Annotated in this window: 47 protein-coding genes and 5 tRNA genes (1 of these 52 cut by a window edge); 14 read left to right on the top strand and 38 right to left on the bottom strand. The window is 67.2% G+C overall.

Going from position 1 to position 56104, the window contains the following annotated elements; all coding sequences use genetic code 11:
• The 10 genes from AC07O8_RS07605 to AC07O8_RS07560 form a co-directional block, all read right to left on the bottom strand.
• Positions 1 to 76: transfer RNA gene (locus tag AC07O8_RS07605), tRNA-Gly, on the bottom strand.
• Positions 77 to 89: 13 nt separating this feature from the next.
• A tRNA-Cys gene (locus tag AC07O8_RS07600) sits at positions 90 to 163 on the bottom strand.
• An 89-nt stretch (positions 164 to 252) separates the two neighbouring features.
• Positions 253 to 328, bottom strand: a tRNA-Gly gene (locus AC07O8_RS07595).
• Between the two features lie 250 nt (positions 329 to 578).
• Positions 579 to 3005, bottom strand: coding sequence for an endopeptidase La (gene lon / locus AC07O8_RS07590; RefSeq protein WP_495047435.1), 2427 nt, complete (start codon positions 3003 to 3005; stop codon positions 579 to 581).
• Between the two features lie 130 nt (positions 3006 to 3135).
• Complete coding sequence (gene clpX / locus AC07O8_RS07585) at positions 3136 to 4404, bottom strand: ATP-dependent Clp protease ATP-binding subunit ClpX (RefSeq protein ID WP_067275628.1); 1269 nt, start codon at positions 4402 to 4404, stop codon at positions 3136 to 3138.
• A gap of 366 nt (positions 4405 to 4770) precedes the next feature.
• Entirely contained in the window at positions 4771 to 5376 is a 606-nt protein-coding gene (clpP, locus tag AC07O8_RS07580) for an ATP-dependent Clp endopeptidase proteolytic subunit ClpP (protein ID WP_067275631.1), read from the bottom strand.
• 224 nt (positions 5377 to 5600) lie between these two features.
• Positions 5601 to 6911, bottom strand: coding sequence for a trigger factor (gene tig / locus AC07O8_RS07575; RefSeq protein WP_495047434.1), 1311 nt, complete (start codon positions 6909 to 6911; stop codon positions 5601 to 5603).
• 26 nt (positions 6912 to 6937) lie between these two features.
• Positions 6938 to 7024, bottom strand: a tRNA-Leu gene (locus AC07O8_RS07570).
• Positions 7025 to 7243: 219 nt separating this feature from the next.
• Positions 7244 to 10384, bottom strand: coding sequence for an efflux RND transporter permease subunit (locus AC07O8_RS07565; RefSeq protein WP_495047433.1), 3141 nt, complete (start codon positions 10382 to 10384; stop codon positions 7244 to 7246).
• A 16-nt stretch (positions 10385 to 10400) separates the two neighbouring features.
• Entirely contained in the window at positions 10401 to 11627 is a 1227-nt protein-coding gene (locus AC07O8_RS07560; protein ID WP_495047432.1) for an efflux RND transporter periplasmic adaptor subunit, read from the bottom strand.
• A 214-nt stretch (positions 11628 to 11841) separates the two neighbouring features.
• Between AC07O8_RS07560 and hpnC the strand changes: the two genes are divergently transcribed.
• The 4 genes from hpnC to AC07O8_RS07540 all read left to right on the top strand — a co-directional run bounded on the left by hpnC (position 11842) and on the right by AC07O8_RS07540 (position 15794).
• A complete protein-coding gene (gene hpnC, locus AC07O8_RS07555) occupies positions 11842 to 12714 on the top strand; it encodes a squalene synthase HpnC (RefSeq protein WP_495047618.1) in 873 nt (290 codons plus the stop codon).
• Positions 12711 to 13622: a presqualene diphosphate synthase HpnD gene (gene hpnD, locus AC07O8_RS07550; RefSeq protein WP_495047431.1), complete on the top strand. Its 912-nt coding sequence runs from the start codon at positions 12711 to 12713 to the stop codon at positions 13620 to 13622. The genes hpnC and hpnD overlap by 4 nt, the downstream gene beginning before the upstream one ends.
• A 1-nt stretch (position 13623) precedes the next feature.
• On the top strand, positions 13624 to 14907 hold the full coding sequence (gene hpnE / locus AC07O8_RS07545) for a hydroxysqualene dehydroxylase HpnE (protein WP_495047430.1): 1284 nt from the start codon (positions 13624 to 13626) through the stop codon (positions 14905 to 14907).
• 119 nt (positions 14908 to 15026) lie between these two features.
• Entirely contained in the window at positions 15027 to 15794 is a 768-nt protein-coding gene (locus AC07O8_RS07540) for an IclR family transcriptional regulator (protein WP_297529942.1), read from the top strand.
• A gap of 75 nt (positions 15795 to 15869) precedes the next feature.
• On the opposite strand, the gene pbpG is transcribed toward AC07O8_RS07540, so the two are convergent.
• The 7 genes from pbpG to AC07O8_RS07505 form a co-directional block, all read right to left on the bottom strand.
• Complete coding sequence (gene pbpG / locus AC07O8_RS07535) at positions 15870 to 16898, bottom strand: D-alanyl-D-alanine endopeptidase (RefSeq protein WP_495047617.1); 1029 nt, start codon at positions 16896 to 16898, stop codon at positions 15870 to 15872.
• A 184-nt stretch (positions 16899 to 17082) separates the two neighbouring features.
• Positions 17083 to 18624 carry a 2-isopropylmalate synthase gene (locus AC07O8_RS07530; protein ID WP_495047429.1) on the bottom strand — a complete coding sequence of 514 codons (1542 nt, stop codon included), beginning with the start codon at positions 18622 to 18624 and terminating at the stop codon, positions 17083 to 17085.
• Between the two features lie 104 nt (positions 18625 to 18728).
• Positions 18729 to 20414 carry a 2-isopropylmalate synthase gene (gene leuA / locus AC07O8_RS07525; protein WP_495047428.1) on the bottom strand — a complete coding sequence of 562 codons (1686 nt, stop codon included), beginning with the start codon at positions 20412 to 20414 and terminating at the stop codon, positions 18729 to 18731.
• Between the two features lie 254 nt (positions 20415 to 20668).
• Positions 20669 to 21517, bottom strand: a complete 849-nt coding sequence (gene pssA, locus AC07O8_RS07520; RefSeq protein WP_495047427.1) for a CDP-diacylglycerol--serine O-phosphatidyltransferase — start codon at positions 21515 to 21517, stop codon at positions 20669 to 20671.
• 92 nt (positions 21518 to 21609) lie between these two features.
• The gene (ilvC, locus tag AC07O8_RS07515) at positions 21610 to 22626 is read right to left on the bottom strand and encodes a ketol-acid reductoisomerase (protein ID WP_067275671.1); all 1017 of its coding nucleotides are present in this window, start codon (positions 22624 to 22626) and stop codon (positions 21610 to 21612) included.
• A 50-nt stretch (positions 22627 to 22676) separates the two neighbouring features.
• Positions 22677 to 23168 (bottom strand): acetolactate synthase small subunit, encoded by a 492-nt coding sequence (gene ilvN, locus AC07O8_RS07510; RefSeq protein ID WP_297529946.1) that lies wholly within the window; start codon positions 23166 to 23168, stop codon positions 22677 to 22679.
• 175 nt (positions 23169 to 23343) lie between these two features.
• Complete coding sequence (locus AC07O8_RS07505; RefSeq protein ID WP_495047426.1) at positions 23344 to 25140, bottom strand: acetolactate synthase 3 catalytic subunit; 1797 nt, start codon at positions 25138 to 25140, stop codon at positions 23344 to 23346.
• A gap of 281 nt (positions 25141 to 25421) precedes the next feature.
• Between AC07O8_RS07505 and AC07O8_RS07500 the strand changes: the two genes are divergently transcribed.
• The 5 genes from AC07O8_RS07500 to AC07O8_RS07480 all read left to right on the top strand — a co-directional run bounded on the left by AC07O8_RS07500 (position 25422) and on the right by AC07O8_RS07480 (position 28332).
• A complete protein-coding gene (locus AC07O8_RS07500; RefSeq protein ID WP_067275679.1) occupies positions 25422 to 25988 on the top strand; it encodes an RNA polymerase sigma factor in 567 nt (188 codons plus the stop codon).
• On the top strand, positions 25985 to 26503 hold the full coding sequence (locus AC07O8_RS07495; RefSeq protein WP_495047425.1) for a DUF3619 family protein: 519 nt from the start codon (positions 25985 to 25987) through the stop codon (positions 26501 to 26503). Before AC07O8_RS07500 ends, AC07O8_RS07495 begins: the two co-directional genes overlap by 4 nt.
• An 89-nt stretch (positions 26504 to 26592) precedes the next feature.
• Positions 26593 to 27372 carry a DUF3106 domain-containing protein gene (locus tag AC07O8_RS07490; protein WP_495047424.1) on the top strand — a complete coding sequence of 260 codons (780 nt, stop codon included), beginning with the start codon at positions 26593 to 26595 and terminating at the stop codon, positions 27370 to 27372.
• Between the two features lie 9 nt (positions 27373 to 27381).
• Positions 27382 to 27933, top strand: coding sequence for an RDD family protein (locus AC07O8_RS07485; RefSeq protein WP_495047423.1), 552 nt, complete (start codon positions 27382 to 27384; stop codon positions 27931 to 27933).
• A gap of 21 nt (positions 27934 to 27954) precedes the next feature.
• Positions 27955 to 28332: a diacylglycerol kinase gene (locus tag AC07O8_RS07480; protein ID WP_495047422.1), complete on the top strand. Its 378-nt coding sequence runs from the start codon at positions 27955 to 27957 to the stop codon at positions 28330 to 28332.
• A gap of 110 nt (positions 28333 to 28442) precedes the next feature.
• On the opposite strand, the gene AC07O8_RS07475 is transcribed toward AC07O8_RS07480, so the two are convergent.
• Both AC07O8_RS07475 and AC07O8_RS07470 read right to left on the bottom strand, forming a co-directional pair.
• On the bottom strand, positions 28443 to 28781 hold the full coding sequence (locus tag AC07O8_RS07475; RefSeq protein ID WP_067275693.1) for a P-II family nitrogen regulator: 339 nt from the start codon (positions 28779 to 28781) through the stop codon (positions 28443 to 28445).
• Between the two features lie 100 nt (positions 28782 to 28881).
• A complete protein-coding gene (locus AC07O8_RS07470) occupies positions 28882 to 30948 on the bottom strand; it encodes an NAD(+) synthase (protein ID WP_495047616.1) in 2067 nt (688 codons plus the stop codon).
• 97 nt (positions 30949 to 31045) lie between these two features.
• On the opposite strand from AC07O8_RS07470, the gene AC07O8_RS07465 reads away from it, so the two are divergent.
• Positions 31046 to 32281 carry a GNAT family N-acetyltransferase gene (locus AC07O8_RS07465; RefSeq protein WP_495047421.1) on the top strand — a complete coding sequence of 412 codons (1236 nt, stop codon included), beginning with the start codon at positions 31046 to 31048 and terminating at the stop codon, positions 32279 to 32281.
• A 9-nt stretch (positions 32282 to 32290) separates the two neighbouring features.
• Here the strand turns inward: AC07O8_RS07465 and AC07O8_RS07460 are convergent, their stop codons facing one another.
• From AC07O8_RS07460 to AC07O8_RS07445, 4 genes are all read right to left on the bottom strand, one after another.
• A complete protein-coding gene (locus tag AC07O8_RS07460; protein WP_495047420.1) occupies positions 32291 to 33538 on the bottom strand; it encodes a glycosyltransferase in 1248 nt (415 codons plus the stop codon).
• A 240-nt stretch (positions 33539 to 33778) separates the two neighbouring features.
• Positions 33779 to 34327 carry an inorganic diphosphatase gene (gene ppa, locus AC07O8_RS07455; RefSeq protein ID WP_067275699.1) on the bottom strand — a complete coding sequence of 183 codons (549 nt, stop codon included), beginning with the start codon at positions 34325 to 34327 and terminating at the stop codon, positions 33779 to 33781.
• A gap of 180 nt (positions 34328 to 34507) precedes the next feature.
• Positions 34508 to 35461: a 2-hydroxyacid dehydrogenase gene (locus AC07O8_RS07450; RefSeq protein ID WP_495047419.1), complete on the bottom strand. Its 954-nt coding sequence runs from the start codon at positions 35459 to 35461 to the stop codon at positions 34508 to 34510.
• Positions 35462 to 35515: 54 nt separating this feature from the next.
• Positions 35516 to 36505 carry a Bug family tripartite tricarboxylate transporter substrate binding protein gene (locus AC07O8_RS07445; protein ID WP_495047418.1) on the bottom strand — a complete coding sequence of 330 codons (990 nt, stop codon included), beginning with the start codon at positions 36503 to 36505 and terminating at the stop codon, positions 35516 to 35518.
• A 241-nt stretch (positions 36506 to 36746) separates the two neighbouring features.
• Here AC07O8_RS07445 and AC07O8_RS07440 point away from each other — a divergent pair, with 241 nt between their 5' ends.
• From AC07O8_RS07440 to AC07O8_RS07430, 3 genes are all read left to right on the top strand, one after another.
• The gene (locus AC07O8_RS07440) at positions 36747 to 37964 is read left to right on the top strand and encodes a citrate synthase family protein (RefSeq protein WP_495047417.1); all 1218 of its coding nucleotides are present in this window, start codon (positions 36747 to 36749) and stop codon (positions 37962 to 37964) included.
• A gap of 365 nt (positions 37965 to 38329) precedes the next feature.
• The gene (locus AC07O8_RS07435) at positions 38330 to 40537 is read left to right on the top strand and encodes a sodium-translocating pyrophosphatase (RefSeq protein WP_495047416.1); all 2208 of its coding nucleotides are present in this window, start codon (positions 38330 to 38332) and stop codon (positions 40535 to 40537) included.
• A 180-nt stretch (positions 40538 to 40717) separates the two neighbouring features.
• Positions 40718 to 41575, top strand: coding sequence for a J domain-containing protein (locus AC07O8_RS07430; RefSeq protein WP_495047415.1), 858 nt, complete (start codon positions 40718 to 40720; stop codon positions 41573 to 41575).
• A 21-nt stretch (positions 41576 to 41596) separates the two neighbouring features.
• Here the strand turns inward: AC07O8_RS07430 and AC07O8_RS07425 are convergent, their stop codons facing one another.
• From AC07O8_RS07425 to AC07O8_RS07405, 5 genes are all read right to left on the bottom strand, one after another.
• A complete protein-coding gene (locus AC07O8_RS07425) occupies positions 41597 to 42226 on the bottom strand; it encodes an ABC-type transport auxiliary lipoprotein family protein (protein WP_495047414.1) in 630 nt (209 codons plus the stop codon).
• Positions 42223 to 43185, bottom strand: coding sequence for an MlaD family protein (locus tag AC07O8_RS07420; protein ID WP_495047413.1), 963 nt, complete (start codon positions 43183 to 43185; stop codon positions 42223 to 42225). The genes AC07O8_RS07425 and AC07O8_RS07420 overlap by 4 nt, the downstream gene beginning before the upstream one ends.
• Before the next feature lie 67 nt (positions 43186 to 43252).
• Positions 43253 to 44119, bottom strand: a complete 867-nt coding sequence (locus AC07O8_RS07415) for an ABC transporter ATP-binding protein (protein WP_495047412.1) — start codon at positions 44117 to 44119, stop codon at positions 43253 to 43255.
• Positions 44116 to 45273 carry an ABC transporter permease gene (locus AC07O8_RS07410; RefSeq protein ID WP_495047411.1) on the bottom strand — a complete coding sequence of 386 codons (1158 nt, stop codon included), beginning with the start codon at positions 45271 to 45273 and terminating at the stop codon, positions 44116 to 44118. Before AC07O8_RS07410 ends, AC07O8_RS07415 begins: the two co-directional genes overlap by 4 nt.
• Before the next feature lie 63 nt (positions 45274 to 45336).
• Positions 45337 to 46212, bottom strand: coding sequence for a LytTR family DNA-binding domain-containing protein (locus AC07O8_RS07405; protein WP_495047410.1), 876 nt, complete (start codon positions 46210 to 46212; stop codon positions 45337 to 45339).
• A 142-nt stretch (positions 46213 to 46354) separates the two neighbouring features.
• On the opposite strand from AC07O8_RS07405, the gene AC07O8_RS07400 reads away from it, so the two are divergent.
• Positions 46355 to 47590 carry an acyltransferase family protein gene (locus AC07O8_RS07400; RefSeq protein WP_495047409.1) on the top strand — a complete coding sequence of 412 codons (1236 nt, stop codon included), beginning with the start codon at positions 46355 to 46357 and terminating at the stop codon, positions 47588 to 47590.
• A 13-nt stretch (positions 47591 to 47603) separates the two neighbouring features.
• Here AC07O8_RS07400 and AC07O8_RS07395 read toward each other — a convergent pair.
• From AC07O8_RS07395 to AC07O8_RS07350, 10 genes are all read right to left on the bottom strand, one after another.
• A tRNA-Pro gene (locus AC07O8_RS07395) sits at positions 47604 to 47680 on the bottom strand.
• 34 nt (positions 47681 to 47714) lie between these two features.
• Positions 47715 to 48167, bottom strand: a complete 453-nt coding sequence (locus AC07O8_RS07390; RefSeq protein ID WP_297530912.1) for a MerR family transcriptional regulator — start codon at positions 48165 to 48167, stop codon at positions 47715 to 47717.
• A 40-nt stretch (positions 48168 to 48207) separates the two neighbouring features.
• The gene (locus AC07O8_RS07385) at positions 48208 to 48573 is read right to left on the bottom strand and encodes an integration host factor subunit alpha (RefSeq protein ID WP_495047408.1); all 366 of its coding nucleotides are present in this window, start codon (positions 48571 to 48573) and stop codon (positions 48208 to 48210) included.
• Between the two features lie 17 nt (positions 48574 to 48590).
• Positions 48591 to 51005, bottom strand: coding sequence for a phenylalanine--tRNA ligase subunit beta (gene pheT / locus AC07O8_RS07380; RefSeq protein ID WP_495047407.1), 2415 nt, complete (start codon positions 51003 to 51005; stop codon positions 48591 to 48593).
• Positions 51006 to 51044: 39 nt separating this feature from the next.
• The gene (pheS, locus tag AC07O8_RS07375; RefSeq protein ID WP_495047406.1) at positions 51045 to 52082 is read right to left on the bottom strand and encodes a phenylalanine--tRNA ligase subunit alpha; all 1038 of its coding nucleotides are present in this window, start codon (positions 52080 to 52082) and stop codon (positions 51045 to 51047) included.
• 196 nt (positions 52083 to 52278) lie between these two features.
• A complete protein-coding gene (gene rplT, locus AC07O8_RS07370) occupies positions 52279 to 52635 on the bottom strand; it encodes a 50S ribosomal protein L20 (RefSeq protein WP_067275752.1) in 357 nt (118 codons plus the stop codon).
• Positions 52636 to 52661: 26 nt separating this feature from the next.
• Positions 52662 to 52865: a 50S ribosomal protein L35 gene (rpmI, locus tag AC07O8_RS07365; RefSeq protein WP_088403518.1), complete on the bottom strand. Its 204-nt coding sequence runs from the start codon at positions 52863 to 52865 to the stop codon at positions 52662 to 52664.
• A 168-nt stretch (positions 52866 to 53033) separates the two neighbouring features.
• On the bottom strand, positions 53034 to 53579 hold the full coding sequence (gene infC / locus AC07O8_RS07360; protein ID WP_297530927.1) for a translation initiation factor IF-3: 546 nt from the start codon (positions 53577 to 53579) through the stop codon (positions 53034 to 53036).
• Positions 53580 to 53647: 68 nt separating this feature from the next.
• Entirely contained in the window at positions 53648 to 55573 is a 1926-nt protein-coding gene (gene thrS / locus AC07O8_RS07355; protein WP_495047405.1) for a threonine--tRNA ligase, read from the bottom strand.
• Positions 55574 to 55777: 204 nt separating this feature from the next.
• Positions 55778 to 56104: the 3' portion of a phospholipase gene (locus AC07O8_RS07350; RefSeq protein WP_495047404.1), read on the bottom strand. The gene runs 756 nt beyond the window's last position; 327 of the gene's 1083 nt are visible here — the last part of the coding sequence; its start codon lies beyond the right edge, outside the window; the stop codon is at positions 55778 to 55780.

Raw genomic sequence — 56104 nt, 5'->3', positions numbered from 1 at the left:
TGGAGCGGGAAACGAGGCTCGAACTCGCGACCTCAACCTTGGCAAGGTTGCGCTCTACCAACTGAGCTATTCCCGCAATGTCCATTCTTTGGAGGCGCGATCCGGAGTCGAACCGGACTGACCGGATTTGCAATCCGGGGCATAACCGCTTTGCTATCGCGCCCCAGAACCCTGGACGGGATTCTGTGGAAGCCGGATTTGGTTGTCCGACTTCGATAAAAAATGGAAGCCGGGGCTTCCATTTTTTGAACCTGGAGCGGGAAACGAGGCTCGAACTCGCGACCTCAACCTTGGCAAGGTTGCGCTCTACCAACTGAGCTATTCCCGCAGGTCTTCAACACACTGCCTGCTTCAACTGCCGTGCAATCCTTGCGAATTGCTTTGTCGTCGCCGCACCGTTTGCGCTGAAGCCGAGAGTATAGAACGGTTTTTGACGCTCTCGCAAGAGTTCGGCGACTTCTTTATGAAGATCGCCCAAACGCCGAGACGCCCCGCCCCAAGCGCGATCGCTCATCACGCTGAAATGAACGACGGCGCCCGAAGGCGCCGTCGTCTGGGGGATCGCGAAGGAATCGCGATCAGTGCTTCAGGGAATCACCGGCATCAGGCTTCGGATCCGCCACCTTCTCGGCCGGCGTCGTCGCGGCAGCGACTTCCTCCTCAGGCAGCGCCTGCGGATAAGTCTCGAGCGCCACTTCCAGCACGCGGTCGATCCAGCGGACCGGCACGATCTCGAGCTGGTTCTTCACGTTCTCCGGAATGTCCTGCAGGTCCTTGACGTTCTCTTCCGGAATCATGACCGTCTTGATGCCGCCGCGGTGCGCGGCCAGGAGCTTCTCCTTCAGGCCGCCGATCGCCGTGACCTCGCCGCGCAGCGTGATCTCGCCGGTCATCGCCACATCGGCCCGCACCGGGATCCCGGTCAGCGCCGAGACGAAGGCCGTCGTCATCGCGATGCCCGCGCTCGGACCGTCCTTGGGCGTCGCGCCGTCCGGGACGTGCACGTGGATGTCACGCTTCTCGAAGAGCTCATCCTTGATGCCCAGGCGGCGAGCCCGCGAACGCACCACCGTGCGCGCCGCCTCGACCGATTCCTTCATCACGTCGCCCAGCGAGCCGGTGCGGATGATGTTGCCCTTGCCCGGCATCGCGGTGGCTTCGATGGTCAGCAGATCGCCGCCCACTTCCGTCCACGCCAGACCGACCACCTGACCGACCTGGTTCTTCTTCTCCGCACGGCCGAAGTCGTACTTGCGAACGCCCAGGAATTCGTTCAGGTTGTCCTCGTTGACCACCACCTTGCTGTCGTAGGCCTTCAGCTGAAGACCCTTGACCACCTTGCGGCAGATCTTGGAGATCTCGCGCTCCAGCGACCGCACACCGGCTTCGCGGGTGTAGTAGCGGATCACGCCGCGGATCGCGTCTTCGGTGACCTCGAGCTCCTCGTCCTTCACGCCGTTGTTGCCGCGTTGCTTGGGCAGCAGGTAGCGCTGGGCGATGTTGACCTTCTCGTCCTCGGTGTAACCCGACAGACGGATGACCTCCATCCGGTCCAGCAGCGCCGGCGGGATGTTCAGCGAGTTCGACGTCGCCACGAACATGACGTCGCTCAGGTCGTAGTCGACCTCGATGTAGTGGTCGGCGAAGGTGTGGTTCTGCTCGGGGTCCAGCACCTCCAGCAGCGCCGACGACGGGTCGCCGCGGAAGTCCATGCCCAGCTTGTCGATCTCGTCGAGCAGGAACAGCGGATTGCGCGTGCCGACCTTGCTCAGGCTCTGGATCACCTTGCCCGGCATCGAGCCGATGTAGGTGCGGCGGTGACCGCGGATCTCGGCCTCGTCCCGCACGCCGCCCAGCGCCATGCGGACGAACTTGCGGCCCGTGGCGCGCGCCACCGACTGCCCCAGCGAGGTCTTGCCCACGCCCGGAGGGCCGACCAGGCACAGGATCGGCGCCTTGACCTTGTCGACGCGCTGCTGCACCGCGAGGTACTCGAGGATGCGTTCCTTGACCTTGTCGAGGCCGTAGTGGTCCTCGTTCAGCACCGCCTCGGCATTGGCCAGGTCGTGCTTGATCTTGGTCTTCTTCGCCCACGGCAGGTTGACCAGCGTGTCGATGTAGTTGCGCACGACGGTCGCTTCCGCGGACATCGGCGACATCAGCTTGAGCTTCTTGAGCTCCGACTCGGCCTTCTTGCGCGCTTCCTTCGGCATGCGAGCAGCCTGGATCTTCTTCTCCAGCTCCTCCATGTCGGCGCCTTCCTCGCCGTCGCCCAGTTCCTTCTGGATGGCCTTGACCTGCTCGTTCAGGTAGTACTCGCGCTGGGACTTCTCCATCTGGCGCTTGACGCGGCCACGGATGCGCTTTTCCACCTGGAGGATGTCGACCTCGTGCTCGAGCAGGTCCAGCAGCTTCTCCAGCCGCTTGCCCACTTCGGACAGGTCCAGCACCGACTGCTTCGCGTCGAGCTTGAGCGGCAGGTGCGCGGCGATCGTGTCAGCCAGCCGGCCGGCGTCGTCGATGCCGGCGATGGACGTCAGGATCTCCGGGGGGATCTTCTTGTTCAGCTTGACGTACTGGTCGAACTGCTGCGTCACGGCGCGGCGCAGGGCTTCGACCTCGGGCTGGTCGTCGGCTTCCGGCGGAATGGGCACGACCTCGGCGGTGAAGTGCTCTTCACCGTCCTCGATCTTGCGCGTCGTCGCGCGCTGCAGGCCCTCGACCAGCACCTTCACCGTGCCGTCGGGCAGCTTCAGCATCTGCAGGATGCTGGAGACGCAACCCATCTCGAACATGTCGTCGGGTTTGGGTTCGTCCTTGCCGGCCGCCTTCTGCGCGACCAGCATGATCTGGCGCCCTGCTTCCATCGCCGCTTCCAAGGCCTTGATGGACTTGGGACGACCCACGAAGAGCGGGATCACCATGTGCGGGAACACGACCACGTCGCGCAGCGGGAGCAGCGGCAGCGTGATGGGTTCCGCGGGAAGGATCGGATGACCGGACATGAAAACCTCTCTTTCTCAAGCCCATCTAGGGCCCGAGCTACCAATTACAAGGTGCCGTTCAATAGCCTTTGAGCGATTGCTTTCCACATGAAGTGATGGCAAGCGAATCGCCTGGGGTGTCTGCGCGACCTCAGGCGCTGGCCTTGGTTTCGCGATAGACCAGCAACGGCTTGGTGTCCTCGTCGATGTTGTGTTCGTCCAGCACGACCTTGGCCACGCTTTCCAGCGAGGGCAACTCGAACATGGTGTCGATCAGCGCGTGCTCGACGATCGAGCGCAGGCCGCGGGCGCCGGTCTTGCGGGCCAGCGCCTTGCGCGCGACGGCGCTCAGCGCCGACGGACGCACTTCCAGTTCGACGCCGTCCATCGAGAACAGCTGCTGGTATTGCTTGACCAGCGCGTTGCGCGGCTCGGTCAGGATCTGCACCAGCGCGTCCTCGGTCAGCTCGCCGAGCGTGGCGATCACCGGCAGACGACCGACCAGTTCCGGAATCAGGCCGAACTTGATCAGGTCGCCCGGTTCGACTTCGCGGAACAGTTCGCCGACCTTCTTGTCGCTCTTGCTCTTGACGTCGGCGCTGAAGCCGATGCCCGAGCGCTCGGAACGGTTCTGGATGAGCTTTTCCAGGCCGTCGAAAGCGCCGCCGCAGATGAACAGGATGTTGGTCGTGTCGATCTGCAGGAAGTCCTGGTTCGGATGCTTGCGGCCGCCTTGCGGGGGGACCGAGGCCATCGTGCCTTCGACCAGCTTCAGCAGCGCCTGCTGGACGCCTTCGCCCGACACGTCGCGCGTGATCGAGGGGTTGTCCGCCTTGCGGCTGATCTTGTCGATCTCGTCGATGTAGACGATGCCGCGCTGCGCACGCTCGACGTCGTAATTGCAGTTCTGGAGCAGCTTCTGGATGATGTTCTCGACGTCCTCGCCGACATAGCCGGCTTCGGTCAGCGTCGTCGCATCGGCGATCACGAACGGGACGTTCAGGACCCGCGCCAGCGTCTGCGCGAGCAGTGTCTTGCCCGACCCGGTCGGGCCGATCAGCAGGATGTTGCTCTTGGACAGCTCGACGCCGTCCTTGGTGTCGGCCGCGTGGCGCAGCCGCTTGTAGTGGTTGTAGACCGCGACGGACAGCGTGCGCTTGGCCACGTCCTGGCCGATCACGTACTGGTCGAGCGTCGTCTTGATCTCGCTGGGGACGGGCAGGTCCGACTTGCTGGCACGTCCGCCGGTCGCCGCCTCGGCGGGGACCTCGTCGCGGATGATGTCGTTGCACAGCTCGATGCACTCGTCGCAGATGAACACCGACGGGCCCGCGATCAGCTTCTTGACCTCATGCTGGCTCTTGCCGCAGAAGGAGCAATACAAGACTTTTTCGCTGGAGTTGCCTTTTTTCTCGGCCATGGGAGTGCTGCTGGGGCTGCTGAAGGGCTGCGGGGAATACAGGCAAGTGCCTGCATTGATGATAGTTCAATTGCCGGCACCACCCTTGGGGGGATAAAAGCCCCTAAGAGTGGTCAGTTGGTGCGGTCAACGGGCGGTCAGTTGGCGCGCGGCGCCAGTGGTTCGACGCGCACCGGGCAAAAGACTTCTCAGGCTTGAGAAATCCCCTGCCAGAAGCGTCGGCGTCGGCGTCGGCGTCGGCGTTGTCGGAGGCGGGGGCGGGGGCGGGGCGAGGCGGGGCCGCGGTCGAGAGAAAGGCAAGCGGCGCCCCACAGGGACGCCGCCGCACACCGGGAGTGGGCCCGGGACCCTCACCCTGATCCGCGATCAGCGCTTCTCGATGACCTTGTCGATCAGACCGTAGGTCGCCGACTCGGCCGCGGACATGAAGTAGTCGCGCTCCGTGTCGGCCTGGATCTTTTCCAGGCTTTGGCCGGTGCGCTCGGCCAGGATGCGGTTCAGCTGCTCGCGCGTCTTGAGGATCTCGCGGGCATGGATCTCGATGTCCGTGGCCTGACCCTGGGCGCCGCCCAGCGGCTGGTGGATCATGATCTTGGAGTTCGGCAGCGCGAAGCGCTTGCCCTTCTCGCCGGCGGCCAGCAGGAAGGCACCCATGGACGCGGCCATGCCCATGCACAGCGTCGACACCGACGGCTTGATGAACTGCATGGTGTCGTAGATCGACATGCCGGCCGAGACGCTGCCGCCCGGCGAGTTGATGTACAGCGAGATCTCCTTCTCGGGGTTCTCGCTCTCCAGGAACAGCAGCTGCGCGACCACCAGGTTGGCGACGGCATCGTTCACCGGGCCGACCAGGAAGACGATGCGCTCGCGCAGCAGGCGGCTGTAGATGTCGTAGGCGCGCTCGCCGCGGCCCGACTGTTCGATGACGATGGGCACCATGCCCAGGTTGCTGGTTTCAAGCGCGCTCATGAAATCCTCTGATGTGGTTCGAGATCACGACAAACCATTATGTCGTGCGCTCCATCCCCTGACCGTCCGAGGGTGGCCCCCTTCGGGGCGTGGTCCTCGCGCCGGTAGCGCCGGGGAAAGAAAAAGGCGCCGGCCTCGCGGCCTGGCGCCTTACTTGGCGATGGGCTTGCGGCGAATCAAGGGCAACGCCGAAAAACCCTGCGCCAGGACCGCGTGTCCGACGATCAGGCCGTGGCCATCAGTTCGTCGAACGGCAGCTGCTTGTCGGTGACCTTGGCCTTGCCCAGGATGAAGTCGGTGACGTTGTTCTCGATCACGACGGCTTCGACCTCGGCCATGCGCTCGCGGTCCGACAGGTACCAGCGCACGACTTCCGCCGGCTTCTCGTAGCTCTGAGAGATCTCTTCGATGTGGGCCTGCAGTTGCTCGGGCTTGGCCTGCAGGTTCTGCGAACGGACCAGCTCGGCCACGACCAGACCCAGGCGCACGCGCTTCTCGGCCTGGTCGTTGAACAGCTCGGCGGGGATCGGGGCCTTGTCGGCGTCCTTGATGCCGCGCTTCTTCAGGTCTTCACGGGCGTTGGCGACCATGCGCTCGGCCTCGCCGGCGATCAGCGACTTGGGCACGTCCAGCTCGGCCTTGCCGACCAGCGCGTCCATCGCGGCGCCCTTGTTCTTGGCCAGCACGCGGAACTTCACTTCGCGCTCGAGGTTCTTCTTGATGTCGGCGCGCAGGGCTTCGACCGTGCCTTCCTTGATGCCCAGGGCCTTGGCGAACGATTCGTTCACGTCGGGCAGGTGCTGGGCCTCGATCTTCTTGACCGTGACCAGGAAGTCGGCTTCCTTGCCGGCGACGTCCTTGCCGTGATAGTCGGCCGGGAACGCGAGCGGGAAGGTCTTCGATTCGCCGGCCTTCATGCCGCGCACGGCCTTCTCGAAGGCTTCGAGCATCTGGCCTTCGCCCAGCAGGAACTGGAAACCGTCGGCCTTGCCGCCGGCGAAGGGTTCGCCGTCGATCTTGCCTTCGAAGTCGATGGTGACGCGGTCGCCGTCGGCGGCCACGTCGGCCGCGCCGCGCTGGGCGAACGAACGGCGCTGCTTGCGCAGGATCTCGACGGTCTTGTCGATGGCTTCATCGGTCACGTCGGCGGAGACGCGCTCGATCTCGGCGTCGGCCAGATCGGCGATCTTCACTTCGGGGTAGACCTCGAAGGTCGCGTCGAAGGCCAGCTCGCCTTCGGCGGCTTCATCCTTCTGGGCGATGCTGGGCATGCCGGCGACACGCAGCTTGGCCTCGTTGGCGGCGGCGCTGAAGGCCTCGCCCAGCTTGTCGTTGACGACTTCGTACTGGACCTGGGCGCCGTAGCGCTGCGCCACGAAGGACATCGGCACCTTGCCCGGACGGAAGCCGTCGGCCTTGACCGTGCGGGCCAGCTTCTTCAGGCGGGATTCGACTTCGGAGTTGATGACAGTGGCCGCCAGCGTGAGCGTGATGCGGCGTTCGAGCTTTTCGAGAGTTTCGACGGTGACAGCCATAGTGGACTCGGAATCAGTTGAGAGGGTGGTGCGCGGGGCCGGACTCGAACCGGCACGCCCGTGAAGGCGTCAGGACCTAAACCTGGTGCGTCTACCAATTTCGCCACCCGCGCCGGGTGAACTGAGGTCGTCGCGTTCGCCGCGCGCTGTCTGCGCGCAGTCCGCGCGACGGCCCCTTGGTAATTCATGACGCGAAGGAAGAGCCCAGGGCCCTGCCCTCCGCGATCCGGAAAACCGGCGATTGTAATCAAGGAATCGACGCTTGCCGACGCGCCCCCGCCCGTCCCGGGCGGGGGAAACCCCTGCGGGGTCCTGGCGTGGTCAGCGGGCGATCAATGCGTGGACGGCGCGATGCCGGCGTCCTTGTCCCGTTCGACGCGGAACCAGGCCGCGTACATCGCCGGCAGCGCCAAGAGCGTCAGCACGGTGGCCACGATCAGGCCGCCCATGATGGCCACGGCCATCGGCCCCCAGAACACGCTGCGCGACAGCGGCACCATGGCCAGCACGGCGGCCGCGGCGGTCAGCGCGATCGGGCGCAGACGACGCACGGCGGACTCGACGATCGCCTGCGCCGGCGGCACGCCCCGCGCGCGGTCCTGCTCGATCTGGTCGATCAGGATGACGGAGTTCCGCTGGATCATCCCCATCAGCGCGATGACGCCCAGCAGCGCGACGAAGCCGAACGGCCGGTTCAGCAGCAGCAGCGCCGCGGACACGCCGGCGATGCCGAGGAAGCCGGTCAGGAAGGCCAGCATGGCACGCGAGAAGCTGTGCAGCTGCAGCATCAGCAGCGTGAAGGTGATGAACAGCATGATCGGCACGCCGGCCGCGATCGAGCCGGTGCCCTTGCTGCTCTCCTCCACGGCGCCGGCGATCGAGATCGAGTAGCCGGGCGGCATGTCCTTGCGCATCGCGTCGAGCGCGGGCCAGAGCTGGTTGGTCACGGTCGCGCCTTGCAGGCCCTCGATGACGTCGCCCTGCACGGTGATCGCGAACTGGCGGCTCTCGCGGTGCATCACGCCGGGCTCCCAGGTGAACTGGGGCTTGGCGATCTGCGTCAGCGGCACCGAGCGGCCCGAGGCCGTCGTCACGTAGGCGTTGGCGAGTTCGGACAGCGTGTCGCGCTCCTGCACCGGCTGGCGCAGGACGATGTCGATCAGCCGGTCGGCCTCCCGGTACTGCGCCACCGTGGTGCCGGTCACGAGGATGCGCGCCGCCTGCGCGATGCTCTGGCTGGTCACGCCCAGCGCGCGAGCCTTGTCCTGGTCGACCTGCAGGCGCAGGACCTTGATGGACTCGTTCCAGTCGTCGTTGACGCCGACCATGTTGGGGTTGGCGCGCATCTGCTCCTTCGCGCGGTCGGCGTAGATCCGCAACTGCGCGGGATCGTCGCCGGCGATGCGGAACTGCACCGGGTACGGCACCGGCGGCCCGTTGGGCAGCAGTTTCACCCGGCCACGCACCTCGGAGAACTCCTGGGCCAGGATCTGCGGCAGCTTGTGACGCAGCGTCTCGCGATCGGCCGGCGTCCTGGGCTGGATGATGGCCTGGCTCACGTTGGTGTTGGGCAGGATCTGGTCCAGCGGCAGGTAGAAGCGCGGCACGCCCGAACCCACCCAGGTCGCGATGCTGCCCACCAGCGGCTCCTTGGCCATGCGGGCCTCGAAGCGCTTGGCGATGACGTTGCTCTGCTCGATCGTGGCGCCCTCGGGCAGCCACAGGTCGACGAGGATCTCGGGCCGGCTCGAGTCCGGGAAGAACTGCTGCTGCACCTTGCCCATGCCGGCCAGGCCGAGCACGAACACGAGGATCGTCAGGCCGATCGTCTTCCAGCGGTGGAACACGCACCACGCCACCCAGCGGCGGAAGCGGTTGTAGAACGGCGTGTCGAAGACCTCGTGCGCCTCGCCCTCGTGGCCGGCGCGGGTCTTCAACAGCAGCGCGCCGAGGTAGGGCACGAAGTACACCGACACGAGCCACGAGATCACCAGCGCCGCCGCGGTCACCGCGAAGATGGCATAGGTGTATTCGCCGACGGTGGACTTCGCCAGGCCGATCGGCAGGAAGCCGACGGCGGTGATCAAGGTGCCGGTCAGCATCGGCTTGGCGGTGGCGTCGTAGGCGTACGTCGCCGCATGCATCTTGTCGTAGCCCTCCTCGAGCTTGCGCACCATCATCTCGACGGCAATGATGGCGTCGTCGACGAGCAGGCCGAGCGCGATGATCAGCGACCCCAGCGAGATCTTGTGCAGCCCCACGCCGGCGTAGAGCATCACGACGAAGGTGATCGCCAGCACCAGCGGGATCGTGATGCCCACGACCAGGCCCGGCCAGACGTCGATGCGCAGCGGCTTGGTGTGCAGGCCCAGCGCGATGAAGCTCACGCCCAGCACGACGACGACGGCCTCGATCAGCACGTGCACGAACTCGCCCACCGAGCTCTTCACGGCCGTGGGCTGGTCCTGGATCTGCGCCAGCGAAATGCCGGCCGGCAGCTGCTGCTGCAGCCGCTTGACGCTGGTCTGCAGCGCCTTGCCCAGCGCGATGATGTCGCCGCCCTTGCCCATCGACACGCCCAGCGCGACGACCTGCTTGCCGTTGAAGCGGACCATGGTCGTGGCCGGATCGACGTAGCCGCGGCGGACCTTGGCGATGTCGCCCAGGCGGATGCTGCTGGCCACGCCGGTCTGCGCGTTGGTGCCGCGGATCGGGAAGTCGCTCAGCGCCTGGACCGAATTGAGCTGGCCCTCGATGCGGATCTGCACGTTGGCGCTGCCGGCGTCCATCGTGCCGGCGCTCTCGACCGCGTTCTGCGCGTTGAGCTGCGACACGACCTGGTTGAAATCCAGGCCCAGTTCCGCCAGACGCTTCTGCGAGATCTCGATGAAGAGCTTCTCCGCCTGGACGCCGAACAGGTCGACCTTGGCCACGTCCTGCACGCGCAGCAGTTCGGAACGGACGGCCTCGGCCTGCTGGCGCAGTTCCTCGATCGAGAAACCGCCGTCGGACGACAGCGCGAAGATCGAGCCGTAGACGTCGCCGAATTCGTCGTTGAAGAACGGCCCCAGCACGCCCTGCGGCAGCGTGGCCCGCAGGTCGCCGATCTTCTTGCGGACCGTGTACCAGAGCTGGGGCACCTCGCCCGGCGCGGTGTTGTCCTTCACCTGGAAGATGGTGAGCGACTCCCCCGGCTTGGTGTAGCTGCGGATCTTGTCGGCGTGTGGCACCTCCTGCAGGGTGCGTTCGATCTTGTCGGTGACCTGCTCGGCCATCTGCTGCGGTGTCGCGCCCGGCCAGTAGGCCTGCACGACCATCGCGCGGAAGGTGAACGGCGGGTCTTCGTCCTGGCCCAGCTGGAAGTAGGCGGCGAAGCCCAGCACCATCAGCACCACCATCAGGTAGCGCGTCAGCGGGGCATGCTCCAGCGCCCAGCGCGAGAGGTTGAAACCGGCGCGGCTCGGGTTGCTCATTCAGGGCTCCCGAGGCTCAGCGCGAAGCGGTCGCCGAAGCGGACGCGGACGCGGGCGCGGCGCCCTCCGTCGGCGTGCCCGGCGGGACGAAGCGCCTGACCTTCTGCCCCGGCGTGAGCACGTGTCCGCCGGCGGTCACGACTTCCATGCCGGGCGACAGGCCTTGCACGACCAGTTCGTTGCCTTCTGCGCCGACGACGCTCACCGCCTTCGTGCTCACCGTCATCGTCTTGGGATCCAGCAGCAGCACGGCGCTCCTGCCCTGCGATTCCATCACCGCGCTCAGCGGCAGCTTGATCGCGTTGTCCGACGGCGCCCCCGTCAGCACGACCGTCGCGGTCTGCCCGAGGTGCACGTTCTGGTTGTTCAGTTCAGCCTTGACCAGGAAGGTCCGCGTCACCGGGTCGGCGGCAGCGGCCAGTTCGCGCAGCTTGATCGGCTGCGCGTCGGCCTTGGTGTCGGTCCAGAGGCGGACCTTCATGCCGTCCGGCCGTGCCGCGGCGGCGCGCACCAGCGCGATCTGGTCTTCGGACACGGAGAACACGATGTCCCGCGGTCCGTCGTTGGCCACGCGCACCACCGGCGTGCCGGCGGCCACGACCATGCCGGGCTCCGCGTCGATGCCGGTCACGACACCGGCGGCGTCGGCGATCAGGCTCGAGTACTGCGCCTGGTTGCGCTGCACGTCGGACTGGGCGCGCGCCGATTCGAACTGCGCCTGCGCGGCCTTGAACGCGGCGTCGCGGCGGTCCAGCTCGGCGGCGCTGATGAAGCCCTGCTTGTGGAGATCGATGTAGCGCTTGTAGTCCGCGCCCAGCTGGTCGCGATTGACACGTGCCGCCAGCACGTTGGACTTGGCGGCCTCCTGCGCGAGCACCAGATCCGAACTGTCGATCCGGGCCAGCACCTGGCCCGGCTTGACCACCGAGCCGAGGTCCACCTTGCGCTCCAGGATCTTGCCGGGGACGCGGAAGGAGAGCCGCGACTCCAGGCGAGCCCGCACTTCAGCGGCGAACTCGCGTTGCAGGCCGGCCGATTGCGGCGTCAGCACCAGGGTGCGCACATAACGCTCCGGCTCGGGCGGCGGCGCCTGCTTGCCGCAGGCGGCCAGCACCACCACGGCGGCCACGGCGGCGGCGGCCGCGAACCACTTCGACACGCGCCCCCTGGAACCGGCGGAGGCAGGTTCGGACACGGCGCCGGACGTGCCGGCGGGCAGGGAGACTAGAGACCGTTGGGGCATGAACACCTCGACAAAGCCACGACGCCCGACCCGGGGCATCGGAGTAACTGACTGACCGGTCAGTAATGTATTCAGCGTGTCCGAACGTGTCAAACCGACGGCGTACGGTTCACTGGGGTACTGCGCGTGGTTTGCGGAGATTGACGCCCGTCGACAAACCGCGGGGGTTCGGGACGTCAGGTTGACGCAAACGGCATCGCTCGCTCAGCGGAGAATGCCGCCCGTGAGCATAGAGCACTACGAAAACTTTCCTGTCGCCTCCTGGCTGAGCCCGCCGGCGCTGCGTCCCGCGATCATGGCGATCTACCGGTTCGCGCGGACCGCCGACGACCTGGCCGACGAAGGCGATGCCGCGCCCGCGCAGCGCTTGCGCGCGCTGGCGGAGTTCCGCGCCGACCTGCGCGCCGTCGCGGCCGGCCGGGCCCCCTCTCCGCGCTGGGCGACGCGCGTGTTCGCGCCGCTGGGACACATCCTGATCGAGTACCGGTTGCCCGTGCCGCTGCTGGAAGATCTCCTCGATGCCTTCGAGCAGGACCTCGTGAAGACCGACTACGCGACCCGCGTCGAGCTGCTGGATTACTGCCGCCGCTCGGCCAACCCCGTCGGGCGCCTGCTGCTGCATCTGTACGGCATCACCGACGCCGAATCGGTGCGGCGCTCGGATGCGATCTGCTCGGCGCTGCAACTGATCAACTTCTGGCAGGACTTCACCATCGACGGCCCACGCGGCAGGATCTACGCGCCGCTGGAGGACCGCCGGCGTCACGGCGTCGAGGGACAGGACCTGCTGTCGCTGCGCGACAGTCCGGACGCCCGCGCGCTGATCGCGGAACTCTGCGGCTGGGCCCGCGACGTGATGGGCGACGGGGCGCCGCTGGCCCGCCGGATTCCGGGCCGGGCCGGTTGGGAGCTGCGCTTGGTGGTACAAGGCGGCCTCCGCATCCTCGACAAGCTGGCATCGAACCGTTTCGACGCCCTGCTGAGACGGCCGACGATCGGCGCGTCCGACGCGCCGCTCCTGCTGTGGCGCGCCTTGACGATGCCGGCGGACCGTACGAACCCACGCCGCGAAGGGACGGCGCGATGAGCACCAACACTGACAAGACCGCCGACAAGGCCTCCGACAAGACGACCGCCGCCGGCGCCTCCACGCCCGAGCAGTACGTCCAGCAGAAAGCCGCCGCGAGCGGCTCGAGCTTCTATTACGCCTTCCTCTTCCTGCCGCCGCCGCGTCGCGCGGCGATCACCGCCTTCTATGCGTTCTGCCGAGAGGTCGACGACGTCGTCGACGAGGTGTCCGATCCGGGCGTCGCCGCGACCAAGCTGGCCTGGTGGCGCAAGGAGGCGATGAGCGCCTTCAACGGCCAGCCCTCGCATCCCGCGATGAAGGCGCTGATGCCGCACGTGAAGGACTACGACATCCGCGTCGAGCACCTGCTGGCCGTCATCGACGGCTGCCAGATGGATCTGGAACAGACGCGCTACCTCGACTACCCCGGCTTGCAGCGCTACTGCCATCTGGTGGCGGGCGTGGTGGGCGAGGTGGCGTCGGGCATCTTCGGCCGCACGGATCCGCGGACCGTCGCCTACGCCCACAAGCTGGGTCAGGCGATGCAGCTCACCAACATCATCCGCGACGTCGGCGACGACGCGCGACGCGGCCGCATCTACCTGCCGGTCAGCGAGCTGCAGCAGTTCGACGTGAAGGCGCACGAGATCCTCAAGCGCGACGCTCCCTGGGGCTACAGCGACCGTTTCACCGCGCTGATGAAGTTCCAGGCGCAGCGTGCGCACGCGCTGTACGACGAGGCGGTGGCCCTGCTGTCCGACACCGATCGCAAGGCGCAGAAGCCCGGTCTCATGATGGCCAACATCTACCGCACCCTGCTGCGCGAGATCGAGGCGGAGAACTTCCAGGTCCTGCACCAGCGCATCGCGTTGACGCCGCTGCGCAAGCTGTGGATTGCGATGAAGACGAACTGGCGCGGGCGCTGACGTGACGCGCTTGGCCGTCATCGGCGGCGGCTGGGCGGGGCTCGCCGCGGCCGTCGAAGCCGTGTCGCTGGGTGCCGCGGTCACGCTGTTCGAGATGGCGCCGTCACTCGGCGGACGCGCGCGCAGCCTGGAAGGCATCGAGCCTGCGCTCGACAACGGCCAGCACATCCTGATCGGCGCCTACACGGACACGCTCGCGCTGATGCGGCGCGTCGGTGGCGATCCGGCGGCCGACCTGCTCCACATGCCGCTGCGGCTGCGTTATCCCGATCGCGAGACCTTGCAACTGCCGTCGGGGCCGCCCACTCTCGCCTTCCTGCGAGGTGTGCTGGGCTGCTCGGCATGGTCCTGGCAGGACCGGCTGCGATTCCTGGCAGCGAGCAGCCTGTGGACGATGCGCGGTTTCCGCTGTGATCCGGCGCTGACGGTCGCCCAGCTCTGCGCGCGGCTCCCTCGCGCGGTGCGCGACGATCTGATCGATCCGCTGTGCGTCGCGGCGCTCAACACGCCATCCGCCCAGGCCAGCGCGCAAGTCTTCCTGCGGGTGCTCAAGGACGCCCTGTTCAACGGCCCAGGCAGCGCGGATCTGCTGCTGCCCCGGCGAGGTCTGAGCGCGCTGCTGCCGGCGCCCGCCCGCACATGGCTGCTGTCCCGCGGCGCGGAGATCCGCACGCAGCGCGTCCAGCGCCTCGAAGCGGCGGGGCGGCGGTGGGCCGTCGATGGGGACGCGTTCGACGCCGTCATCATGGCCTGCACGTCCGTCGAGGCTTCCCGCCTCACCCGGGATCTGGCGCCGCATTGGAGTGCCACCGCCAATGCGTTCGAGTTCCAGCCGATCGTCACCGTCTACCTGGAGAGCGCAGGCTCGACCCTGCCGGCACCGATGGTGGCGCTGCGCGAATCGGCGACGGAACCGGCGCAGTTCGCATTCGATCTCGGCCAACTTGGCCAGCATCCGGGACTGTTCAGCCTGGTGGTCAGCGGTGCCGCGCCGTGGGTGGCACAGGGGCTGGAAGCCACCGGCGCTGCAGCATTGGCGCAGGCCTGCGCGCATTTTCAATGGGTGACGCCGCCGAGGATCGTTCGTGTGCTCAGCGAGAAGCGCGCGACCTTCGCCTGCACGCCCGGCCTGATCCGGCCCGCCGCCGCGATCACTCCCGGGATCTGGGCCGCCGGCGACTACCTCGCCGGTCCCTACCCGGCCACCCTCGAAGGCGCCGTTCGCAGTGGCCTGTCCGCGAGTCGTTCCGCAATGCGGCAATCCGTCGGCAAAACGTCCGTCTGACGCCCCTCGCCGCCCGGTCCGCGCACCGCTGATGGGCAAATACGACGGATCACGTCCGGTAGATGCGCCTCTCGGTTTCGCCATGCAAAACCCGTGAGAAATCCATCACAATCGTCCGCATGAAGTCCAAGGAGCTCCAGTCCCCCGCCATCCAAGTCCTCGAACGCACGTTCGCGCTGCTGGACGTTCTGGCCCAGCATCAGGACCCCGTGTCGCTGAAACTGATCGCCGAGACCACCGGCCTGCATCCATCGACCGCCCACCGCATCCTGAACGACCTGACCCTGGGACGTTTCGTGGACCGTCCAGAGGCTGGCAGCTATCGGCTGGGCATGCGGCTGCTGGAACTGGGCAACCTGGTGAAAGCTCGACTGGACGTCCGCGAAGCCGCGATCGGCCCGATGCGGGAGCTTCACAAGCTGACCCACCAGCCGGTCAACCTGTCGGTCCGGCAGGGCGACGAGATCGTCTACATCGAGCGCACCTACTCCGAGCGCAGCGGCATGCAAGTCGTGCGCGCAGTCGGCGGCCGCGCGCCGCTGCACCTGACGTCGGTCGGGAAGCTTTTCCTGGCCAGCGACGATCCGCAGCGCGTGCGCGCGTATGCGACGCGCACCGGCCTGTCCGGTCACACGCGCAACAGCCTGACCGAGATCAACCTGCTCGAACGCGAGATGGCGCTGGTCCGCCAACGCGGCGTCGCCCGCGACGATGAGGAGCTCGAACTGGGCGTGCGCTGCATGGCCGCCGGCATCTATGACGACCAGGGCAAGCTGGTGGCGGGGCTGTCGATCTCGGCGCCCGCGGACCGACTGGAAGAAGGCTGGCTGCCTCGCCTGAAGGAGACGGCGACGCGGATCTCGGCCTCGCTCGGTTTCCGGGGCTGAGACGGATCGGAAGCGGGGTCGGAAACGACGAAGCGGGCGCAAGGCCCGCCTCTTTCATTCCGCCGTCACCGACGCCTACTTGGCCGAGAGCACCGGGGTCAGCGATGTCGCGCCGACCGCCGCCGGCGTGGCCACGGCCGCCAACGGCGACGCAGCGCCGGTCAGCCACTTGCGCACGCGTTCGGCATCGCCGATGCGCGAGTACTTCCCGGCCGAATCCAGGAACACCATGATCAGCTTGCGGCCCGCGAGTTGCGCCTGCATCACCAGGCACTGCCCGGCTTCGTTGATGAAACCGGTCTTCTGCAGGCCGATGTCCCAGTCGCCCTTGCGGACCAGGCCGTTGGTCGTGCCGAAGCGGACCTGCTTGCGGCCGAGCGCGACCGTGTATTCGGACGAGGTCGACAGCTCGCGCATCAGCGGGAAAGAGTGCGCGACCTTCACCAGTTTGGCGAGGTCGGCGGCGCTCGATTGGTTGCGGCTGGACAGGCCGGTCGGCTCGACGTAATGGGTGTCCATCATGCCCAGCATCTGGGCCTTGGCGTTCATCGCCGCGACGAAGGTTTCCAGTCCGCCGGGATAGTTCCGCCCGAGCGCATGCGCCGCGCGGTTCTCCGAGGACATCAGCGCCAGGTGCAAGAGTTCGCCGCGCGTCAGCGTCGTGCCGACGGCCAGGCGGGAGCCGGTGAACTTCTCGGTGTCCTTGTCCTCGTCGGTGATCTCGATCTTGTCATCCAGCGACTGGTTCGCCTCGACGACGAGCAGCGCGGTCATCAGCTTGGTGATGGACGCGATCGGCAGGACCGCCGACGGATTCTTCGAGAACAGGACCTCGTTGGTGTCCTGGTCGACGACGTAGGCGACGCTGGATTTCAGGTCGAGGGGATCTTCGGTGTCGTGCAGGCCGTACATCGTCCCGAAGGACGGTTTCGACGGGACGACTTCCCGGATCGGGGCTGCCGCACGGGCAGCCACCTTGCGCGGAGAGCGCGGGGCCGGCTTGGCTTGCCGCACGCTCTTCACCTTGGCTTTGGAGGACGACGAGGTGGCCGCCTGCGCCGATTGGATCGGCGCGAGACTGGCGGTCAAGCCCGTCAGCAACATGACGCCGCTGAGCGCGGCACCAGACAGCAATGTCGCAATGGTCTTCAATCCAGTCCCCAGGTCAGTGGGAGCGAGTGTAGGGGATCGCTGAAAGACCGGCAAGATCAATGACTTAACGCAGGCTCTTAAAGTACCTGAATCCGTGCCATCCGACGCGGCCGAGGGCGCCACGTTCGCTGTCCTGTCAACCTTGGGCGGCGACCCGCTCCGTCTTGCTCTGCAACTTGTTGAGCGCGCTCAAATATGCTTTGGCCGAGGCGACCACGATATCGGGATCTGCCCCCACGCCGTTCACCACGCGACCCGCATGTTGCAGGCGCACCGTGACTTCGCCTTGCGATTCTGTGCTGCCGCTGGTGATCGCGCTGACCGAATACAGCAGCATTTCCGCCCCACTTTGGACCTTGCTCTCGATCGCCTTGAGCACCGCGTCCACCGGACCGTTGCCGTCGCTCTCGGTGCGATGCTCGGTGTCCCCCTCGGCAAAGACCACCTCCGCCTGGGGCCGCTCGCCGGTTTCCGAGCGCTGCGCCAGGGCCACCAGCCGGAAGTGCTCCTGGACCTGGGTGACCGACTCGTCCATCACCAGCGCGATGATGTCCTCGTCGAAGATCTCGGACTTGCGGTCGGCCAGGTCCTTGAACCGGACGAAGGCAGCATTGATCTCGGCCTCCGACTCCAGCACGACGCCCAACTCCTGCAGCCGCTGCTTGAAGGCATTGCGCCCTGACAGCTTGCCCAGCACGATCTTGTTGGCGCTCCAGCCGACGTCCTCGGCGCGCATGATCTCGTAGGTGTCACGGGCCTTCAGCACGCCGTCCTGATGGATGCCGGACGCATGCGCGAAGGCATTGGCGCCCACCACGGCCTTGTTCGGCTGGATCACGAACCCGGTGGTCTGCGACACCAGCTTCGAGGCCGGGACGATCTGCGACGGATCCACCCGCACGTCCAGCCCGAAATAGTCCCGGCGCGTCTTGACCGCCATCACGACTTCTTCCAGCGAACAGTTGCCGGCCCGTTCACCCAGGCCGTTGATGGTGCACTCGACCTGACGGGCGCCGCCGATCTTCACGCCGGCCAGCGAGTTCGCCACCGCCATGCCCAGGTCGTTGTGGCAGTGGACACTCCAGATCGCCTGGTCCGAGTTCGGCACCCGCTCACGCAGCGTCTTGATGAACTGGCCGTAGAGCTCCGGGATCGCGTAGCCGACGGTGTCGGGGATATTGATGGTGCGCGCGCCCTCGCGGATCACCGCCTCGACGACACGGGCAAGGAACTCCGGATCGGAGCGGTAGCCATCCTCGGGCGAGAACTCGATGTCGTCGGTCAGCGTGCGGGCGAAGCGCACGGCCTGGGTCGCCTGCTCCAGCACCTGCTCGCGGGTCATGCGCAGCTTCTTCTCCATGTGGAGTTCGCTGGTCGCAATGAAGGTATGGATGCGCGCGCGGGCCGAGCCCTTGAGCGCCTCGGCGGCGCGGGCGATGTCACGGTCGTTCGCGCGGGCCAGCGAGCAGATGGTGCTGTCGCGGATCGCGTCGGCGATCGCCTTCACCGCGTCGAAGTCGCCCTGGCTCGCCGCCGCGAAACCCGCCTCGATCACATCCACCTTCAATCGCTCCAGCTGCCGCGCAATGCGCAGCTTCTCGTCCTTGGTCATGGACGCGCCGGGCGATTGCTCGCCGTCGCGCAGCGTGGTATCGAAGATGATCAGGTGGTCGGACATGTCGGGCTTCCTTGCGGTGGCGGGCCGCGGGCCGGCTCGGCCCGATCAGCGAGTTTAGGCGGCACCAGGGTGACATCGAGGCGGCCCCGAGGCCGCCCGGGATCTCACACGGCGACGCGGTCGGCCAGCTTCAGTACACCACGCTGCGACGCGCGGCGCAGGCCGGAGACGATCGCCTTCAGCGACGCCGACGCGATGTTGCCGTCCATGCCGACGCCGAACAGCGTCGCTTCGCCCACGCGCAGCTCCAGGTAGGCCACGGCCTGCGCGTCGGCGCCGCTGCCCATCGCGTGCTCGTGGTAGTCCAGCACCCGCACATGGGTCTTCAGCAGCTTGTTCAAGCCCTCGACGAACGCGTCGATCGGTCCCTTGCCCTGGCCGTCGATCTTGACCATGCGCACGCACAGGTCGGCCTGCGCCTGGACGCGGGTCTGGCCGTCTTCCGCCGTGTCGATCTGCGGGTGCAGCGAGGGCGCCTGCTTCACGCCGTACTCGCGGTCGAAGATCCGCCACAGATCGGCCGCGCCGAGCTCCTTGCCGTTCGTGTCCATCACGCCCTGGACGATCTGGCTGAACTCGATCTGCAGGCGGCGCGGCAGTTCGATGCCGTACTCCGCCTCGAGCAGGTAGGAGATGCCGCCCTTGCCCGACTGGCTGTTGACGCGGATCACCGCCTCATAGCTGCGGCCCAGGTCCTTCGGGTCGATCGGCAGGTACGGAATTTCCCAGACATCGCCGTCCTTGCGGGCGGCAAAGGCTTTCTTGATGGCGTCCTGGTGCGAGCCGGAGAACGAGGTGTAGACCAGCTCGCCGACATACGGATGGCGCGGATGCACCGGCAACTGGTTGCAATGCTCGACGCAGCGGCGGATCTCGTCGATGTCGGAGAAATCCAGTCCCGGATGCAAGCCCTGCGTGTACAGGTTGAGCGCGACATTCACCAGGTCCAGGTTGCCGGTGCGCTCGCCGTTGCCGAAGAGGCAACCTTCGAGGCGGTCGGCACCGGCCATGATCGACAGCTCGGCGGCGGCCGTGCCGGTCCCGCGATCGTTGTGCGGATGGACCGACAGCACGATGCAATCGCGCCGTTCCACGTTGCGCCCCATCCACTCGATCATGTCGGCGAACAGGTTCGGCGTGGAATGCTCGACCGTCGACGGCAGGTTGATGATGATCTTGCGCTCGGGGGTCGCCCCCCAGGCCTCGGTCACCGCGTCGACGACGCGCTTGGAGAAGCTCAACTCGGCGCTCGAGAACATCTCCGGCGAATACTCGAAGCGGAAGTCCGTCTCCGGCTGCTTGTCGGCGAACTCGCGGATCATCCGCGTGTGGGTGACGGCCAGATCGACGATCTCGTCCTCGCTCATGCCCAGCACGACGCGGCGCATGACCGGCGCGACGGCGTTGTACAGGTGGACCACGGCGCGCTTGGCACCGATCAGCGATTCAAACGTGCGCTCGATCAGCGGCTGGCGCGCCTGCGTCAAGACCTGGATCGTCACGTCGTCGGGGATGTGGCCCTGCTCGATCAGCAGCCGCACGAAGTCGAAATCGGTCTGCGACGCGGACGGGAAGCCGACCTCGATCTCCTTGAAGCCGATCTTCACCAGCATCTGGAACATGCGCAGCTTGCGCTCGGGGTCCATCGGCTCGATCAACGCCTGGTTGCCGTCACGCAGGTCGGTGCTCAGCCACAGCGGCGCCTTCGTGATCTGCACGTCGGGCCAGCGGCGGTCCGGAAGGGCGATGGGGGCGAAGGCGCGGTACTTGGTCTGCGGTTGCTTGAGCATGAGAGCGTTCCTGTGGGTTCAGGGGCGCAACTCGCAGACTCTCCAGAAACAGGAACGGCCCGTTGCGAGTTGCATTCGGGCCGTTGATCTGGGATGAGCGTCTGGATGGACGGACGTGCGCGATCTAGCGAACCCGAGGGTCACCTGGTAGTAGCAGCGCAATTCGGGCCGGAGACGTCATAGCTGTTGAATATAGAGGTGCGGCGCGTGCAGCGTCAACGTCAGTGGGCGAATGGCCGCGCCTCGAGCATTCGCTATCGGTGAAGGCCCGCTTCATCGGGCTCGTCGGTGGACATGGCAATCACGCTCGCCGGCTTGCCCTTGGCGCGCCGCACCGCATAGACGACGTAGCCCGAGATGCCGTAGGCGCAGAAGACGCCGAACAACACCCGCGGCGGATCGATGTTGATCGCCGCGATGGCCAGCATGATCACCACCAGCACGATGAAGGGCACCGAGCGCTTGAAGGTGATGTCCTTGAAGCTGTAGAACGGTGCGTTGGTCACCATCGTCAGGCCGGCGTAGAGCGTGAAGCCGAAGGCCAGCCACGCCAGCGTCGGATCGCGATGGATGTCCTTGTAGCCGGAGCTGTCGAGCGCCCAGATGAGGCTCATCACCAGCGCCGCGGCGGCCGGGCTGGGGACGCCCTGGAAGAAGCGCCGGTCGACCACCGCGATATTCGTGTTGAAGCGAGCCAGACGCAGCGCGGCGCCAGCGATGTAGACGAAGGCGGCGAACCAGCCCCACTTGCCCAGCCCCTGCAGTGCCCAGGAATACATGATCAGCGCCGGCGCCGCGCCGAACGAGACCATGTCGGACAGCGAGTCCATCTGTTCGCCGAAGGTGCTCTGCGTATTGGTCATGCGGGCGACGCGACCGTCCAGGCTGTCGAGCACCATCGCGGCGAAGATGCCGTAGACGGACTGCTCGAAGCGGCCGCCGATGCCCATCACGATCGCGTAGAAGCCGCTGAACAGCGCCGCCAGCGTGAACAGGTTGGGCAGCAGGTAGATGCCCTTGTGGCGCGGGCGCTGCGGGGCGTCGAGGGCATCCGCCTCGTCCTCGTCGAGCAGGTCCACGTTCTTGTTTCCAGTCGAATTCATGGGGGCGGAGGATAACCCAGCGCATCAATGGAAAAGGCCGCGCGGTGCGACCCGCGCGGCCTTCTGGACTGATCTGACGCGATCTGCGGGGATCAGTTCTTGGACTTGTCGACCAGCTTGTTGGCCTTGATCCACGGCATCATCGCGCGCAGTTGCTCGCCGACCTGCTCGATCGGGTGCTCGGCGGTCAGCCGACGGCGGCTGATCAGCGTCGGCGCGCCGGCCTTGTTCTCCAGGATGAAGGACTTGGCGTATTCGCCGGTCTGGATGTCCTTCAGGCACTGGCGCATCGCGTCCTTGGTCGCGGCGGTCACCACGCGCGGGCCGGTCACGTACTCGCCGTACTCCGCGTTGTTGGAGATCGAGTAGTTCATGTTGGCGATGCCGCCTTCATAGATCAGGTCGACGATCAGCTTCAGTTCGTGCAGGCACTCGAAGTAGGCCATTTCCGGCGCATAACCGGCTTCGGTCAGCGTCTCGAAGCCGGCCTTGATCAGTTCGACGGCACCGCCGCAGAGCACGGCCTGCTCGCCGAACAGGTCGGTCTCGGTCTCTTCACGGAACGAGGTCTGGATGATGCCGGCCTTGCCGCCGCCGTTCGCGGCCGCGTAGCTCAGGGCCAGGTCACGCGCCTTGCCGGTCTTGTCGGCGTAGACGGCGATCAGGTGCGGCACACCGCCGCCCTGCTTGTAGGTGTTGCGCACCGTGTGGCCCGGGGCCTTCGGGGCGACCATCCACACGTCCAGGTCCTCGCGCGGCTGCACCTGGCCGTAGTGGACGTTGAAGCCGTGGGCGAAGGCCAGCGACGCGCCCTGCTTGATGTTGGGCTCGACTTCCTTCTTGTAGACGTCGGCGATCTGCTCGTCGGGCAGCAGGATCATGACCACGTCCGCGGCCTTCACCGCGTCGGCGATCTCGGCGACCTTCAGGCCGGCGCCCTCGGCCTTGGCCCAGGACGCACCGCCGCGGCGCAGACCCACGGTGACCTTCACGCCGCTCTCGTTCAGGTTCTGGGCATGGGCGTGGCCTTGTGAGCCGTAGCCGATGATGGTGACGTTCTTGCCCTTGATCAGGCTGAGGTCGGCGTCCTTGTCGTAATACACGTTCATGGTGGTCTCTCCGGGGAAAACAGGTCAGGGTTGTTCAGTGAAGGATGCGCTCAGACGCGCAGGATGCGTTCGCCGCGGCCGATGCCGCTGGTGCCGGTGCGCACGGTCTCGAGGATCGCGCTGCGGTCGATCGCGTCGATGAAGGCGTCGAGCTTGCTGGCGTCGCCGGTCAGCTCGATCGTGTAGGTCTTCTCGGTGACGTCGATGACGTGGCCACGGAAGATGTCGGCGGTGCGCTTGAGCTCCTCGCGCTCCTTGCCGACGGCGCGCACCTTGATCAGCATGAGTTCGCGCTCGATGTAGCGGCCCTCGGTCAGGTCGACGACCTTGACCACCTCGATCAGGCGGTTCAGGTGCTTGGTGATCTGCTCGATCACGTCGTCGCTGCCGCTGGTGACGACGGTCATCCGGGACAGCGACGGGTCTTCCGTCGGTGCGACGGTGAGGCTCTCGATGTTGTAGCCCCGGGCGGAGAAGAGTGCCACGACGCGCGACAGCGCGCCCGGCTCGTTCTCGATGAGCAAAGCAATGATGTGTTTCATGGAATCTCGTCCTTCGCGCTCTTCAGACCGCCGGCGGTAACCGGTCGGCCCTTGGCCACGCTCTTCGATCTAGGAATCAGGCCGGTTCGCCCTGAGCGGTTCGGACCGTCCGCCGCCGGTCGCGACGCGCGCGGTAACGCGCGTCACGCCGGACGGCTTCAAGCCGTCACCCGTCTCAGAGGTCCTCGGACCCCAGCAGCATCTCGGAGATGCCCTTGCCCGCCTGCACCATCGGCCAGACGTTCTCGGTCGGATCCGTGCGCACATCGATGAAGACGGTGCGGTCCTTCAAGCGCATCGCCTCCCGCAACGCGGGCTCCACGTCCGAAGGCTTCTCCACCAGCAGACCGACATGCCCGTAGGCCTCGGCCAGCTTGACGAAGTCCGGCAGTGCATCCATGTAGCTGTGCGAGTAACGCTTGCCGTAGTCCAGCTCCTGCCACTGCCGCACCATGCCCAGGTAGCGGTTGTTCAGCGAGACGACCTTCACAGGCGTCTTGTACTGCTGGCAGGTGGACAGCTCCTGGATGTTCATCTGGATGCTGCCTTCGCCGGTGATGCAGAACACCTCCGACTCGGGCTTCGCCAGCTTGATGCCCATGGCGTATGGAAGGCCCACGCCCATCGTGCCGAGGCCGCCGGAATTAATCCAGCGACGCGGCTCGTTGAATCGCAGGAACTGCGCCGCCCACATCTGGTGCTGACCGACGTCCGACGTGAAGTAGGCGTCGCGGTCGCGGGTCAGATTCCACAGCGTCTCGAGGACGTACTGCGGCTTGATGACCTCGTTGGACTGCTTGTAGGCCAGGCAGTCGCGCTTGCGCCAGTCGTTGATCTGGCTCCACCAGGCGTTGATCGCGTCGGCGTCAGGTCTTGCCTGCGCTTCCCTGATCTGCACGATCAGTTCCTGCAGCACGTCCTTGACGTCGCCGACGATCGGGATGTCCACGCGCACGCGCTTGGAGATCGAGGACGGGTCGATGTCGACGTGGATGATCTTGCGGTCGACCGACGAGAAGTGCTTCGGGTTGCCGATCACGCGGTCGTCGAAGCGCGCGCCGACGGCCAGCAGCACGTCGCAGTGCTGCATCGTCATGTTGGCTTCGTAGGTCCCGTGCATGCCCAGCATGCCCAGGAAACGCGGATCGCTGCCCGGCATCGCGCCCAGGCCCATCAGCGTGTTCGTGCAGGGGTAGCCCAGGAGCTCGACCAGTTGGCGCAGTTCCGCCGTGGCCTCGCCCAGGATCACGCCGCCGCCGGTGTAGATGTAAGGCCGCTTGGCCCCCATCAGCAGTTGGACCGCCTTGCGGATCTGACCGCTGTGGCCCTTCTTCACCGGGTTGTAGGAGCGCATCTCGACGCGCTCCGGGTAATGGAACGCGGTGCGATTGAGCGAGACGTCCTTCGGGATGTCCACCACGACCGGGCCGGGACGGCCGGTACGCGCGATGTGGAACGCCTTCTTCAGCGTCATCGCGAGGTCCCGCACATCCTTGACCAGGAAGTTGTGCTTGACGATCGGGCGCGTGATGCCGACGGTGTCGCATTCCTGGAAGGCGTCGAGGCCGATGGCGGGCGTCGGGACCTGACCGGTGATGATCACCATCGGGATCGAGTCCATGTACGCCGTCGCGATGCCGGTGATCGCGTTCGTGACGCCGGGTCCGGAGGTCACCAATGCGACGCCGACTTCGCCGCTCGCCCGGGCGTAGCCGTCGGCGGCGTGCACGGCGGCCTGCTCATGACGGACCAGCACGTGCTGGATGGCGTCCTGCTTGTAGAGCGCGTCGTAGATGTAGAGGACGGCGCCGCCTGGATAGCCCCAGAGGAACTTCACGCCTTCGGCCTGAAGACTCTGAACCAGGATTTCGGAGCCATTCAGTTCCTGACCGGAACTGACGGAATGGGGGTGCGGTTGTGAGCGAGCTTCCGTGATCGCTGCACGTTTGATGTCCGCGGCAGACATGTCCATATGTCGAACCTCTGAGTTTTTTCTCTGACGAAAAACCATCGGTGCTTCTCCTCGCGCTCTTGTGAAGCGGACTTGAAACGTCGCGTCAAAAACAGGGGCGCCCCGGTTGGGCGGCCTACTTGAGACAGAAAATGCGGTGTGCGAGTCGCCGATTATGCACGCAAACCCGCAGACGTCCGGAACCGATGGCGGTCTGTAGCGCTGATGCGATAATCCGCGCCGTTTTGCCCGCTCGACCGCCCCAGACCCGACCCAGACCCGCCCTTTGACGGCGCCAGCCCTTGGCCACAGACAAAGAACTCAACGACTTTCTCAAGACCGCCGACCGTCGCGCCTTCAAGCGCACGGTCTACATGGTTCGAGACGAGGACGCCGCGCTGGACATCGTCCAGGACGCCATGATCCGGTTGGCCGAGAAGTATTTCGACCGTCCGGCGGCGGAGCTGCCGCTGCTGTTCCAGCGCATCCTGTCCAACGCCACGATGGACTGGTTCCGGCGGCAGAAGGTGCGCAACGCCCTGTTCAGCAACCTGTCGGATTTCGAAGGCGCCGATCCTGGCGACGACTTCGACCTGCTGGAATCGCTGGAGACGCGGGAAGGATCCATGGGCGCGCTGTCCGCCGCGGACGAGGTGTCGCGCGTTCAGGTGTTGGCCGCGATCGAACAGGAAGTTGCAGCTTTGCCAGCACGTCAACGGGAAGCCTTCCTGCTGCGTTACTGGGAGGAACTCGACGTCGCCGAAACGGCAGCGGTCATGGGTTGCTCGGAGGGCAGCGTGAAGACACACTGCTCCCGCGCCGTGCATGCGCTGGCCAAAACGCTGAAAGCCAAGGGAATCTCGCTATGAAAAAGAACATGCCTGGAACGCCGCTGCCGCTCGAAGCGGACGCGCGCGTGACCCGTTTCGGCCTTCGCGTGGCCGCGGGTTTGACCGAGCAGAGCGAGACCCTCTCCGGCGATATCCAGGAACGGCTGCGCTTCGCGCGTGAGCAGGCGCTCGCCAAGGCGATGGCGGCGCGTGCCGCGGCGCCCGCGCAGACCGCTTCCGATACCCGCCAGGTGGGCGGCGGCACGCTGGCCTTGGGCGGCGGCGAGAAGACGCCGCGCTGGAGAAAGGCCGCGACGCTGCTGCCGCTGGCCCTGCTGCTGGGCGGCCTGCTGCTGATCCAGCACAGCCAGTGGTACGAGCAGATCCGCAGCGCGGCCGAACTCGACACCGAGATGCTTTCCAAGCCGCTGCCGCCGGCGGCGTACAGCGATCCGGGCTTCCGCGAGTACCTGAACGAGAACCAGACCGACGCCAACAACCCGAACGCCTCGGCCGATGGCGAGAAATCCGACGAAGCCAAATCGTCGCAGTGAGGCGGTGCGTGGCCAGTTCCCTCCGACTTCCCCCGCTCGCTGCGGGCCATTCCGGCGTTTTCCCTGATCTTTTTGCCTCGCGCCGCTGGGTGCTCCGCCTGAGTCTGGCCGTCGCCTGTGCGGCGTTCGCGTCCGGCGCCGCGACAGCCTCGGCCCAGGACACCGCCGCGTCCGCGCCGATCGATGGCGGTGCGAAGATCACCGTCACCGCGCCGCCCGCCTCGTCACCGGCGAGATCCATCGCGACCATCCCGTCCGGCACCTTGATCAGCAGCCAGAGCTGGGCTTCGCTGAGCGCGTCGCAGAAGGAAGCCCTGGCCCCCCTGTCCAAGGAATGGGACCAGCTCGATGGGGCCCGCAAGGGCAAATGGCTGGAAATTGCCGCCCGTTATCCGACGCTGCCGGCCGAGCACCAGCAGCGGCTGCGCGAACGCATGGCCGAATGGACCCGGATGTCGCCGTCGGAACGCCAGCGCGCCCGCATCGGCTACCAGCACGCCAGCGAACTGCGCGCGCCTGAACAGGAAACGAAGATGCGCGAGAAGTGGGACGCCTACCAGGCACTCCCCCCGGAGAAGCGTCAGCGCCTGGTGGAACGCGCCGCCGAGAAGGCGTCCGCCGCCGGCCGCGATGCCCCCCCGGCCCCCGCGCGGGCGAAGGCGCCGATCCAGCGCACCCCACTGACCGCCTCGACCGGTCCGACCATCGTCCAGGCCCTGCCCGGCGCGACGACCGTGCTGATGACGCAGCGCGCCGAGCCGCCGCTGCCCGGCGCCAGCGCGGCCCCCGGCCGGCCGATCCGCTCGCCGCGCGACGCGAGGCTCGACCCGGACACGCTGCTCCCCCGACGCGACCCGGCCAGCCGCTAAACTGGCCGGATGACCTCCGCACCCGTTGCCGGCGACGACACCCCGCCGGGCCTGATGCGCCGCCTCGCCGCCTTCATCTATGAAGGCGTCGTCCTGTTCGGCGTCGTGTTCATCGCCGGCTGGCTGTACTCGACGCTCACCCAGCAGCGCAATGCGCTGGTCGGGCAACACGGTCTGCAGGCCTTCCTGTTCCTGGTGCTGGGCATCTACTTCATCTGGTTCTGGTCGCGCGGCGGCCAGACGGTGGCCATGCGGGCCTGGCACCTGCGCGTCGTCGACACCCAGGGTCGTCCGCTCACGCAGGCACGGGCCACGGCGCGCTACCTCGCCGCCTGGCTCTGGTTCCTGCCGGCGCTGGCCAGCGTGCACCTGCTGGGTCTGGACCGGAGCACCGGCGCGATCTTCGGCACGATGTTCGCAGGCATCGCCGGCTATCTGCTGCTGGCCCGGCTGCATCCGCAGCGGCAGTTCCTTCACGACGTGATCTGCGGTACCCGCCTGATCACGCAGTTGCCGCCGCCTCGCCCGAAGAAGGCCACCGCCCTGCCGGCCGACTCCTGACTCCCCGATCCCCTTCCGACGATGAGCAACCCCCACAAGGGCCGCACCGGCCTGGATCGCATCCTGCACGCCGCCGGGTATTCCTGGGACGGACTGCGCGCCGCCTACCGCGGCGAGAGCGCTTTCCGTCAGGAGACCTGGCTCACCCTCATTGGCCTGCCGCTCGCGTTCTGGGTCGGACGGGACTGGGTGCAGGTGGCGCTGCTGGCCGGTTCGCTGATCCTGGTGCTGATCGTCGAGCTGCTGAACTCGGCGGTCGAGGCGGTCGTCGACCGCGTCTCGTTCGAACTGCACGACCTCAGCAAACGCGCCAAGGACATCGCCAGCGCCGCCGTGCTGCTGTCGCTGGTGCTGGCCGGCGGCATCTGGGTGGCCGCGCTCTGGCAGCATCTGCGCTGATGACGCCCGCCTGAAGGTCACGGCGCCCCGAGCGCATCAAAGACAAAGGGCGGACGCCATCCGGCGCCCGCCCTTCCTGTTTTCTGACGGACCCGTCGGGGTCCGCGCGGTCAGACGGCCGCTTCGTCCTGTTCGCCGGTGCGGATGCGGATGACCTGCTCCACGGCGGTGACGAAGATCTTGCCGTCGCCGATCTTGCCGGTCTTGGCGGCCTTCAGGATGGCGTCGATGGAGCGCTCGACCTCGTCGTCCTTCACCACGACCTCGACTTTCACCTTGGGCAGGAAGTCGACGACGTACTCGGCGCCGCGGTACAGCTCGGTGTGGCCCTTCTGACGGCCGAAGCCCTTCACTTCCGTGACCGTCAGGCCGGACGCGCCGACCTCGGCCAGGGCTTCTCGAACTTCGTCGAGCTTGAACGGTTTGATGATGGCGGTGATCTGTTTCATCACGGGGCTCCGAAAGGGGGATTGGCGGGCAAGACTGACACTGATTTAAGCACGGATCGTTTCCGACGGACGCCCTCCGTTGGAGAAGGGAGTCATCGCGTCAGTCGGGAATGCGGTCGAGTTCGGCGAGCCACACGGCGGGCTCGGAATCGCTCGGCGCGCGCCAGTCCCCGCGGGGCGAGAGCGACCCGCCGCTGCCCACCTTCGGCCCGTTGGGCACGCAGCTGCGCTTGAACTGGCTGCCGCGGAAGAAGCGGCTCACGAAGATCCGCAGCACGCGCTTGATCTCGGCGAGCGGGTACTCGTTGCGCTGGACGTGCTCGCCGTCGGGCCATTCGCCGCGCGCCTTGTCGGCCCAGGCGTGGCGCGCCAGGAACGCGATCTTGGCCGGCGAGTAGCCATGGCGGAGGGTGTAGAACAGGTTGAAGTCCTGCAGCTCGTAGCGGCCGATCCTTTCCTCGGTGCTCTGAAGCCCCGAGCCTTCCACGCGTGCATCCTGCGGCACGAGTTCGGGACTGATCTCGGTGTTCAGGATGTCGAGCAGCACTTCCTGCCCCGCGTGGCCGAGCTGCGCCGTCTCCGCGACCCAGCGCACCAGGTACTGGATCAGCGTCTTGGGCACCGACGCGTTCACGTTGTAGTGCGACATGTGGTCGCCGACGCCGTAGGTGCACCAGCCGAGCGCGAGTTCGCTCAGATCGCCGGTGCCGAGCACCAGCGCGCCGGTGTGGTTGGCCAGGCGGAACAGGTGGCTGGTGCGCTCGCCGGCCTGGACGTTCTCGAAGGTCACGTCGTAGACCGGCTCGCCGGCGGCGTACGGATGCCCGAGGTCCTTGAGCATCTGCTCGCAGCTCGGGCGGATGTCGATCTCGCGGGCCTCGCAGCCGATCTCGCGCATCAGGCGCAGGGCCTGGTCACGCGTGCGCGTGCCCGTGGCGAAGCCCGGCATCGTGACGCCGAGGATGTTCGTCCGCGGCCAGCCCATCTGGTCCATCGCGCGCGCGGCGACGAGCAAGGCATGCGTCGAGTCCAGCCCGCCCGAGATGCCGAGGACCAGCTTGTGGATGCCGCTGGACACGAGCCGCTGCACGAGCGCCTGGACCTGGATCTGGAAGACCTCGTTGCAGCGTTCGTCGCGGCGCTGGCGATCCGACGGCACATACGGGAAGCGCTCGATGCGGCGGCGCAGCGGCAGCGCCTGCGTGCGGTCCAGGCCCAGCTCGAACTCGACCGTGCGGACGGTCTTCAGCAGCGGCGCGTGATGCCGGACGGAATCGCCGAAGCTGGTCTGCCGCATCCGCTCGCGCGACAGCCGCTCGAGGTCCACGTCGGCCGACACGAGCTGCGAGCGGCGCTGGAAGCGTTCGCTCTCGGCGAGGAAGCTGCCGTTCTCGTAGACCAGCGCCTGGCCGTCCCAGGCGAGGTCGGTGCTGGACTCGCCGGCGCCGGCGGAGGTGTAGACATACGCCGCCAGGCAGCGCGCCGACTGCTGGCCGACGAGCTGATGGCGATAGCCCGACTTGCCGACCGTGATGTTGGAGGCCGACAGGTTCACGAGCACGGTCGCGCCGGCCAGCGCGGCGTACGACGACGGCGGGATGGGCGTCCAGACGTCCTCGCAGATCTCGACATGAAGGCGCAGCAGCGGCTGGTCGGTGGCCGCGACGACGAGCCGCGTGCCGAAGGCCACGCGCTGGCCGAGCAGGGTGATCTCCTCCGAGATCGCTTCGTCTGCGGCATTGAACTGGCGAGCCTCGTAGAACTCGCCGTAGTTCGGCAGGTAGGTCTTGGGCAGGACGGCCAGCAGACGACCACGCTGGAACACGACGGCGCAGTTGAACAGCCGGTGCTCGATGCGCAGCGGCAGGCCGACGATCGCGACGGTGGGCACATCGCGGGACACCGCCAGCAGATGCGCCAGGGCCGCCTCGCAGCCGTCGAGCAGCGGACGCTGATGGAAGAGGTCGTCGCTCGTGTACGCGGCCAGGCCCAGCTCGGGGAAGGCCGCGACCGCGGCGCCGTCCGCGGCGGCCTCGCGCAACAGCTGCGCGGTCTGTTCGCCGTTGAAGACCGGATCGGCCACGCGGCACAGCGGAATGCCGACGGCGATGCGGGCGAAGTCGTGGGCGTAGAGGTTGTCGAAGGACGGGCCGGCGGGAGAGACCATCGTCGAGCCGATCGGAGAGGGAGTCGTCGTCGCTTGCATGGACAGCATCCTGCCATCAAAGCCAGGGCTTTGAGCTTGCCTCTAAGATTTGCGGCGAATGACTGCCCCGCCCTCGCCTTCCTCCGCCGCCGCCGCGTCCGACACTGCGTCCGACACTGACGTCGCCCAGCCGCTCATCCGCGTCGACGACGACCCCGCCGCCCTGCCGCGCGATCAATGGAACGCGTTGCTGGCCGCCTCCCCGCTGCCGTCGCCGTTCATGAAGCTCGAGTACCTGAGCGCGATGCACGCGTCCGGCTCCGCCGTGCCCAGGAAGGGCTGGCAGGCGCAGTTCCTCAGTGTGTGGGTCGGCGACGAGCTGATCGCCGCCTGCCCCGCCTATCTCAAGGGTCACTCCTACGGCGAGTACGTGTTCGACTGGGCCTGGGCCGATGCCTATCAGCGTCACGGGCTCGCGTACTACCCGAAGCTGCTGGTCGCCGTGCCGTTCACGCCGGTGCCCGGCAGTCGCCTGCTGGCGAAGGACGCCGCCGCGCGCGAATGGCTGGTGAAGGCGCTGCGGGCCTTGACGGCGCGCTCGGAGCTGTCATCCGTGCACGTGCTGTTCGGCGACGACCAGGACCAGCGCGCCCTCACCGGCCACGACTGGCTGGCTCGCCAGCAGGTGCAGTTCCACTGGACCGGCGACGGGGTGCCACGTCCGTTCGCGGCCTACCTCGCGACGCTGCAGCGCGAGAAGCGCAAGAAGATCCAGCAGGAGCAGCGCAAGGTCCTCGAGGCCGGCATCCGCTTCGAGCCCAAGCGCGGCGCCGAGATCACGGCCGAGGACTGGGACTTCTTCTACGAGTGCTACACGCTGACCTACCTCGCGCACCGCAACAAGCCGTACCTGACGCGCGACTTCTTCGCACGGATGGCGTCGGACATGCCGGAGCACTGGTTGATGTTCGTCGCGCGGGATGCCGACGGGCAACGCGTGGCCGCCTCGCTGGTCGCGATCGATGACGCACAGCGCGCGGCCTACGGGCGCTACTGGGGCTCGACGCGCTACATCCCCAACCTGCACTTCGATGCGTGCTACTACCAGCCGTTGGCCTGGTGCCTGGAAAACGGCTGGCGCCGCTTCGAGGGCGGCGCGCAGGGGGAGCACAAGATGGCGCGCGGGTTGATGCCGGTGGCGACGCACTCGGCGCATTGGCTCGCGCATCCGCAGTTCCGTGAGGCGGTCGCGGATTTCCTCGCCCAGGAGGGCGAAGCGATGAGCGAATACATCGACGAACTCGAGCGGCATCAGCCGTTCAAGGCAACGCCGCCGGACGACGGCGCCGCCTGAGGACGGCGCTCAGCCGGTCGTCGTCGAGGTCACCAGCCGCGGCTGCGTGCGCACGGCCTCGCCGGCGTGCTCGCGGAAGAGCTTGGCGAGTTTCGTGGCCGCGTCGTCGACGTCATGTCGCGCGAGCACGCGCACACGGGCGGCTTCGCCCATGCGCTGGAGTTCGGCGTCGTCCAGCTGCAGGCAGTCGATCATGGCCTGCGCCAGCGGCTGCGGATCGCCGGCCGGCACCAGCCAGCCGTTCTCGGGCCGGACCAGTTCCGGGATCGCCGCGATCGCGGTGCTGATGACCGGGCGGCTCAAGGCCATCGATTCCATCACCACGACGGGCAAGCCTTCCGCGAAGCTCGACACCACCAGCGCCCGCGACGCGAGCATCTCCTCGCGCACCTGATCACTGCTGATCCAGCCGGTGATGCGCACACGGTCGCGCAACCGCAGGGCGTCGATGCGCGCCTCCACCGGCTCACGCAGTTCGCCGTCGCCGGCGAGCACCAGTTCGAAATCGATGCCCTTCGCGGCCACCAGCGCGGCGGCCTCCAGCATCAAGAGGTGGCCCTTCTGCTCGCACAGGCGGCCCACGGCCAGCAGGCGGCGACCGTTCGCCGGCGCCGCCGGGGTCGCATGGAACGCGGGCTCGACGCCGCAAGGGACGATCGGCACCTTGGCCCAATGCGAGTGATCCACCCAGCGGTAGATCTGGCTGCGGCAGAACGACGAGATCGCCACGACGAAGCGCGAGCGGCGGATCTTCTCGCCCAGGTGCAGCATCTCGGGCCGGTCGAACTCCTCGGAGCCGTGGCAGGTGAAGCTGTAGCCGGGACCGCCCAGCGCCTCGATCAGCGCGGCGACCTCGGTCGCGTTGGTCCCGAAGTGCGCGTGGACGTGGTTCACGCCCTCGGCGCGCAGCAGCGGGACAGCCATGCAGGCCTCCGCCAGATAGATGAAGTGCACCGGCAGCGGTCGATCGGCGCGGCGTCCCAGCTTCAGCGTCAGGGCCAGCGCCGACAGGAACTTCGCCGGCGACACCAGCGCCTGGCGCACCATCGCCTTCAGCAGCGGTCCGACGCCGCCGCGCAGCAGGTAGTGGGTGCGGGACTTCTCGTCCTGATCGGTTGGATCCGGGGCGGCGTCGTCCCAGCCACGGACCGCCAGCCGCATCACGTCGACGCCCTGTTGCTCCAGCGCCAGGATCTCCCGACGGATGAAGGTGTGGCTGACCTTGGGATAGTGATTGAGCAGGTACGCGACTTTCACGTGACGAGACTTCCGTGTGGTGAGTCGCCCATTTTGGTGCCACACGCACCACGGCACAACGTCAATCCCCAAAGCGGGGACATCTCAGTTGTAACGCACCGTGATGGCCCCTTCCTGGCACCACGTTTGCCACGCGGACATTCTTGCGGTCAGAAACGAAAAAGCGCCCCCATGGGGCGCTTGTCGTGCGGCGGCCGGCCTTGTCCAGGCCCGCTCAAGCCGGGTGTTCCGGCCTGCTGATCAGGCCTTCGCAGCCTGTTCAGCCTTCGCGTAGTTGGCCATCCCGTCGGTGATCTCCTTCTTCGCGGCTTCCGGGCCTTCCCAGCCTTTGACCTTCACCCACTTGCCGGCCTCGAGGTCCTTGTAGTGCTCGAAGAAATGCTGGATCGCCTTCAGGCGCATCTGGTTGATGTCCTCGGGCTTGGTCCAGTGCTCGTAGATCGGCAGGATCTTGGTGGTCGGCACGGCCAGCAGCTTGGCGTCGCCGCCGGCTTCGTCGTCCATCTGCAGCACGCCGATGGCGCGGCAGGTCACCACCACGCCCGGGGTCAGCGGGAACGGCGTGATCACCAGCACGTCGACCGGATCGCCGTCGTCCGCCAGCGTTTGCGGGACGTAGCCGTAGTTGCACGGGTAGTGCATCGCCGTCGTCATGAAGCGGTCGACGAACAGCGCGCCGCTTTCCTTGTCGACCTCGTACTTGATCGGGTCGGCGTTCATCGGGATCTCGATGACGACGTTGAACTGCTCGGGCGCCTTCGCGCCGGGGGTGACTTTGTGCAGGCTCATGGTGGTGGACAGCGGTGAAAGCGGTGAAAGCGGGGGAATCCGGAGGGTTCCGGAAAAGCTGCAATTCTAGAGGCTCGCCTGAACCGGCCCTGACGCCCTCCCCGTCGCGGGGATTCGTCATCCAGCCGCCATCCTTCCTCCCATCCGTCCCCCGCAGCCCCCGCCGCCCCGTCACCAGGGTCAGGTCGTGAGGCTGTGCGCAGGCCGTTCGCCGGCCAGCGCCTGCGCCACGCTCTCCAGCACCATCCGCCCCATCGCGGCGCGAGTCTCCTCGGTCGCGCTGGCGCGGTGCGCCTGCAGCACGACGTTGTCCAGGTCCAGCAGGGCCGCCGGCACGTTGGGTTCGTCGGCGAAGACGTCCAGGCCCGCGCCCGCGATGCGCTTCTCCTGCAGCGCCTTCACGAGATCGGACTCCTTCACGAGGCGGCCGCGCGCGACGTTGATCAGGAATCCGCGCGGGCCGATCGCGTCGAGGACTGTCGCGTCGATGAGGTCGCGGGCCTTGTCCGCCGCGGCGCAGACGATCAGCGCATCGCTGTCGCGCGCGAGTTGCACGAGGTCGGTCTCGAAGGCCCACGGCACGCCGGGGATCTCCGCCAGGTCGGTGTAACGCACCGGGCATCCGAAAGCGCCGACGCGCTGCGCCACCGCGCGGCCCACGCGTCCGAGACCCACGATGCCCACGCGCATCCCGCTCACGCGGCGCGCCAGCGGGATCGCATTCGGCTGCGGGAACTTCGGCCACAGGCCGCCGCGCACGAAGCGGTCCACCGACGCCACGTTGCGCGCCGTCGCCAGCAGCAGCGCCAGCGCCATGTCGGCGACGTCCTCGGTCAGCGCGCCGAAGGTGCCGGTCACCGGCAGCCTGCGGACGCGGGCGTACGCGATGTCGACCGCGTCCGTGCCGACACCGTTCACCGCGACGACCTCCAGCGCCGGCAGCCGCTCCATCATCGACCGCGAGATGCCCGTATGCCCGCCGGTGATCACGCCGCGCATGGCGGCGCCGTGCGCCGCGATGTAGGCGTCCGGATCGCTCTGCTCGAACAGCCGATGCATCGTGTACAGCGCGTCCAGCTCCGCATTGATCGCGGGCACGAGGATGGGATTGAGTTGCAGGATGTGCGGCTTCATGGCGCTCTTTGCTTCAGGACGGTTTGGAAGGGATTCATTTGGGCTCATTCGGCCTCATTCGGGCTGGATACCGGCCGTCTTGATGACCGCGCCCCAGCGCTTGTATTCGGCGGCCTGGAAGCTGGCGAGTTCCGCCGGCGTCGACGTGAACGGCTCCATGCCGTTCTGCTCGACGAAGCGCTTCACCGGCTCCGCCGTCATGGCCTTTTGCATCAGCGCGTTGATGCGCTCGACGACGGCCGTCGGCGTGCCTGCCGGCGCGTAGACCGCGTTCCAGTAGCTGATCTCGTAGCCGGGCAGTCCGGCCTCGGCGATCGTCGGCAGGTCGGGCACCAGCGGTGAGCGCTTCGGACTGCTCACGCCCAGCGCCTTGAGCTTGCCCGCCTTCACCTGCGGCAGGCTGGTGGTCAGGTCCACGATCATCAGATCCACCTGACCGCCGACCAGGTCGACCATCGCCTGCGGATTGGCCTTGTACGGCACGTAGGTCAGCTGGGTCTGCGTCATCTGCTGGAACAGCTCGGCCGCCACGCGCGCCGACGAACTGCCGGCGCCGAAGGTGAGCGGCTGCTTCTTGGCGATCGCGCTGAGCTCGGTGACGTTACGCGCCGGGATGCGCGGATTCGTCACCAGCAGCAGGTAGCCCTTGACCAGGGCGCCGACCGGCGCGAAGTCCTTCACCGGGTCGTACGCCAGCTTGCGGAACAGATGGGGATTGGCCGCCTGCGTGGTGTTGGTGGTGATGAAGAGCGTGTAGCCGTCAGCCGCCGAGCGGGCCACCGCCTGCGCGGCGATGCCGCCGCTGGCGCCGGCCTTGTTCTCGACGACCACAGGCACCTTCGTGGCGGCGGTGATCTCCGCACCGATGGCGCGGGCGAGTCCGTCCGTCGTGCTGCCGGGACTGGAGCCGACCACGATCGTGATCGCCCGGGACGGATAGGTCTCGCCCTGCGCGAGGGCGCCGAAGGCAGCGAGGCAGGCAGCCCCGAAGAGGACAAGCGCGGCGTGGCGCCGGGTGCGCTGGCGGCGAGGGGTGAAGGTCATGCGGTTGTCTCCAATGATGGGCATGAAGGCCGGCATTGCGGCGGCTTCTGATCGGCCGCCGTCGATGTGGCGTGAACCCATGCTGGCAGCGCCCGGAGACAGGGTCAATATTGATGATCAATATCAATCTGAGCCCGAGACACTCGATCATTGCGGCCAAATCTCGGCATCGTCGGCGCGTGGACAGTCATCATGTTGACGAATACATTGACACCCATCGACAACGCGACATGAGCACCGGATGGCCGCCTGGATGACCCTGGATGAAGCGCGCGACGCCCTTGGCGTGCGCGCCCAGACGATCTATGCCTACGTGAGTCGGGGACGCATCGGCGTCGAGCCCGATCCCCAGGACTCGCGGCGCAGCCTCTACCGCGCCGAAGACGTCAAAGCGCTGGTGCGCCGCAAGGAAACCGGGCGCACACGCGAGACGCTCGCGGCGACCACGCTGTTCGGCGCCGAACCCAGCCTCCCGACGGCCGTCTCCACGTTCTCGGGCGGACGGCCCTTCTACCGGGGCGTCGACGTCGTCGAGCTGGCCGCGACCGCGACGTTGGAAGACGCGGCACGCCTGCTGTGGAACGTCGAGGCACCGCCGTCGTTCCCGCGTCCCGCCGTCGCCACGGTTTCGCCGTCGCGCGCGGTGCTCGAGGTCGTCGCCGCACTGCCGACCGGGCGCGCCCGCGCGTTCGCCGAACTGGCGGCACTCACCGCCACGGGACATTCGACGCGCGGCCGCGTGCCTCGCGTGCTGATCGAGGAAGCGTCCGCGCTGGTCGGCCGGCTGGCAGTCGCCTTCGGTGCGTCGGACGAGGAGTCGCTGCCGCTGCATGAACGCCTCGCGCGAGGCTGGGGCCAGCCGCGCGCGGTCGCCGCGCTGCTGCGCAAGACGCTGGTCCTCGCGGCCGATCACGAGATCACCAGTTCGGCGTTCTCCGCGCGCATCACGGCATCCACCGGCGCCTCCCTGCCGGCCTGCCTGCTCGCCGGCCTCACGACCTTCTCCGGTCCTTTGCACGGCGACGCCTCGGGCCGCGTGCGCACGCTGTTCGATGAAGTGGAACGCGACGGCGCCGATGCCGTCGTCGACCGCTACCTGGCGGCGGGAATGCCACTGCCCGGATTCGGCCATCACATCTACCCTGATGGCGACCCGCGTGCGGCATCGCTGATGGCGGACTTCAAGCCGCCCGCCGCGATTGCCCGCCTGATCGAACGCACGGTCGCGCTGACTGGCCTGCCACCGTCGATGGACGTGGCGCTGGCCGCGCTCGTCGCGCGTTACAAGCTGCCGCCGGACGCCGGGTTCGCGATCTTCGCGATCGCGCGCAGCGTCGGTCTGCTGGCCCACGCGATGGAGCAGCTCACGACCGATTCGGTGATCCGTCCGCGCGGACGTTACATCGGCCCCAGCGCTGGGGGCCCGGTCGATCCTCGCAAGGAGCGCCGCAAGCGCTGACGACGGTCCTCGGTCCGGAGAAGCCGGCGGAGCCGGTGCCCCTCGGAGCGAATTCCGAGCGGCGAGGAGGAGATTGAGCGGAGAGGGGCACCGGCTCCGCCGGCTTCGGGCGCTGCGCACCGACCCCGTGTAAAGGCTACGTGACGAAGCAGATGACATGCCCGGGGCCAGTTGTTGCCCCGCCCCTGCAAAGCCTGACACCGGCCTTGCAAAGCCCGTGAATCCGCTGGTAAACGCTCATGCCATGCACTATTCACGGCCTTAGCATCGATCGACGGACTGTTGCTGTTGCGTGCGCGCAGGCCCGGCGCCCGCTGGATGGAACCGTCTCACGGATCAAAGAATCAGCGAGAGGAGACAACCTTATGTCGACGAGTTTGGCGCTGTACTTCGCACTGGCCTGCGGGCTGGCGGCGGTGCTTTACGGCTTTATCCAACGCAGCTGGATCCTGAGCCAGGACCCCGGCAATCCCCGCATGCAGGAGATCGCCGGCGCGATCCAGCAAGGTGCCGCGGCCTACCTGGCGCGGCAATACCGGACCATCGCGATCGTCGGCGTCGTGCTGGGCATTCTCATCGGCGTCGCGCTGGACTGGAAGTCGGCGATCGGCTTCTTCATCGGCGCCGTGCTGTCCGGCGGCTGCGGCTTCATCGGCATGAACGTGTCGGTGCGCGCCAACGTGCGCACCGCGCAGGCGGCGACGCAGGGTATCGGCCCGGCGCTCAATGTCGCGTTCAAGGGCGGTGCCATCACCGGCATGCTGGTCGTGGGCCTGGGCCTGCTCGGCGTGGGCCTGTTCTTCATGTGGGTCAGCGACAGCGGCACGCGCGTGGACAGCCAGACGCTCAAGCCGCTGCTGGGGCTGGCCTTCGGTTCCTCGCTGATCTCGATCTTCGCGCGGCTGGGCGGCGGCATCTTCACCAAGGGGGCCGACGTCGGCGCCGACCTCGTCGGCAAGGTCGAGGCGGGCATCCCCGAGGACGATCCGCGCAACCCGGCGGTGATCGCCGACAACGTCGGCGACAACGTCGGCGACTGCGCCGGTATGGCGGCCGACCTCTTCGAGACCTACGCGGTCACGCTGATCGCCACGATGGCGCTGGCAGCGCTCACCTTCGGCGGCATGTCCATCGCGGCCATCGTGTACCCGCTGGTGCTGGGCGGCGCGTCCATCATCGCCTCCATCATCGGCTGCAGCTTCGTCAAGGCCAGCCCCGGCATGAAGAACGTGATGCCGGCGCTCTACAAGGGCCTGATCGTCGCAGGCGTGCTCTCGGCCATCGCCTTCTGGTTCATCACCCGCGCGCTGTTCCCGCAGGACCTGACCCTGCCGGGCGGACAGACCATCGGCGCCACCGCCCTCTTCCTGTCGTGCCTGGTCGGCCTGCTGCTGACCGCCGCGATGGTGTGGATCACCGAGTACTACACCGGCACCGACTACAAGCCGGTGCAGCACGTGGCGCAGGCCTCGACCACCGGCCACGGCACCAACATCATCGCGGGGCTGGGCGTATCCATGCGCTCCACCGCCTGGCCGGTGCTGTTCGTCTGCATCGCGATCCTGGTCGCCTTCAAGCTGGCCGGGCTCTACGGCATCGCGATCGCGGCCACGGCCATGCTCAGCATGGCGGGCATCGTCGTGGCGCTCGACGCCTACGGGCCGATCACCGACAACGCCGGCGGCATCGCCGAGATGGCCGACCTGCCCGCCAGCGTGCGCGACATCACCGATCCGTTGGACGCCGTCGGCAACACCACCAAGGCCGTGACCAAGGGCTACGCGATCGGATCCGCGGGCCTGGCGGCCCTGGTGCTCTTCGCCGACTACACCCACGCGCTCGAGCAGCAGGGGCTGTCGGTCAGCTTCGACCTGAGCAACCACATGGTCATCGTCGGCCTGTTCATCGGCGGGCTGATCCCCTACCTCTTCGGCGCGATGGCGATGGAGGCGGTGGGGCGCGCGGCGGGCTCGGTCGTCGAGGAAGTGCGGCGCCAGTTCCGCGACATCAAGGGGATCATGGAAGGCACCGCCAAGCCCGAGTACGGCCGCGCGGTGGACATGCTCACCGCCGCGGCGATCAAGGAAATGATCGTGCCGTCGCTGCTGCCGGTGATCGTGCCGATCGTGGTGGGCCTGCTGCTCGGCCCGGCCGCGCTGGGCGGACTGCTGATGGGCACCATCGTCACCGGGCTGTTCGTCGCCATTTCGATGTGCACGGGCGGCGGCGCCTGGGACAACGCCAAGAAGTACATCGAGGACGGCCACCACGGCGGCAAGGGCTCCGAGGCCCACAAGGCCGCGGTCACCGGCGACACCGTCGGCGACCCCTACAAGGACACGGCGGGTCCGGCGGTCAACCCGCTGATCAAGATCATCAACATCGTCGCCCTGCTGATCGTGCCGCTGCTGCCGGCGGCCGGCATCAGCGGCCCTGCGGCGGGGGCGCACACGCCGCCGGCCTTGACCGCGCCGGCGGCCGACACTTCCGTGCCCGCCTCCGCGACTATCGGCGTGCCGGACGTGGTGGCCAGCGGGCCGACGGAGGCGGCCAGCGCGGCGTCCGCACCCTGAACCACCTGGAAATGCCCTGACCGGCAGGGAGCGATCGTGACCTCTGGGCGACGCTCGCCCGGTCCTCGGTGAAAACGCTGAGAAAAACAGCCCCGCGAGGGGCTGTTTGCGCTTTGAAGGCGCATGCGCTCACGGCAGAATCGGCAGTCAATACCAGAACCTCCACGGACGCCACGCCACATGCTCAGCCAGGCCATCACGCCGCGCGATTTCGAACGCCGCCGCGAGCAATTGGCCGAGCTCCAGCGCTACCTGGCGTCGCAGGAAACCGAGTACGCGGAGTGCCGGCAGCGCATGCAGCGCTTCGTGGACCGTTACGTCGCGGCGCTGGGCCCGCTGTACATGGAGCTGGACGCGCTGGAATCGCAGCTGTACTGCGCGATGCGCTACCTGCACGATGCGCTGGCCCGCAACGGGCTCGATGCCCGTGCGCCCGATTCGCCCCGCGCCACGGCGATGCCGCACCTGCCAGTGCTGCCGGCTGGCGCGCCGCTCCCGGCCGAGCCGGAGGGCGGCCTGGTGCAGGTCGGCCCGCCGCCGCTGAAGACCCTCTACCGTCGCGCCGCGAAGCGGCTGCATCCGGACCTCGCGCCGGACGACGCCGAACGCCTGCACCGGGAACGCAAGATGGCCGAGGTCAACGAGGCCTACGACGCCTGCGACCGGGAGCGCCTGGAAGCGCTGCTGCTGGCCGCCGGCGAGAGCCTGGTGAAGGTGCGCGGCGGCGATGCGGACGCGGTCATGGAATGGCTGCGCGGCGCGGAGCGCGCGGTGCAGGGACGGTTGCGTGTCGTCCAGGCGCACTTGGCGCTGCTGAAGAGTCACACGATGCACGAGCTGGGCGAGTCGATCGAACGCGCCGAGAAGCGCGGTCTGGATCCGCTCGGCATCATGGCCAACCGCCTGCGCGCGCAGATCACCGAGCGTCGCCAGGAGCTCTACATCGGGCAGCGCCTGCAGCCCGAATCCAGCATGGCCGAGGCCTTCCTGCGCCAGCGCCAGCAGCGCCTGGGCGGCGGGATCGCGGCGTCGCACTGACGCTGCCCCCGCCGCCGAGGGTCAACGCCGCCCGCGCGCTTGCGGGACTCGTGGCGACAAGGTCGCCGCCCAGGCCGCGATCTCAGGACCCAAGGCATCGACCGCGGCGGCCGTCGCCTTGACGGCGCCTTCGGCATTCGACCCCGCCGGTTCCGATCGATCGAACGCGCGCTGCGTGCCGTCCTCGGCGGTCGCCATGACCCGCACCTGCACTTCGCTGCGCGACGCGCCGGAGAAGTTCTGCAGGCTCTCCTCGAGTTCCAGCGTCACGCCGATGGTGACCTGAGGATCCGCGCCGGCGGCCACCGGCGCACGGGCGATCTGCTGGCGCATCCGCGACGCCACGAGCACCGGCAGCGGCGCCGCCCAGCGCGAGTCGCGATACACGCGTCGCGCATACGGATCCGAATCGGCGAGCCGATACGCGATCCCGGTGCCTTGCAGCGTCTCCGCCGCGGTGACCGCCTGCAGCTCGACGCGCTTGGCCAGCGGGGCCTGCTGCGGCCATGCCGGTGCGGGGCCGAGGTCCATCTGCGTCGGCGGCGGCGGACGGCTGCCGCAGGCACCCAGCGTCGCCGCGAGGGCGAGGCCGCCGAGCAGCAGCGCGCGGCGCATGCCGCTGGTCCGCGGGAATTCGATGTGCTCGTTCATTTCTTCGCTCCCGCCTCGAAGCCTGTTTCACCGGGTCCGGGCGCGCCGGGCGTCGGACCGAGGATCAGGCTCTGCGGCTGATCGCCGATGTTCTGCGCCGCGCGCTCCAGGGCGCGGGCTGCCGCGGACAGATCGTCCAGGACCGCACGTTGTCGCGGCTTGTCCGCCGAGCCGACCAACGACAGCTCCACGCGCCGCAGCGTGCGCTGCATCTGCACCGCCGCGTCGCCCAGCTGATCGATCGCAGCGGCCTTGCCCTTGTATTCGTCCGCGAGTTCGCCGCCCTGTTTCGCGAGCGTGTCGATGTTGCCCAGCGTCTGCCGTCCCGCGACCACGAGACCATCGGTGTTCTTCACCAGGCCTGGCAGCGCCTGCGCTGCCGGCCGCAACGACTTGACCAGCTCGTTGAGTCCGGCGGAGGCTTCGTTCAGCTGTGCCAGCGTCTGGCTCACCTGCTGCTGGTTGCTGTCGCTGAGCACCTTCTGGATGCGATCCATCGTCGCCAGCGCGCCGGCCGCGAGCTTCGGGCCTGCGTCCTGCAACTGGTCGAGGAAGCCCGGCGCGAGCGCGATGCGTCGCGTCTGCAGCACGCTCTGCCTGGGATCCGCCGGATCCTGCCCGTCGTACAGGTCGATGAACGAGAGCCCGGTGATGCCCTGATAGCCCAGCTTGGCCACGGTCCCGGGCGCGATCGGCGCATCGGCATCGACCTCGATCGCCACGAGGATCTGCTTGGGCTGCGCCGGGTCGAAACGGATGCTGTCGACCTTGCCGACCTGGACGCCGCGCAGCTTCACCGGCGCCTTGACGTTCAGCCCCGGCACACCCGCCGAGGTCACCACCGTGAAGGTCTGCGTGTCGCCGCGGTCGTCCCGGAACCAGAGGATGACCGCCACCAGCGCCGCCCCGAGCAGCAGCACGAAGAGGCCCGTGGCCAATGCATGTGCCTTGTTTTCCATGTGCTCGCCCGAGTCCTTGTGGTTGATCGTTGTTCGTGGGGTGGAGAGTCCGCCGACGTCGCCGCGCTCAGGCCGGCATCTCGTCGCGGTGCTGCAGCGCGTCGCGGTAGCTGCGCAGGTTGTCCGCGGCGCAGCGGTCCGTGTGGCCGAGGAAGAAGTTGCGGATGAACGGGTGCTTCTGCTTCACCACCAGTTCCAGCGGCCCGTGCGCGATCAGGTGCTGGTCCGCGAGCACCGCCACGCGATCGGCGATCGCGAACAGGGTGTCCACGTCATGCGTGACCATCACCACCGTCAGCGCCATCTCGCGCCGCAGGCTCTCGATCAGCTGCACGAAGTTCTTCGAACTCGCCGGATCGAGACCGGCCGTCGGCTCGTCCAGGAACAGCAGTTGCGGATCCATGATCAGCGAGCGCGCCAGCGACACCCGCTTGACCATGCCGCCCGAGAGTTCCGCCGGCATCTTGATGCCGTCCTCCGGCTTGAGGCCGACCTGCTGCAGCTTGGTCATGACCAGCTCCGCGATCAGGTCCTTGGGCAGGCTCTTGAGCTCGCGCAGCGGCAGCGCGACGTTGTCGAACACCGACAGCGCCGAGAACAGTGCGCCTTGCTGGAACAGCACGCCCCAGCGGTGGCGGACCTGGGCGAGGTCGGTCGCCTCGCACTTGCCCAGCTTGTGGCCGAAGACCAGCACCTCGCCCTCGCTGGGCCGCTCCAGGCCCAGCATGAGCCGCAGCAGCGTCGTCTTGCCGCTGCCCGAGCCGCCGATGATGGCCAGCACCTCGCCCGCGGTGACTTCCAGGCTCAGGTCCTTGTGGATGCGCACACCGCCGAGCACCGTGCCCACGTGGCGTACCTCGATCACCGGATCGCCCGGTTGGACGTTCAGTTCCTCGACGGCCTCGGCCGAGGTCGGTTCGACACATCCGCTCATGCTTTCAACCCCACGTCGGAGAACATCACCGCGAAGATCGCGTCCACGATGATGACCACGGTGATCGCGCTCACCACCGAATCGGTGGTGCCGGTCCCGAGGCTTTCGCTGTTCGGCTTGATCCGCAGCCCGAAATGGCAGGCCACGAACGCGATCATCAGCCCGAACACCGCCGATTTGGCCAGTCCCAGCCACAGGTTGGCCACCGGCACCGCAGCCGGCAGGCCTTGCAGGAACTGCACGTAGTCCAGGCCCAGCGTCGCCCTGGCGGCGATCATGCCGCCGAGCAGGACCATGCTGCTGGTCCAGGTCATGACCAGGGGCAACGACAGTGCCAGGGCCACCATCTTGGGCACGACCAGGCGGATCGTGTGCGAGATGCCCATCACCGAGAGCGCGTCCAGCTCCTGCGTCACCCGCATCACGCCGAGCTGCGCCGTCATCGCCGAGCCGCTGCGCCCCGCCACCAGGATCGCCGCGAGCAGCGGCCCCAGCTCGCGCCAGACGCTGATCCCGAGGATGTTGATGACGTAGATGTCGGCACCGTAGCTCTGCAGCTGCTTGGCGGTCAGGTAGGACAAGGTGATGCCGACCAGCACGCCCACCAGCGCCGTGATGCCCAGCGCCTGGGCGCCGCTGCGGTAGAGGTGGGCGGAGATGTCCTTCCACGCGATCAGGTTGGGATGACGGACCACGGTGCCGAGGTCGCGCGTGACCTGGCCGAGCAGCGCGGTCGCATCCAGCAGGTGGCTGGCGAGGTTGAGCAGGCCTTGTCCGAACTGGCGCACGTTCTGCGCGCGCGGCGGCCGGGCCGGTTTGCCCTGCTTGCTGCCCAGCCGCGCGAACAGCGCCTGGAACATGTCCGCCATCGGCGCCGGCGGCCAGCGCAGGTCTTCCGGCTGCCGGCGCCCCCAGGCCTGCCACAGCAGCAGCGCGCCGGTGGGATCGAGCCGGCGCACCGCGCTGAGGTCCCAGGACACGTTGGCGGTCGGCACCTCGCCGAGTTCCCCGCGCAGCGCCTCGACGCGCTCGCGCAACGCCAGCAGCGTCCAGTCGCCTTCCAGCCGTGCCTGGATGCGTCCGCCCTCGCCGGACTCGCGCAGCAGGCGCGGTGACGGGTCGTTGACGTCGTGGTTTTCCAGAGGGGCGTCCATTGGGGTCAGAGCATAGCCGCGCGAGGCCGGTCCGGTGAACCCGGCGGACAGGAGTTCGCCCAGTCAGACAAGACGCTGTCGCAGACGCTCCAGATAGGTGCGGCTGCAGGGCACGCGGCTGCCGTCCCGCAGGCGGAGATGGGCATCGCCGGCCTCGGTGGGCTCGATGGCTTCGATCAGGCTCAATCGCACCAGGTAGCCGCGGTGCACGCGCACGAAGGCCGCCGGATCCAGGCGTTGCTCGAAGGCGCCCAGACTGCTGCGCAGCGGGTAGTCGTGCTGTTGCCGGCGCAGGTTCACGTAGTTGCCGCAGGCCTGCACCCACTCGATCTCGTCCATCGGCAGCAGGAACTCCTTGCCGAGCTTCTTCACCAGCAGGCGCTCGGGAAGCGCCGGCACCGGTACCGGCACGGGCACGGGCGCAGGCTCCGGCGGCTCCGCCAGCAGGCTCGCCTCGCCCTGCCAGCGCCACACGAACAACCGGTACGCCCCGACGATCACCAGGATGAAGGCGTAGCTGCGCACGTCCTTCAAGGCCTCATAGAACAACTCGAGCGGCCAGTTGCCAAAGTCGTAGACGGCGTCCTGCGTCGCATACGCCAGCTTGCGCAACGCCACCATGCCCAGCACATGCGCGAGACTGGTGATGAGGGCGAACAGCACATGCCACGGCAGATGCCGCCGCAGTTGGCCCCATCGCAGCGGCCTGGCATCCGCCGCGCGCACGATCCAGGGGATCAGGGCCATCCAGACGAGGGCGCTGGAGAACTCCCAGACCGCCGGCTCCCAGGTCTCGAAAGGCAGGCCGGCGCGACGGATGTCCAGGTTCGTCGTGATCGTGTTCGCGGCCGCCGAGCCGAGCAGCAGCCCGCTCCAGATTGCGCGCTCGACCCATCGCCGCCGCTTCAGATAGATCCCCAGCCACTTGTCCTCGGTCATGGCGGCGCAGTGTAGGCGTGAGCGAGGCTCGGGGCTCGGGGCCTGCGCGAGCGGCCCCTGGGACGGGGCGGGTCGTCACCGGACGGGGGCGGCTCGTCACATTCCGTGCGCACGCATCACCGCGGCGACGAAGCTGCGTCTCATGACCCCCACCGCCCTCCCCGCACGCGGCGCGGCTTCGAGCCCCCGCCTGACCGAACTCGACTGGCTGCGCGTCATCGCCTTCGGCCTGCTGATCCTCTACCACTCGGGCATGTTCTACGTGAGCTGGGACTGGCACGTGAAGTCGCCGAGACTCGTCCCCGCGCTCGAGTCCTGGATGCTCTGGCTGAACCCATGGCGCATGTCGCTGCTGTTCCTCATCTCCGGCGCGGCCACCGCGTTGATGGCGGGACGCGCCGACGGCGCCGACGGACTGATCGCCTCGCGCAGCAAGCGGCTGCTGCTGCCGCTCCTGTTCGGCATGACGGTGATCGTGCCGCCCCAGGCTTATCTGGAGGTCGTCGAGAAACTTCACTACGCCGGCAGCTACGGCGACTTCCTGGCGCTCTATTTCCGGGCGTATCACGGTTTCTGCCGCGGCGACGACTGTCTCAAGCTGCCGACCTGGAATCACCTGTGGTTCCTGCCCTACCTGTGGGCCTACACCGTGATCGTGCTGCTGGCGCTGCGCCTGCGCGCCGTGCGCGGCCTGGTCGCCCATGCGGCATGGCGCCAGGTCGTGACGGGAGGCCGGTTGCTCTGGGTGCCATGGCTCGTGTTCGCGCTGCTGCGCCAGCATCTGCTGGAGCGCTTCCCCAACACGCACGACCTCGTCCATGACTGGTACCAGCACGGCGTGTACTTCGCGGTGTTCCTCCTGGGCTTCACCCTCTACGGCAGCCGCGACGATCGCCAGGGTGCCTGGGAGGCCGCGCGACGTCTGCGCTGGATCGCGCTCGTCGGCCATGTCGTGGTGCAGTTGCTCTCGCAGACGATCACCGGCGAGTGGCGCCTCGGGCATGGCGATGAGTTCCCGGAATGGCTGCTCATGGCGCTGCGCGCGCTCAACGCGGGCAAGCAATGGCTGCCGATCGTGGCGGTGCTGGGCTTCGGCAGGCAGTGGCTGGCCGACCGCGATTCGCCGCTGTTGCGCTGGCTGACGCTGGCGGTGTTCCCGTTCTATCTGGTTCACCAGACCGTGACGGTGATCGCAGGCCATCTGCTGGCGCCGCTGCAGTGGCCGCTGGCCATCGAGGCCGCCGTGCTCGTCATGATCACGGCGCTGGGTTGCCTGCTCGCGGCGCTGCTGGCGATGCACGTGAACCTGCTGCGCCCGTGGATGGGGCTGAGCCCGGAAAGCAAAAAGCCCGGCATCTTGCGATACCGGGCTTCCTGATTCTTCTTATAAATGGTCGGGGCGGCGGGATTCGAACTCGCGACCCCTTGCACCCCATGCAAGTGCGCTACCAGGCTGCGCTACGCCCCGACTAAGCCTTAGATTCTATACGTAGTCGAGAGGCTCATGCAAGCAAACTCTCTCGAATCGCCAACAACTCGTCCCGGACCTGCTCCAGCGTAAGCTTCTCGAGCGAGACGGTGGTGTGCGCCGCGCTGTGCGCGACCTCCGCCGCCAAGGCGCGCGAGGCTTCGCGATACACCTCGCGCTGCGCCGACGCCAGCGCTTCCGCGCGGAACTCCTGCGCGTTGGTCGAGATGTGGGTCGAGTCGATCAGCTGATTGCGTGCGCCGCTGATCGTGAAGCCCTGGTCGTAGAGCAGATCGCGGATGCGACGGATCAGCAGCACTTCATGGTGCTGGTAATAGCGCCGGTTGCCGCGCCGCTTCATCGGCTTGAGTTGCGTGAACTCCTGTTCCCAATAGCGGAGCACGTAGGGCTTCACGCCGCACAGCTCGCTCACCTCACCGATGGTGAAGTAGCGCTTGGCAGGGATGGCGGGAAGCTGGACGTCCATGGGAATCAGCGGCTCCGGCAGCGGCGGGAAGGGTCAGACTCTACTCGAAGTCACCACCCGAAGGCGTGTTGCCTTGGACGGCTTCTTTCAATTTGTGACTCGCATGAAACGTCACGACGTTGCGGGCCTTGATCGGGATCGCTTCGCCGGTGCGCGGGTTGCGGCCGGGTCTGGGCGCCTTGCGCCGGATGTTGAAGTTGCCGAAGCCCGACAGCTTCACTTCGCGGCCGCCGGAGAGGCTCTGATGAATGATGTCGAAGAAGGCCTCGACCATGTCCTTGGACTCGCGCTTGTTCAGGCCGAGCTTGTCGAACAACAGCTCCGCCAGCTCGGCCTTGGTCAGCGTGGGCGTCTCCAGGCTGCCGAGCAGCACGCGCGCCTGCTCCTTCAGATCGTCATCACTCATGGGTGTCCTCCCCTCCCTCAGCCTCGCAGGCGCGCGCCGAGACTCTCGCCCAGCTGCGCCACCACCTTCGCCACCGCCTGCTCGATGCGTTCGTCGGTCAGCGTGTTCTCGTCATCGAGCAGCTCCAGGCGCACGGCCAGGCTGCGCTCGTTCGCCTTCAGCTCCGCCGTCGGCTGGGCCGGCTTGAAGACGTCGAACAAACGCGCAGAGCGTACCAGGGCTTCGCCGCTGGCTTCGATCGCCCGGATGAGGGAGGCATAGGTCACCTGCTCATTGACGATCAGCGCCAGATCGCGTTGCACCGCCTGGAGGCGAGGCACGCCCTGACCCTGCGGCAGCGTGCGCGCCAGCACGGCGTCCAGCGACAGCTCGAACAGGACCGGCGCGCTCGGCAGTTCGTAGCCCTGGCGCCACTTCGGATGCAGTTCGCCGACCACGCCGACGGCCGCGCCGTCCAGCAGCACGCGGGCACTGCGGCCGGGATGCAGCGCGGGATGCTCGGCGGCTTCGAAGCTCAGCACGCGCGGCGCGAACAGCGCCTCAAGGTCGCCCTTCACGTCGAAGAAGTCGACCGCGCGGTCCTTCTGCGCCCATTGCTGCTGGTCGGCCGGACCCCAGGCCAGGCCCGACAGAAGCATCGGCTGCGCGATGCCGGCGATCGTGGTGTCGCTTTCCTGCACCGACGCGTCGCGCAGGAACACGCGGCCGATCTCGAACACGCGCACGCGCGGCGACTTGCGCGCCAGGTTGTTGCGCAGCGCCTGGACCAGCGAGCCCATCAGCGAGCTGCGCATGACCGCCAGCGGCGCGGCGATCGGATTCAGCAGCTGGATGGGATTCGCGTTGCCGGCGAGCTCCTGCTCCCAGCGCGCTTCGACGAAGCTGAAGTTGATCGTCTCGAAATAGCCCAGGCCCGCCATGGCGTGGCGCAGCGCGTGCGTCGCGCGGCGCGACTCCGAGCCCACCTTGCCGACCACCGGCGCCAACGGCGGCGTCGACGGCAGCTTCGGATAACCCAGCACGCGGATGACTTCCTCGATCAGGTCTTCCTCGATCTGGATGTCGAAGCGGAAGGTCGGCGGCGTCACCGTGATCACGCCGGGCGCCGAACTGAACGCCAGGCCCAGGCGCTTGAACACGCCTTCGCAGTCCGCCTGCGTCACCGGCATGCCGATCACCTTGGCGGCGCGCTCGACGCGCAGCGCGACCGGCTGGCGCTCGGGCAGTTGCGTGGTCTGGTCGTCCATGGCGCCCGCCTCGCCGCCGCAGATCGATTGGATCAGCTGCGTGATGCGCTCGATGTGCTCGACCGTGCCGGCCGGATCGACGCCACGCTCGAAGCGGTGGCCCGCGTCGGTCGAGAAATTGAAGCGGCGCGAGCGCCCCATCACCGCCTTGGGCCACCAGAAGGCGGCTTCGACGTAGATGTTCTTCGTGTCGTCGGAGACGGCGGTGGCGTCGCCGCCCATGATGCCGGCCAGCGACTCGACCTGCTCGCGGTCGGCGATCACGCCGACGGTCGCGTCGACCTCGATCGTGTTGCCGTTCAACAGCTTGAGTTGTTCACCCGGCTTGCCCCAGCGGACGATCAGTTCGCCGTGGATCTTGTCGAGGTCGAAGATGTGCGACGGACGACCCAGCTCGAACATCACGTAGTTCGAGATGTCCACCAGCGGCGACACCGAGCGCTGACCGCAGCGGGCCAGGCGGTCGACCATCCACTGCGGCGTCTTCGCGGTCGTGTCGACGTTGCGGATCACGCGGCCGGAGAAGCGGCCGCACAAGTCCGCGGCTTCGACGCGCACCGGCAGCTTCGCCTCGGTGGCGACGGCGGCGGGCCGGATCTCGGGCGCGAGCAGCGGCGCGCCGGTCAGCGCGGACACTTCACGCGCGACGCCGTACACGCTCAGCGCATGCGCCAGGTTCGGCGTCAGCTTCAGCGTGAACAGCGTGTCGTCCAGGTTCAGGTGCTTGCGGATGTTTTCGCCGATCGGCGCGTCCGCGGCGAGTTCCAGCAGACCGCCGTGGTCCTCCGCCAGCTTCAGCTCGCGGGCCGAGCACAGCATGCCGAAGCTCTCGACGCCGCGCAGCTTGCCCTTGCCGATCTTGAACGGCTTGCCGTCGTCGCCCGGGGGCAGTTCCGCGCCGATCGTGGCCAGGGGCACGCGGATGCCGACGCGCGCGTTCGGCGCGCCGCAGACGATCTGCAGCAGCTCGGGGCCGCCGGCGTCGACCTTGCAGACGCGCAGGCGGTCGGCGTCCGGATGTTGCGCGGCTTCGACGATCTCGGCCACGACGATGCCGTGGAAAGGCGGCGCCACCGGGCGCAGCTCTTCCACTTCCAGGCCGGACATGGTCAGCAGTTCGGCCAGTTCTTGGGTGTTCAGCGCGGGGTTGCAGAAGGCCCGCAGCCAGGACTCAGGGAATTGCATGGGGTTCTCTCTTGCTCTCTAGGCGACCGGGGGCTCGGATTACTTGAACTGCGACAGGAAGCGCAGGTCGCCGTCGAAGAACAGCCGCAAGTCGCCGACGCCATAGCGCAGCATGGCCAGTCGGTCGATGCCCGAGCCGAAGGCGAAACCGATGTAGCGCTCGGGATCGAGGCCCATGTTGCGGATCACCTGCGGATGCACCTGGCCGGAACCGGAGACTTCCAGCCAGCGGCCCTTCAGCGGGCCGGAGCCGAACATCATGTCGATCTCGGCGCTGGGCTCGGTGAAAGGGAAATAGCTCGGACGGAAACGGATCTCCATGTCCGTCGTCTCGAAGAACTGCTGCATGAAGTTCACGTAGACGGACTTGAGGTCCTTGAAGCTGATGTTCTCGCCGACCCACAGGCCTTCGACCTGGTGGAACATCGGCGAATGCGTCGCGTCGCTGTCGACGCGGTAGGTGCGGCCCGGGGCGATCACGCGGATCTCGGGCATCGGCCGACCGGCGTCGATCAGCGCGCGATGCTTCTTGACATGCTGAACCGCGTAGCGGATCTGCATCGGGCTGGTGTGGGTGCGCAAGACATGACCCCCTTCGATGTAGAAGGTGTCGTGCATCGAGCGCGCCGGATGGTCTTCCGGCGTGTTCAGCGCGGTGAAGTTGAACCAGTCGTTCTCGATTTCCGGGCCGTCGGCCACGTCGAAGCCCATGGAGCCAAAGATCGCCTCGATCCGCTCCATCGCGCGCGTGATCGGGTGCAGGCCGCCGGTGCCGCGCTGGCGGCCGGGCAGCGTCACGTCCAGCGCCTCGGCCTTGAGCTGTTTCTCGAGTTCCGCGTCCGCCAGCGCCTGGCGGCGCGCGGTCAGCGCCGCCTCGATGCCTTGCTTGAGCTGGTTGATCTGCGCGCCGCGGGTCTTCTTCTCCTCGACCGGCAGACTGGCCATGCCCTTCATCAGCTCGGTGACCTGGCCGGTCTTGCCCAGGAAACGCGCCTTGGCGTTCTCCAGATCGGCGGGAGTCGTGGCGGCGGCGAATTCGCCGGTCGCCTGGTGCAGCAATTGATCGAGGTCGTTCATCGCGGGGCGTCGACGGGGCGTCGGCGTCGTTGGCGGAAGTCGGATGGCACAGTGGTGGAATGGCGAACATCGCACCATTGCGCCGGAATGAAAAAAGGCCGAACACCGGGGTGTCGGCCTTTGAAAAAGGCAGCCCCGGCAGGACCGGAGCGGCCAGTCCGCCCGCCGGCGAGCACCGGCGGGTGGACCTTGGCTATCAAGCCAGAGCGGCCTTCACCTTGGCGAAGATGCTGGCGAAACCAGCAGGGTCGTTGACGGCGAGGTCGGCCAGGACCTTGCGGTCGATGTCGATCTCGGCCTTCTTCAGACCGGCCACGAACTTGCTGTAGCTCAGACCCAGGCCACGGCTTGCCGCGTTGATACGGGCAATCCACAGCTGGCGGAACACGCGCTTCTTGGCACGGCGGTCACGGTAGGCGTACTGGCCCGCCTTCATCACCGCCTGCTTGGCGATGCGGAAGACGTTCTTGCGACGACCACGGAAGCCCTTGGCCAGAGCCAGGACCTTCTTGTGACGAGCACGTGCGGTTACACCACGTTTGACGCGAGGCATGTTGTATCTCCTTGTCTACTGCTGGATTACAGACCAGCGAAGGGCAGCATCGAAGCGATGTGGCCCATGTTGGTCTCATGCACGGTCGTGGCGCCGCGAAGCTGGCGCTTGTTCTTCGTGGTCTTCTTGGTCAGGATGTGGCGCTTGAACGCCTGACCGCGCTTGACGGTGCCACCCGGACGAACGCGAAAACGCTTTTTCGCGCTGCTCTTGGTCTTCATCTTGGGCATGACTGCTCCTTCTATGTGCGTCCCTCCAGGCGACCGCGGGTGACCGCGGTACTTGACCGGCCTGCAGGAGACTAATAAGCCCGCCGACGACCAGATCGGCGGGCTGAAAGTGTGACGGGGCCTTCCGGCCCCGCCGAGGCGAGGGTTCAGAGGCTCAAGGCCCCGGAATCAACGCTTCTTCGGTGCAAGCACCATGATCATCTGACGGCCTTCGAGCTTGGGCATGTGCTCGACCACCGCCACGTCCGCCAGTTCGTCGCGGATGCGCTCCAGCATGCGCATGCCAATGTCCTGGTGGGTGATCTCGCGGCCGCGGTAGCGCAGCGTGACCTTGCCCTTGTCGCCGTCCTCCGCGATGAAGCGGCGCAGGTTGCGCATCTTGATCTGGTAGTCGCCCTCGTCCGTGCCCGGACGGAACTTGACTTCCTTGACCTCGATGACCTTCTGCTTGGACTTGGCTTCCGCAGCGCGCTTCTGCTCCTGGTACTTGAACCTGCCGTAGTCCATCAGCCGGCACACTGGCGGGACGGCCGTGGCGGCGATTTCAACCAGATCGACGTCCAGCTCACCGGCCATCCGGAGCGCTTCCTGGATCGAGACGATGCCGATCGGCTCGTTCTCCGGGCCATTGAGACGGACTTCAGAAGCGATGATTTCGCGATTCAGGCGGTGCTTGCGCTCGGGAATCGCACGACGGTCAGCAAAAGTAGCGATGGTGGTTACCTTTAGGCGGGCCTTGGCAAGGGTCCGTGTTGATCAGTACAACGCAAAAAGCGCCCGACTCAAGCCTTGTCCGCGATGGCGGTCGAGAGCTTCGAAACGAAGTCCTCCAGCGACATCACGCCCAGATCCTGGTTGCCTCGGGCGCGCACTGCGACTGCGCCGTTCGCCTTTTCCTTGTCGCCGACGACAAGGATGAACGGCACCTTTTGCAGTGAATGCTCGCGGATTTTATACGTGATTTTCTCGTTCCGCAAATCTGCGTGGACCCTAACCCCTTGTTTTTGCAGCGTTTTCACAATGCCGGAAACGTAGTCCGATTGGGCGTCGGTGATATTGGCGACAACCACCTGCGTCGGAGCGAGCCAGACCGGCAGCGCGCCGGCGTGCTGCTCGATCAAAATCCCGATGAAACGCTCCAGGCTGCCGACGATCGCGCGGTGCAGCATCACGGGCGTGTGACGCTCGCCGTCCTCGGCGACGTACTCCGCGCCCAGGCGCGCCGGCATCGAGAAATCGACCTGCATGGTGCCGCACTGCCACTGGCGGCCGATCGCGTCCTTGAGCGTGTATTCGATCTTCGGACCGTAGAAGGCGCCGTCGCCGGGGGCGATGATGAACTCCACGCCCGAGGCGCGCAGCGACTCCATCAGCGCGAACTCGGCCTTGTCCCAGACCTCGTCCGAACCGATCCGCGCGTCGGGGCGCGTCGCGACCTTGTAGATGATGTTGTCGAAGCCGAAGTCCTTGTAGACCTTCTGCAACAGCGCGGTGTACGCCACGCACTCGGCCAGGATCTGGTCTTCCGTGCAGAAGATGTGGCCGTCGTCCTGCGTGAAGCCGCGCACGCGCATGATGCCGTGCAGCCCGCCCGTGGGTTCGTTGCGGTGGCACTGGCCGAACTCGCCGAAGCGCAGCGGCAGGTCGCGGTAGCTCTTGATGCCGTGCTTGAAGATCAGGATGTGGCCGGGACAGTTCATCGGCTTGAGCGCGTAGTCGCGCTTCTCCGATTCCGTCGTGAACATGTTGTCGCGGTACTTGTCCCAGTGGCCGGTGGCCTCCCACAGCGTCTTGTCCAGCAGCTGCGGGCCCTTCACTTCCTGGTAGCCGTTGTCGCGGTACACGCGGCGCATGTACTGCTCGACCTCCTGCCAGATCGTCCAGCCCTTGGGGTGCCAGAACACGACGCCCGGCGCGTGTTCGTCGATGTGGAACAGCTCCAGGTCCTTGCCGAGCTTGCGGTGGTCGCGTTTCTCCGCTTCCTCCAGCATGCGCAGGTAGTTCGCCAGGTCGTCCTTGGTCGCCCAGGCCGTGCCGTAGATGCGTTGCAGCTGCTCATTGCGGTGGTCGCCGCGCCAGTAGGCGCCGGCCACCTTCATCAGCTTGAAGAACTTCAGCTTGCCCGTGGACGGCACGTGCGGGCCGCGGCACAGGTCGGTGAAGCCGCCCTCGGCGTACAGCGAGACCTCCTGGTCCGCCGGGATGCTTGCGATGATCTCGGCCTTGTAGGCCTCGCCGATGCCCTTGAAGTACTCGACGGCCGCATCGCGCGGCAGCACCGAGCGCGTGACCTTCTCGTCCTTCTTCGCGAGCTCGCCCATCTTGGCCTCGATCGCCGCCAGGTCGTCCGGCGTGAACGGGCGCTTGTACGAGAAGTCGTAGTAGAAGCCGTTCTCGATGACCGGGCCGATCGTGACCTGCGCGTCCGGGAACAGCTCCTTGACGGCGTAGGCCAGCAAGTGGGCCGTCGAATGGCGGATGACGTCCAGCCCGTCCGGATCCTTGTCCGTGACGATGGCCAGCTGCGTGTCCTGGTCGATGAGGAAGCTGGTGTCGACGACCTTGGCGGCGTCGCCCGAGCCGACGCGGCCGGCGAGCGCCGCCTTCGCCAGGCCCGTGCCGATGGAGGCCGCCACGTCGGCGACGGTCACCGGTTGCGGGAACTCGCGCTTGGAGCCGTCGGGCAGTTGGATGGAGATGTTGGACATGAGGGGAACTCCAGAAAACAAAAAAGCGCGACCACTTGCCGCGCTTTTTCTGGGGTGCTGACTTTTTCCGGACAGCTGATGAAAGACGTGACGAGCCGCGGTCGCTCAAACCTTCGCAGTGGAGGTGGTAGTCCGCGGTGTCATAACCATGTCGCCTTTCCCGGTCCTTGTTGGAAAAAGAAAAAAGGAGGCAACCAGTGTAGCTCAGAGCGCCTCGATGTCGAGGGTCGGCCGGGCGCAGGCTTCGCGGAACTCGTCCCGCAGGCGCTCGCCTTCGCGGACGGCGCGCAGCCAGTCGCGGGCGCGGCCGGGGACGTCGTTCAGGTAGCGCTGGAAGTCGTTGCGATCGGGCAGCTTGCCGTTGGGCAGCGTCTTCACCCACTCGGGGTTGGGCGTCAGCAGCACGACGTTGTCGAGGAAGGCGCTGGTCCGATGCCGGTGCTTGAGCGCCTTGTCGAGCCAGCCCGGCACGACGCTGGCCTGGAAGTGCGGGTACAGCGCGATGCCGTCGCCGACCATCGCCGCGTAGTT

Source organism: Roseateles sp. GW821-FHT09G09, from assembly GCF_059415965.1.
This window is presented reverse-complemented; position numbering and strand designations above follow the sequence as displayed.

What these genes read in the sequence shown, in the direction of transcription:
- leuA (WP_495047428.1), bottom strand. Translation starts at nt 20,414, where the DNA reads ATGCTCAAGCAACCGCAGACCAAGTACCGCGCCTTCGCCCCCATCGCC.
- AC07O8_RS07445 (WP_495047418.1), bottom strand. Translation starts at nt 36,505, where the DNA reads ATGACCTTCACCCCTCGCCGCCAGCGCACCCGGCGCCACGCCGCGCTT.
- pheT (WP_495047407.1), bottom strand. Translation starts at nt 51,005, where the DNA reads ATGCAATTCCCTGAGTCCTGGCTGCGGGCCTTCTGCAACCCCGCGCTG.
- AC07O8_RS07475 (WP_067275693.1), bottom strand. Translation starts at nt 28,781, where the DNA reads ATGAAACAGATCACCGCCATCATCAAACCGTTCAAGCTCGACGAAGTT.
- lon (WP_495047435.1), bottom strand. Translation starts at nt 3,005, where the DNA reads ATGTCCGGTCATCCGATCCTTCCCGCGGAACCCATCACGCTGCCGCTG.
- AC07O8_RS07435 (WP_495047416.1), top strand. Translation starts at nt 38,330, where the DNA reads ATGTCGACGAGTTTGGCGCTGTACTTCGCACTGGCCTGCGGGCTGGCG.
- rpmI (WP_088403518.1), bottom strand. Translation starts at nt 52,865, where the DNA reads ATGCCCAAGATGAAGACCAAGAGCAGCGCGAAAAAGCGTTTTCGCGTT.
- ilvN (WP_297529946.1), bottom strand. Translation starts at nt 23,168, where the DNA reads ATGAAACACATCATTGCTTTGCTCATCGAGAACGAGCCGGGCGCGCTG.
- tig (WP_495047434.1), bottom strand. Translation starts at nt 6,911, where the DNA reads ATGGCTGTCACCGTCGAAACTCTCGAAAAGCTCGAACGCCGCATCACG.
- hpnC (WP_495047618.1), top strand. Translation starts at nt 11,842, where the DNA reads ATGCCGCCCGTGAGCATAGAGCACTACGAAAACTTTCCTGTCGCCTCC.
- AC07O8_RS07530 (WP_495047429.1), bottom strand. Translation starts at nt 18,624, where the DNA reads ATGTCCGACCACCTGATCATCTTCGATACCACGCTGCGCGACGGCGAG.
- AC07O8_RS07430 (WP_495047415.1), top strand. Translation starts at nt 40,718, where the DNA reads ATGCTCAGCCAGGCCATCACGCCGCGCGATTTCGAACGCCGCCGCGAG.
- AC07O8_RS07560 (WP_495047432.1), bottom strand. Translation starts at nt 11,627, where the DNA reads ATGCCCCAACGGTCTCTAGTCTCCCTGCCCGCCGGCACGTCCGGCGCC.
- AC07O8_RS07390 (WP_297530912.1), bottom strand. Translation starts at nt 48,167, where the DNA reads ATGGACGTCCAGCTTCCCGCCATCCCTGCCAAGCGCTACTTCACCATC.
- AC07O8_RS07565 (WP_495047433.1), bottom strand. Translation starts at nt 10,384, where the DNA reads ATGAGCAACCCGAGCCGCGCCGGTTTCAACCTCTCGCGCTGGGCGCTG.
- AC07O8_RS07415 (WP_495047412.1), bottom strand. Translation starts at nt 44,119, where the DNA reads ATGAGCGGATGTGTCGAACCGACCTCGGCCGAGGCCGTCGAGGAACTG.
- AC07O8_RS07465 (WP_495047421.1), top strand. Translation starts at nt 31,046, where the DNA reads ATGACTGCCCCGCCCTCGCCTTCCTCCGCCGCCGCCGCGTCCGACACT.
- AC07O8_RS07495 (WP_495047425.1), top strand. Translation starts at nt 25,985, where the DNA reads ATGAAAAAGAACATGCCTGGAACGCCGCTGCCGCTCGAAGCGGACGCG.
- ppa (WP_067275699.1), bottom strand. Translation starts at nt 34,327, where the DNA reads ATGAGCCTGCACAAAGTCACCCCCGGCGCGAAGGCGCCCGAGCAGTTC.
- thrS (WP_495047405.1), bottom strand. Translation starts at nt 55,573, where the DNA reads ATGTCCAACATCTCCATCCAACTGCCCGACGGCTCCAAGCGCGAGTTC.
- AC07O8_RS07480 (WP_495047422.1), top strand. Translation starts at nt 27,955, where the DNA reads ATGAGCAACCCCCACAAGGGCCGCACCGGCCTGGATCGCATCCTGCAC.
- AC07O8_RS07425 (WP_495047414.1), bottom strand. Translation starts at nt 42,226, where the DNA reads ATGAACGAGCACATCGAATTCCCGCGGACCAGCGGCATGCGCCGCGCG.
- AC07O8_RS07470 (WP_495047616.1), bottom strand. Translation starts at nt 30,948, where the DNA reads ATGGTCTCTCCCGCCGGCCCGTCCTTCGACAACCTCTACGCCCACGAC.
- ilvC (WP_067275671.1), bottom strand. Translation starts at nt 22,626, where the DNA reads ATGAACGTGTATTACGACAAGGACGCCGACCTCAGCCTGATCAAGGGC.
- AC07O8_RS07440 (WP_495047417.1), top strand. Translation starts at nt 36,747, where the DNA reads ATGGCCGCCTGGATGACCCTGGATGAAGCGCGCGACGCCCTTGGCGTG.
- clpP (WP_067275631.1), bottom strand. Translation starts at nt 5,376, where the DNA reads ATGAGCGCGCTTGAAACCAGCAACCTGGGCATGGTGCCCATCGTCATC.
- clpX (WP_067275628.1), bottom strand. Translation starts at nt 4,404, where the DNA reads ATGGCCGAGAAAAAAGGCAACTCCAGCGAAAAAGTCTTGTATTGCTCC.
- AC07O8_RS07385 (WP_495047408.1), bottom strand. Translation starts at nt 48,573, where the DNA reads ATGAGTGATGACGATCTGAAGGAGCAGGCGCGCGTGCTGCTCGGCAGC.
- AC07O8_RS07540 (WP_297529942.1), top strand. Translation starts at nt 15,027, where the DNA reads ATGAAGTCCAAGGAGCTCCAGTCCCCCGCCATCCAAGTCCTCGAACGC.
- AC07O8_RS07505 (WP_495047426.1), bottom strand. Translation starts at nt 25,140, where the DNA reads ATGGACATGTCTGCCGCGGACATCAAACGTGCAGCGATCACGGAAGCT.
- pssA (WP_495047427.1), bottom strand. Translation starts at nt 21,517, where the DNA reads ATGAATTCGACTGGAAACAAGAACGTGGACCTGCTCGACGAGGACGAG.
- rplT (WP_067275752.1), bottom strand. Translation starts at nt 52,635, where the DNA reads ATGCCTCGCGTCAAACGTGGTGTAACCGCACGTGCTCGTCACAAGAAG.
- AC07O8_RS07410 (WP_495047411.1), bottom strand. Translation starts at nt 45,273, where the DNA reads ATGGACGCCCCTCTGGAAAACCACGACGTCAACGACCCGTCACCGCGC.
- pbpG (WP_495047617.1), bottom strand. Translation starts at nt 16,898, where the DNA reads ATGTTGCTGACGGGCTTGACCGCCAGTCTCGCGCCGATCCAATCGGCG.
- pheS (WP_495047406.1), bottom strand. Translation starts at nt 52,082, where the DNA reads ATGAACGACCTCGATCAATTGCTGCACCAGGCGACCGGCGAATTCGCC.
- AC07O8_RS07400 (WP_495047409.1), top strand. Translation starts at nt 46,355, where the DNA reads ATGACCCCCACCGCCCTCCCCGCACGCGGCGCGGCTTCGAGCCCCCGC.
- AC07O8_RS07405 (WP_495047410.1), bottom strand. Translation starts at nt 46,212, where the DNA reads ATGACCGAGGACAAGTGGCTGGGGATCTATCTGAAGCGGCGGCGATGG.
- AC07O8_RS07450 (WP_495047419.1), bottom strand. Translation starts at nt 35,461, where the DNA reads ATGAAGCCGCACATCCTGCAACTCAATCCCATCCTCGTGCCCGCGATC.
- AC07O8_RS07485 (WP_495047423.1), top strand. Translation starts at nt 27,382, where the DNA reads ATGACCTCCGCACCCGTTGCCGGCGACGACACCCCGCCGGGCCTGATG.
- AC07O8_RS07420 (WP_495047413.1), bottom strand. Translation starts at nt 43,185, where the DNA reads ATGGAAAACAAGGCACATGCATTGGCCACGGGCCTCTTCGTGCTGCTG.
- hpnD (WP_495047431.1), top strand. Translation starts at nt 12,711, where the DNA reads ATGAGCACCAACACTGACAAGACCGCCGACAAGGCCTCCGACAAGACG.